The sequence below is a fragment of the Chryseobacterium sp. sg2396 genome (assembly GCF_042610505.1).
GTDB lineage: Bacteria > Bacteroidota > Bacteroidia > Flavobacteriales > Weeksellaceae > Chryseobacterium.
In genome coordinates this window covers 230687-271700 of sequence record NZ_JBHGAQ010000005.1, presented here as the reverse complement: position 1 = coordinate 271700, position 41014 = coordinate 230687, and the positions used below count along the sequence as shown (strand labels likewise).

The window sequence follows — 41014 nt, the reverse complement described above, 5'->3', positions numbered from 1 at the left end:
CCCGTTTCTGCAATTCCTGAAAATCTTAAGAAAAATGCAGACGCCGTAATCCGGAAAGATTTCACGACTGTTCAGATCAACAAAATTGATGACATAAAATACCAGTTTTATACAGTAACCACCGTTCTTACCAAAGATGGGGATGATAATGCGCTCGTTTTTATTCCATATGATAAAGGGAACAGCATTTCGGATGTTAAAGTGAATATTTATGATGAGGGCGGGAAGAAGATTAAATCGTTTTCCAAATCGGACTTTGGGGATTTTGCCAATAACAATCAGGGGACTTTTTATTCGGACAACCGGGTAATGGCTTTATCTTACACGCCGACCCAATATCCGTACACGGTTGAATTTTCTTACCAGTTGGGTGATGACAATACCGTTTTTATACCGGATTTTCTCCCTTTTAGGTCCAATAATGTTTCCCTGGAGGAAGCACAGATGAAGATTATCAACAAATCCGGGATCGAACTTAAAACCAAAACCTATCCTTCGGCATACAATTACANTTAGGTCCAATAATGTTTCCCTGGAGGAAGCACAGATGAAGATTATCAACAAATCCGGGATCGAACTTAAAACCAAAACCTATCCTTCGGCATACAATTACACATCGGTTTCCGAAAGTGATAATGCAGGTGAGAAAATATATGCCTATAAAAATGTTCCGGCTATTGAAGAGGCTTTTTTATCCCCGCAACCGATAAAAATTTTACCGAAAGTAAGCTTTGCGCTGACGAAGTTTAACCTTGAAGGAAAACAGGGCAGCATCAACAGCTGGAGCGATTTCGGTTCATGGTATTACAACAGTATTTTGCAGCCTGTTTCTTTGTCTACACCTGCTATTAAGGCGGAAGTTGCCGCATTGAATCTTCAGGGAACCAAAGAAGAAAAAGTAAAAAAGCTCTACCAGTACATGCAGGCCAAAACACGGTATATTTTCGTGGCACTGGGAATCGGCGGATGGCAGCCGATGCTTCCGGATGAAGTTCAGAAAAAAGGATATGGTGACTGTAAAGGTCTGACCAACTACATGAAAACACTGCTGGATGAAGCGGGGATTCTGTCGTATTATTCGGTGGTCAATTCCGGTTCTTCACCGGTTTCATTTGATAAGGACTTTCCGAAAATGGGAGGCAACCACGTCATTCTCATGGTTCCAACCGAAAAAGGAAATATTTGGCTGGAAAATACTTCCCAGCAGGTGGCATTCAATCATTTAAGCTATAATACGACCGACCGGAATGTTCTTTCCATTCGGAAAAGCGGAATCGAACTAATCGAGACGCCGGTATATACGGCAGATCAAAGCAAAGAAAAACAGCTTCTTAAAATAAAACTGAATGAAGACAACAGCATCTCGGGAGAAGGAAACTTTGCCTATACCGGGATCCAATACGACAACAACCTTGCGTTGGCAACCATGTCGCCGAAAGACAGGAACGAAGCCGTAAAAAACCTTCTTGATGTCCTGCATTTCGAAAAAATCGAACTGAAGAACTTCCTGAATGACAGGGACAATGCTGTTGCCAAATTCGATCTTGATTTTAAGGCGAACAATTATTCGAAAAATGCAGGAAGCAGCATGATTTTCAGGGCCGTGCCCATTTATTCGGATAACTTCTACAAAACAGATGAAAAACGGACATTGCCATTCGAACTGAGACAGTCTTTTGAGGATGAATACGAAATCAGCTTTGCGATTCCCAAAAATTATAAAATAGAAGAACTTCCTGAAAATGTAACGCTGAATTCAGAATTCGGGACTTACAAGCTCAGCTTTGTGAAGAATGGCGAAGAGCTGAAAGTAAACCGTACCATCAGAATCAATAAAGGACTTTACCCAAAGGAAAAATACAATGATTACGTCAGTTTCAGGAAGAAAACGATTAACATCGACAATTCAAAAATTCTAATTTCTAAAATTTAACATGAGAAAAATATTTCTAATTGCTGTATGCTCAATGAATTTTATGTTTATTGATGCACAGAAACACGTGTTCCTGGAACATCCCAAATTCAATGAAGCGGATTTGTCAAGGCAGAAATCCACGCTGGACGAAAATGCCCCTGCCGAAATTTTGTATAAATCCTTACACTTCAGCATCGATAATAATACCGGAAATCTTATCAAGCAGGCCTTTTACAGGGTTAAAATCTATGATAAAGACAAGGCAGAAGACTGGCTGAATCTTGAAATTCCTCTATATCAGGGCGGGAGTGAGCAGGAAACCCTTTCAAAAATAAAGGCTTTTACGTATAATCTCGAAAATGGAGCGTCCGTTGCTACGAAAGTTGATAAAAGTTCAAAATATAAGAGCAAGGAAAGCAAATATGTCTCGGTTACCAAATTTGCATTTCCCAATGTGAAAAACGGATCCGTGATTGAATATCAGTATGAAGTAACTTCTCCGTTCCTGTTTGTCATTCCGGAAATCATGATTGAAACAGATACTCCTTCTTTGTATACGGAATATGTACTGGACAGCCCGTCCAACATTTCCTATAACGTAAATTATACAGGTTTCTTAACTCCGAAATACAGGGAAGTAGACGAAAGAACAATGTATGGCACAAATTACAGGACCTACCGTTTCGGATATGAAAATGTAAAAGGTTTCAAAACGGAAAAATTCGTACGAAATGACCGTAATTACAGGACGAAAATCGCGGCTGAACTGCATTCCACCAATTTCCGGGAACTGAAGCTGTATTCTTCTTCATGGGAGCAGATTAAGGAAAGGCTGTATGATAATGAAGATTTTGGCGGCGAATTGAAGAAAACAAGATTTGCAAAAGACAATATGCCGGCCGGAATTTCAGGGATTTCCAATGAGGTTGAAAAAGCCAATGCTATATTTAAATATGTTAAAAATACCTTTACCTGGAATAATGACAGAGGATTATATGTAGAAGACGGGATTAAAAAAATGATTGAGACCAAAACAGGGAATGCTGCAGAAATCAATCTTTTTCTGGTGATGATGCTTCGTGAAGCGGGAATTAAAGCAGATCCCCTTGCCATTTCTACGGTAAACCACGGACTCATCAACATCGCTTCGCCCAATGTTTCCAATATGAATTTTGTGATTGCCGCGATCCAGACCAAGGACGGATTCCATCTGTTTGATGCCACTTCAAAGCAATCTTCGATGGACCAGCTGCCCCCGAGAGACTGGAATGAATTCGGAATCCTGATGGCAAAAGAAAAAGTTCAGCAGTTGTCCATGGTCAATGCCAAAACGAGTTTTACATATCTTACCGCAGAGGCTAAGCTAAATGCCGACGGAAGTATATCCGGGATATATTCGGATAAAGATACCGGAACGTACGCGATGTTCGCTAAGGAAAGCTATGATGACAACGCCGATAAGTATAAGAAACAATACAAGGAAAATTTCGCTATCGATTTTACGGACATCGATTCCAAAGTGCTTGAAAATGGGGATTTTGAAAGTACGATGAAGTTTTCTTCCGATAACCTGATCGACAGGATCGGGAAGAAAATGATCATCAACCCGATGCTGTTCCTCAATAAAAATTCCAATGAATTCGACCAGACGGAAGAACGGAAATACCTGATTGATTTTGTTTCGCCTTTTACCAAAATAAAAAAGATTATTTTTGAGATTCCCGAAGGCTATGCCGTTGAAGAAATGCCGAAGAACAAAAAAATCGTTACGGACGATAAGGAGATCGAATACAGCTACATCGCAGAGCAGAAGGGAAACAGGATTGAAGTAATTTCTACCACAAAAATTCTAAGCCCCAATTATCCTAAAGAATATTATCCTGCATTTAAGCAGATCTGGGGTGTTGCCTCCAAACAGGAAAACCAGGTCATCAGCCTGGTGAAGAAATAAAAAACGTACTTTATAAAAATAAATCCGAAACCATTCATTTTTTGAATGGTTTTTGCATGTTAGAAGGAAAATTAAGAATATGAAAAACATTATTGCCGTTCTGGCTATTTCTTCCCTGCTGGCCGTGTCAGCCTGTAAAAAAACGGAAAACAACAATACCGTAGCCGGTAATACCGAAGCTGTTGAAGCGGAAAGATTTACCGTAGACTCTGTTAAGATTAATGATTCCATTAAAATTAACGATTCTCTCAGCGTAAAATATTCATCCAGAATGCTGGTTTTCCCAACTCTGAAAGATAAGACGTTGCTGGACAGCATTTATTTTACCGAAAAAAATATAAGCGACTTCTCTAAAAACGGGCTTCGTAATTACCTTCAGAAAAGTAAAAACGAGTATTTCAACCAGATCAGGAAAGATTCCAAAGACTGGGGTTCCGATCTTACCTTTGCGCAGGAATGGTACGAGGATCGCGGAATGAATATAAAATCAAATAGTAATGATTATTTACATATTGAATACGTCTGGGGATCGTATTCAGGCGGGGCTCACGATAATTACGGTTTTTCCGAAAGGGTTTTCGACCTGAAAAATAAGAAGAGGGTAGTGCTGAAAGACATTACGGCTATGCCTGTCAATAAGCTTGAGGCCCTGCTTATGAAAAACATCAATAGAATAAACAGCGGAACCACCGATAACAAAGGGGAGGTGAACAATTCCGAAATGCTGCTGGTGGATAAGATCCCGGCAACGGAAAATTTCTATTTCGATAACAAAAACCTGTATTTCCATTACAGCCCTTACGAAATCGCAGCTTTTGCGGCAGGAGATATTACGATTCCTGTTTCATGGGGCGATCTGAAAGGAACGCTGAATCCTGAATTTATGAAAAGAATGAAAATTAACTAATATTAATGCTTCCGGATCAGGAAGCATTTTTTATTTTTGCATCAATGGAAAAAACAGCCTTCATCATCAATCCTTTTTCGGCAAAGAAAAACTATCAGCCGTTTCTCAATGAACTGAAATCGAAGGTAAAAGATCCTTTGTATTTCATTTCAGATTCTATTGCTGGAACCGATGAATTTATCCGGAACCATTTTGAAACGGTTGATCTGTTTGTAGCGATCGGAGGGGACGGAACCATTTCTACGGTAGCCGCGAACCTCATCGGTACCGAAAAGATTCTGGCCATCTTCCCTGCAGGCTCAGGAAACGGGTTTTCCAACGAAACCCAGTTTAGTAAAAACCTGGATGAGCTGCTGGGTAAGATCAGGGCTAAAAAATCCAGGAAAATAGATACATTCACCGTAAACGGCAGGCTTTCCATCAATGTCTCCGGAACCGGGTTCGACGGGAAGGTGGTAAAAGAATTTGAAAAAACAACAAGAGGATTTAAAAACTATATTAAGGTTTCACTCCGGACTTTTTTCAGCTATAAGCCGATCAAGCTTAAGTTTTTCAGTGAAGAATACAAGCAGCACAACGGGAAATACCTGATGGTAAACATCGCCAATACACGGCAGTTCGGAAACAATGCCTACATTGCTCCACATGCCAGCAAAAGTGACGGACTGGTAGATATGGTACTGGTGAAAAAATTTCCGCTTACCTATTCACCGCTTTTTGCTTTCAGGATGTTCACCAAAAAACTGAAGGAAGATGATTACATTACTTATCTGCCCATTTCAGAAATTGAATTTAAAGTCAATACCAAAAACTGGCACCTCGACGGGGAATTCAACAAAATAAAATCTCCCATTCATGTAAAGGTACAGCCTGCGAGCCTGAATATTTTGATTTGATCATTCTCTTCCGGCTCGTTGAAACGGCACTTCTGTAGAATTTCATCGAACCTCTTAAAATATGAAACGCTCAGTTTTTCTTCAGCTTCGGTGAATCAATCTACGGCTTTCTTAGTATACCAGACGCGAATCATTCTGTGCTGCTCTCTACTACTATGTTGAGGTTTCCTTCGGGACAAACAGGGCGTTGAAATTTTGAGCTTACATTTCTCCAGCATCTTTGTCATTCCGGTATGAATCCAGATAGGAATCAATCCGGGTATTTTTACACTTCCAGTTTTTTCTCCACCTCGCCAGGATGATCCAGGCAATACTGAAGCTGTTCTTTGTCCAGCTGCTTTTCCCAATTGGCTACTACAACCGTTGCTACGGAATTCCCGATAACATTCGTCAGGGCACGGCACTCACTCATAAATTTATCGATTCCTAAGATCAGGGTCATTCCGGCAATCGGAATTTCGGGGACAACAGCCAGCGTGGCGGCTAAGGTAACGAATCCGGCTCCGGTAACGCCGGCAGCCCCTTTGGAACTGAGCATGGCAACCAAAAGAAGAATGATCTGTTTTTCAATCGGCAGATGGATATTTAAAGCCTGCGCAATAAACAGGGAAGCTAGAGTCATGTAAATATTGGTGCCATCCAGATTAAAAGAATATCCGGTCGGAACCACCAGGCCGACAATGGCTTTGGAACATCCTGCTTTTTCCAGTTTCTCCATAAGTCCCGGAAGAGCGGATTCCGAAGAACTTGTTCCCAATACAAGCAGAAGTTCTTCCTTTAAATAATACATCAGTTTGAAGATACTGAAACCATTATACCACGCAACAGTTCCCAAAACCAGAACAATAAAGAGTGCAGAAGTGATGTAAAATGTTCCCACTAAGAATATGAGGTTCAGTACCGAATGAAGCCCATATTTCCCGATGGTAAAGGCCATGGCTCCGAAGGCTCCGATCGGTGCCAGCTTCATCAGCATGTGTACGATTTTGAAAACAGGTGTTGAAAGATCCTGTAAAAATGCTGTTATCTTACCACTTTTTTCTTTCGTTAAAACCAAGGCAACACCCATTAGGATCGCCACCAGAAGAACCTGCAGTATATTTTCGCCAACCAGCGGACTGAAGAGGGTTTCCGGGATGATATTCATGATAAAACCGGTTAGGGTAGACTCATGAGCCTTTTGCTGGTATTGGGAAACATCCCCGGAAAGCGTGGATGGATCAATGTTCAGGCCATGTCCCGGCTGTAATATATTTCCTACTATTAATCCGATAATCAATGCCAATGTAGAAAAAGTCAGGAAATAGGCCATAGCTTTTACGGCGATTCTTCCTACTTTTTTAAGATCGGTCATATGTGCGATTCCTAACGTCAGGGTAATGAAAATTACCGGAGCGATGATCATTTTTACCAGTTTGATAAACCCGTCGCCCAGAGGCTTCATTTTTTCACCCGCTTCAGGATAAAAGCGGCCTAATATGATACCTGCCAGAATGGCGATAATTACCTGTAAATAAAGCTGCTGATAAATTTTTTTTGATTTCAATAAATTTTTTATTTAGGCCGGTAAATTATGAAATTTATCATTCTAAAGGATGGTATTATACAAATAATGTATTGCCGGCAGATGAAAGGGGGCCAGCCGTACTTTGCAATCATTGTTTTTGCTGACAGCTGTAGCTCTGTTGTACGGGTTTAGATTAAAGAAAACAGAGTAAAAAAATGCTTTCAAGACACAAAATCTATATGAAATAGTTCATATAAATTATGCCATAAATCTATTGGTCAAACATTTTGATGTATACAGCGTACCAGATTTGGAATATTAATAATGCATATATGGTTTAAATGAAATAACGGTTTCCTTTTATACTTTCACATGGCTGTACCGAACGTCCTTTATCTTTTCCCCGTCAAACAGAAAAATCAGAAGATATTTATAGTTTGAGGCACTTTTAATTTCATAGCACCAGTATTTGCTATTGTGTTCTTTATAAAGAGGATATTCTGCCAGATAAGCCGTGACCTCGGCTTTATCTTTTCCCAGAAGTTCGTAGTTGTTCAGAACTTCATGAATGTAGTATTTTGAATAGCCAATACGGATATTCCAGAGGTTATAATGACATACGCGCCGGGTAAATAAATTTATAAGGTTGGTTAAGGTAATCATAGATAAAGGGGTTTTTAGTGGTGAATTATTATAAGCAAGAATTCTAAATGCAAAGAGTAATTACTGATGATTTTTATAAATAATAATGGTGATGATTAATGCGTTATCAAAATATCTGTTATTTGCTATTTTGTTTTTCCTACTCATTTTTTTATCCTGCAAATTATTGCTGATTATAAATCGTTCCTCTCATACAGTGTATCATCAAAGAGCGTTCTGGTCTGCTGGTAGATATGTTGATTATACTTGTTAAAATCGAAGGTCTTTTGCTGTTTGCTGATGTGATTTACCAGACTGGGATTTGAAAGGAAATCAATAATGGCTTTCTTTAGTCCTTCTCTGCTGAATTCCGTTAGATAACCGTTTTCACGGTGGGTAATTAGTTCTTCAACACCACCCGCACGGGTGCTGATGAGTGGCTTGTTGAGTGCCAGTGCTTCTCCCACGGCTAAAGGGTAAGCCTCATAGCGGGAGGACTGGATGTAATAATTGGCTGCAAGGAGATATGGATAAGGATTATTTTTATTTCCAAGTAGAAAGAAAGAGCCCTCTACACTGTGCTTCCTGATGGCTTTTCTAAGTTGTGGTTCATTAGGCCCCCAACCTATAATGGCTATGGAATGGTTGAATCCTTCGTGTATCAGCTCGGCATGCGCTTCGATCAGCAGGTCATAGCCTTTCTCATGGCATAGCCTTCCTATAGAGACAAAAAGGGGTGTTCTTGCGAGGATTTTTTTTTCAACATCCTCTGTAAAGGGGAGGGTGGATTTGATGAGGATTTTTTCCCGGTCAAACGTATTATAGATGTATACCGGATTATGGATTTTTACATTCAGGTGCTGTTCCAGATTAGCGAGGATTGAACGGCAAACGAAAACATTCGTATCGCAGCGGTTCATCATACGGGCAATACGTTTTCCCTTGGAAGTACTGTGGTGCCGCACAAGATCGGTGTGAAACCAGCTTATCTTTCGGGAATATGTGAACGGGCTTCTTACCATCGCTGGCAGGGAAGAATGGGTGATTGATACTTCGATATCAGGATATACACCGATTTTCTTTTTTTGTAGGCTGGGGAAAAAGCGGTAGCATTTCAGTTTCAGATGGCGTACTGCCAGACGGAAGAAAAGCAGCAGTTTATTTCCGCTCATTTCTTCACGTCCCGGAACCAGGGAGACTATCCGGATATCCCTCGGAATGTCTTTTACGAGTTCTCCCTGTCGGAGTTCTATTAGGAGGAATGGCTCAAACTTTTCCCGGTCTAGGTTTTCGAGAATATTGATCAGTACTTTAGGTACTCCGCCCATATCCATGGAGCGTATTCTGAAAAGGATGATTTTTTTCACTGGTTGCATCATTAGCAATTTTGCAGTTGGTTATTGTTTGATTTTATATTTATATCGGATATTGACGAGTTTTTCATCTTCAAAATAAAAAACTAGATAATACTTTTTGCCACTGGCTTTTTTTACATAGAAAATCCACCGGTCTGTAACAGTATGGTACAGAGCATCTTGTTCAAAGAATTCCATAATCTTGTGCTTTGTTTCTCCGTAAAATGTCCGGTTACTTATGATTTCACTAACTGAGCAGTATTTATTTTTTATCCGCACTTTCCGTAAATACTCTCCAGGATAACCGAAAAGAGCGTGAAAAATACTCCTGATGATAAACATAGCACAGAGAAACAGAGAATTAAGAGAAAAATTTTTTCCATTTGGTAACAGTATTTCGGCTGAGCTTAAAATGTCTTGCGAGCTGACTATTATTCAGCTGCTGGTCTCTCTGATATTGTAAGATCTTATGGATCGTAGGGATATCATAAGATTTATGTTGCTGGTTGAATTTTTCTGTTAGCTCCCGCTGCTGAGTATCAAACAGTTTTTTTTGCAGGGAAATAATATCAATACTGGAAAGACTTTCTTTATTAATAATTGTACTGCAGCTATCCATTTTATCAGGAAACTTCGCCATGATCATATCGGTATATATTTTTCTGTAATCAGGTTTTTTCATTGGTTTTTTATTAAATAGTTTTTATGCAGAATATCCGTAGTCTATTAGGACTGGCAAATTAGATCATGGCAAGCGGTTACGTCTTTTCAGTTCTCTAATTCCGCTAATTATCACATCTGCTACTGCTGGAATTCAACTATAAACCCCAGTACGGTTGTATTGTTTGCTGACAAATCATTCCGGGGGTGGGTGGAAGTATATCCGTTGTTTATTTTGGTATATCCCGTGTTCTTGCTCCAAAAATGTACAAAACCTTCGGATCCTCCCGAATTGTTAGGTTCTACGGTATTGAACCAGTTGGATTTTTTTACGGCCGAAGTTCCTCCCGCACTGTAATCATGTAAAGGTTACTCTCCCGTGATCCATTTCATTTCATGATCGGGTGTAAGGGCACTGCCAGCAAACCACGAAAATTTAGCAAAGCCGATCCATCCGGAATTGGTATTAAATGCGGCTCCGTTAATCACATTCTGCTCCACATATTGCCATTCACTATCAGTGGTAAAAGTAGCCAGGTATCCGCCCATGTCTTTTGCCGCAGCATAGGCTTCATACCAGGTAACAGATGTATTAGTAGTGTATGATGTATATGTATGACCGCTATAGCTTCCTATGGTCTGCCGGGTGGCCATGGCACCACCTGTGGTTTTAGTAGCCGGTGCATGGGTTGTCGCCGTCGCGACAGTACTTGGAGTATACCCCAGGATATTGGAATCGACCACAGTAGAAACACTGGCTGTACCCCCGCTTGCCTGTCCGCTGAGCCTATTCCACAGGCTGCCGTCAAAAAAAATAATAGCCTTCAGCAGTGATATTGGCGGTTTTGGTACTGGCCGCTGTTACAGGTGATGTGGCATAGACAATGGTTCCTTTCTGTGCTGTTCCATACTGGCTGTCGGCAGATTTGATCTGATTTCCGGTAAGTCTTGGGGGAATAAGACCTTCTGGTTTACTGCCGTCTGTGGTTTTTGCAGTGATGTTCAAGGTGGCTTTAGGCGTTGTTGATGCCTACCTGCCCGCTGTATAATCCTGATATGGTAAGAGCTGTTAAGCCCAGGATGAATTGATTGGTTGGTTTTTCTGTTTTCATTTACTATTGCTGAATTTCTATGAAGTATTAGGAAGGATTTTTTGATTACAGACTGAATGTGTATATTTTACAGTATAATTTCCATGTACATTTTTATGGAATGGGCATATTCTGGCTAGTCAGATCTTGATGCACTATCTCATTCAGAAACCTTTCTGTATTTTTGTAACCATTTATAGAGGGTAGTCTTCGGGATACTATATTCTTCCATTATTTGAATTTTGGTTTTTTGTCCGTTGCGGATCTGTTCCAGGATAAAGTAGATAACCTCACGGGTATAGATGTTTTTTCTGAATTGCGGAATGCTTATGGCGCCGACGAATTTTTTTTCTGTATTATTTATTGTTTTTTCTGCAGGAGCGTATAGAATCAGATGCTGTGAGTACAGCCTGAAAAAGTCGTATCCCAGCAGTTTACTCCACCTGAGGAGCATACTGACCTTAATATCGGATGATCTGTATATTTCCTGAAGTTCCTTAGAAGTACACGGAATGAATCTGTATATACGCTCTTCGCTGATTCCGCGCATCTCGACAGTCATCCTGATCATTTTTCCTATATGAATATCTTTAAAATCATTTTCCATAGCCACTTTGTATTTTAATAATTCTACAGATTGTATTTTAACATATTGTTATCCTTTTTACCATACTAGTTTCTGAAAAACCAGTATACTGGATAGGCCATTATTAATTTCCGAGATATATAAACATATTAAAACTCATACTTTGCGGGGTGATATCCAAAACCTGCTGGGCAACGCCGCCGTTAATGCTTCCTAAGGATACGGTATGGCTGTGAGGAGTCATGGCATTACCTGTAAATGATGCTGTATGTGTATGTGCATTTACCGTATGAGTATGGCCAAATGACGAAGTAGAAAAAGTAGTCAGATACTGCCTGTCGGTAGTCATCGCTGAGTTTTCGGTCTGCCTCCCGTTTCCAGTATCATAAGAGTTGTTATCGGAATTCGACCGCCGGCCAATGCTATGAGAATGTGCGCCGCTGCTTTGCATAGTCTCTGTCGTATTGTAAATGTTTACACTTCCTGTAGGTGTACCTGCACTGATAGCAGAAATACTTATGGAAGGGAATATATTGGGGAGCTGATTCTGTGCAATGGTTCGGGTATTGGATCCGGTGATGCTGCCCAGAGTCTGCCCGTTTTGTACAAGATAGGCGTTGGATGCGTCTGGTATGTTGAAAGATAAGCCTAAGGCCGAAGCTCTGGATTGCTGGGCAGCAGTAAGGGTATTTACAGATCTTCCGTTTAAGAGCACCCAGCCGTTATGGTCCACAGATTGTGTCCCGACTTTTATATCGCCGTAGGAGAAAGGGCTTGCTGAAGCATAATCATTGCCATTATTTATTTTTTGCCATACACTTCCATCAAAATAATAATACCCTTCGTCGGAAATATTTGCTGTTTTGGCACTGGCTGTAGTTACAGCTGCTGTGGCGTATATGATAACTCCTTTCTGTGCAGATCCGTACTGGTTATCAGAAGATTTAATCTGGTTGCCGGTGAGCCGTGGAGGGATAAGTCCTTCCGGTGCACTGCCGTCTGTGGTTCCTGCAGTAATGTCTAAAGTAGCCTGAGGGGCATTGTTGTTGATGCTGATCTGGCCTTTGGATGATGCTGATAGTGCCAGGGTAACTGCCGTTATAATAAATTGTTTTAATTTCATTTTCTTTAGTGTCGGATGTTAAAAAGAAGATTTTTTAGCAGCCGTTTTTTATTTTACCGACTGCGAATGGTACCTGATGATATTCTATGAAAAAACTTTATTCTGTAGTAATTAAGATCAATTCCCAAGATATATGAACATATTGATGCTCATGCTCTTGGGAGTGGTGCTCAGAACCTGTTGGGTTACACCTCCATTGATGCTTCCTGCCGTTATGGTATGGCTGTGGGCAGCCATGGCATTGCCTGTAAATGTTGCTGAATGAGAGTGTGGATTCATCGTATGATTATGAGCACCTGCTGCTGAAGTAGAAAAATTATTTATATAAGCTCTGTCTGTAGTAGCTGCAGAATTTTCGGTCTGTCTTCCGTTTGCCGTATCGAAAGAGTTTTCGTCGGAATTCGATCGTCGGCCGATGCTGTGAGAGTGATTATCGGCTAACATAGTACTCGTTACGCCGTTAACCAATATACTTCCCGCAGGAGTACCTGCACTAGCAGAAACATTTACAGAAGGCGTTACATTAGGGAGCTGATTTTGTGCTATAAACCTTGTATTGAAGCCTGCGATGCTCCCGATTGGCTGGCCGTTTTGTACAGGATAAACGTTGGATGCATCTGGCAGGCTTAAAGAGAATCCCAAAGAAACAGCAGTGGATTGCTGGGTAGCGGTAAGGGCATTTATGGGCCTGCCGTCCAAAAGCACCCAGCCGTTATGATCAGACGATTGCGTGGCGTATTTGATGTCGCCATACGAAAAGGATCCCGGATAAGGATCATTTTCGCTAATCATTTTCTGCCATACATTTCCGTCAAAATAATAATAACCGTCCACAGAAATATTGATGGTCTTAGTACTGGTGGCAGAGACAGCTGCTGTGGCATATACGACGGCTCCTTTCTGTGCTGGTCCATATTGGGCGTCGGCAGATTTGATCTGGTCGCCGGTGAGACGTGGAGCGATTATCCCTTCCGGCCTGCTGCCATCTGTTGTTTTCGCTGTGACATCTAAAGTGGCTTTTGGGGTATTGTTATTGATACCTACCTGACCTTTGGATAGTGCTGACAGGGCTACAGCGGTTACTGTCAGGATAAATAGCTTGATTTTCATTTTCTTAGTTTTAAAGTTCAATTATATCATCTGTGTCATTAATTTCCAAGGTATATGAACATATTTACGCTCATGCTTTTGGGAGCAATATTCAGGGGCTGTTGCGTTACACCGCCATTGATGCTTGCTGCTGTTACGGTATGGTTGTGGGCAGCGAGGGCACTGCCCGTAAATGAGGCTGAATGTGAGTGTGCGGCCATAGAATGGGCATGGTCTGGAGCTGTTGAAGTAGAGAAATTATTTATATAACCTCTGTCGGTAGTTGCTGCAGAGTTTTCTGTTTGCCTTCCGTTTCCCGTATCGAAAGAGATCTCGTCAGAATTAGACCGTCGGCCGATGGAGTGTGTATGATCACCCACGGCTTGAATGATGGAAGTTCCGTTTTGTACCAATACACTTCCCGTTGGGGTACCTGCACTATTGGACGAAATAGTAACGGATGGAGATATATTGGGAAGCTGATTTTGTGCTATCAATGTCGTATTGGAGCCCGTAATACTGCCGATGGACTGCCCGTTTTGTACCGGATAGGCATCAGCTGCATTGGGAAGGTTGGAAGAAAAGCCCAAAGCTAATGCCCTCGATTGCTGGGTCGCAGTGAGCGAACTTACTGACCTTCCATTTAAAAGTATCCAGCCGTTATGATCTGAAAATTGAAGTCCGCATTTTATATGCCCATAGGAAAAGAATCCCGGATATGTATAAGCATTTCCATTGATGATGTTTTGCCATGCGCTGCCGTCAAAATAGTAGTAGCCTTCCTTTGATATGTTGGCTGTTTTGATGCTGGTAGTGGTCACTGGTGCCGTAGCGTAAATAATGGCTCCTGTCTGGGCTGCTGAGTATTGATTATCACCTGCTTTGATCTGGTTGCCACTAAGGCGTGGTACGATAATTCCTTCCGGCTTGCTGCCGTCGGTAGTTTGCGCTGTCACGTCTAAAGTGCCTTTTGGCAGAGTGTTATTAATGCCAACCTGACTCTTGCATGTTGCCGAAAAAGCGACGAAGACGGCTATGAAGAATCGTTTCTTATTATGGGTTATATTTTTCATTTCAAAATTATTAATTCTGGCTGTTATATTAGAAAAGGAATAGTTATCAATTTCTGTAAATACCGACTGATTTTTCGGATAGAAAATTCTTTTAAATAATTCCTATTTTTAAGGTATTCGCTGTGAATATTTTTACCATTAAGTTTAAATACAGTTCTCTAAATCACGAATACTCGGAATACCATAACGAAAATAAAGGATCATCTTTTCAAATTGGAGGACCCCGGGAAGGTCCTTTCTGCTTAATAGAATAGGGAATAACAACATTAAAATCCGGAAATAGTAATGCTGCAGAAAAGACAGGAGAGATTAAATAATATGTTTTTACAGCGGTATTTGCAAAAAGGGGTATTTGTAAAATACAGTTTGGATATTTTGATCCTGCAGACCGGCTGAAAAGATCTTTTTCTACATTACTGTATATATACGCATAGGAGATAGGAATTTCTTTTCCTGTCTTCTGCTTCTCATGGTGTTGCCGACGGGTATGGTGGCTGCCGGAACCTGTTTTATGTCCAAGGTGTTGTGCTTTATTTTTTTTATAAACCGTAATATAATTTTTAATATCTCTCCATCCTTTAATAACTGTATAATCTGTTATAAATATCTGTCCCCGGATTGCTTGCGGCTCATTACAAGGTGGCGGAGATTCTGCTTTCTTTGAGATGTTTACAGAGTCAGAATTTTTCAGGATTCCCTGAATATTCTCATCAGACCGCCTTTCTACAAAATTTGCGTGTGAATGTAAAGGCATAACGGATTTCCCCCGGATCGTAATTCCAATGATGATAAGTATAATGCAGAAAGCTTTCCTCCGGAGAGGAAGAAGCTTCTGCAATATATAATTCATTTGTGGTTTCATAGGGAACAGTTAGGGTATTATTTAATTGGGGAGATAAATTTTTTAAGAAAAGTTTAAAGGCAGGGAATTTCTTTTGCAACCGTAATTTCTTGGTTTACTTGATGTGTTTATTATTGAATATATAGAGATAGGTTAAATCTGTGTAATTAATGGGTTATATTAAAAATGGTTTATCACTATGTTTTTTATCAATTTTTATATTAAATTGTTTGTTTTAAGCACTATTTTTACCAATTATTTAAAATCAGAAAATAGAGCTAATTTTTATGATCACTGGTCTGAACCCCCTTATCTTCAATTCGATGAATGATGTCTGAAGTCCTATGATTTACTGTCACAAAAGTAGCTTCATGATCTTTTAGCAGATGTAGTATTATTATGGTAGTGATGTCGTACATAATTGAAGTATTGTAGAATTAGTTCTACAAAAACAATGGAGCTATTACTACCATTCAATTTTAATTAACTGTGCAATTTTGATTTTTATTAAAAGAAACACTAAGTCTATAGATGAATTATCTGTATAAGATTTTCTTTTTTTTCACGATTCTACATTACGCACAAAGTCCTGTGTACCAAGAAAAATGGCTGAATAATGAAGAAAGCGGGCTGCCCCAGAATACCATAAAATCCATGGTGAAGGACCGTTTTGGTTTCCTTTGGCTGTCTACAGAAAAAGGCCTTATACGATATGATGGACATAAGTTTGTTACCTATCAGCCGAATGTTCCTAACGTAGAAAACCGTACCGTACTGATCGGTGGGGATGCAGACGATGATTTTTTATTCACTTATTATAATTCTGTAAAATTTCCCGTTCTGATATCAGGCAGGACCTGTAAAACACTCAACATGCAATCTCCGTATTATAAAGAGATTAAAAAGTACAGCAGTGAGTACCTGATCAGAATGCTTGGACACCGTAACTATTCTTCAAGACTGTATTTTCATTACTTCATCAGTCGGAAAGAAGGGTATTGTCTGAGAGGCGATAGGCTGTTTTATTATGTCGGCAGAAGAGAACGCTTCATTCGTGCTGTTAAGAGTTATTCGTATCTGAACTTTGCTGTATCCGGAGAGAATCTTATTTATATGGATAGCCCTGAAATGATCAGCATGATTACTAAAGACGGTAAGATTAAACGTTTTGTTACCGGGCTGAAAAAGCAATTGGATTACTGTCTGTATGTAAACTACGGAAATAAACAGGTGTTTGTTAGAAACGCCAACAAAATCTATATCGCAGAATATCTCAATGGCAGAATGCAGCTTATTGAAGTATATAATGATCCGCAATCTAGCCGGAAGATATTGTATAAATGCATGTATTATGACAAGCATACCCGGATGCTTTTTGTGGGTACGCTTGATCATGGAATCCTGATTGTAAAGAAAAAGTTTATAAAAGCCTTCACTATTCCTTTTGCAGAAAGTACAGTCCTCAATGCAATAGATCGTTATTCGGATCATGAACTTATTACCGCTTCAGGTGACATTTTGGATACTCGTGGAAACATCAGAAAACTATTTTCCAGAAAAAGTACTGAAAATTACGGAGTTCTTTATCTGAAGGACAAATCCGGAATGTTAATAAAAGAATTCTGGGAAATTTATCTTTATAATAAGAGCGGGAAAAAGCTCATTAAAGATTTCGGTTACGAACAGAGGGTCACCGCAATAAACTATGGTAATAAAGGTAAAATATGGATTTCAGCCAGTTGTATTCCCAATCCTGTTCTGGGATATATCAAAATACATAAAGGCACAGTTACCGAACATAAATTTTATAAAATTTTTCAAAAGATTACAGGGATACTGGAGCTGGATAATGGTAATCTATTGATGTCTTCAGAAAACGGAATACATATTTTTAACGAAAAAACAAAGACTATAAAAACATTTTACAGGAATGTGCTGTTTAGGAGTCTCAATGAAAATGGCGACAATAATATATGGATCGAATCTTACGGCGACGGATTGTACCTATACCGCAACGGAAAGATCTATCCGCCGCCGCCAAATAAAAAAAGAATGCTCTCAGATGTACACTGTGTAATTGGTGACGATTATGGTCACTATTGGATGTCATCAAATGATGGTCTTTTCCAGGTACATAAAAAAGAATTTATAGACTACTATATGGGAAAACTATCCGATATCTATATACAGCAATACGATAAGAATGATGGTCTCCTAAGTAATGAATTCAACGGAGGAGCAAATATTAACGGGTTGAAGATCGGGAAATATGTGTGTTTCCCTTCCATGAATGGGATTGTCTTTATAGATACCAAAAATGCTTTTTCCGTATTTCCGGAGGAAAATTTTTATACAGATCGAATGCTCATTAATGATAAAGAAATGCTGATCGGAAACAACAGGGTCAGCCTCAACAGAAATTTCAGATATCTGAAAATTTTTGTAGATCATCCGAACTATGGTAATGAAAATAATGACCTCATCCATTACAGAATTGATAATGCACCTTGGATTTCCCTTTCCGAAGATAATGCGGTAAACATTAATAAACTTTCGTACGGGGATCATGAAATTCATTTCAGAAAACTCAAAAATTTCGGTACCGATTATACCTATAAAACCTTATCCATATTTGTAGAACCTGCTTTTTGGGAAACTCTTTTTTTCAAGATAGCAGCAAGTGCTGTGTTGATAGGAATGTTTTACCTGTTCTACAAAAGGAGGCTTAAAAAAATTGAACTGGAGAAAATTATTCTGGGCCAGAAAATCGAACAGCATACCGCAAAGCTGAATGATACGATACGCTCCCTGTCTGCTACCCGTGAGGAGCTTTACGCACAGCTTTACCGGCAGAAAAAGTTGGTAACGGTCATCAGTCACGATATTAAAAGCCCGCTCAAGTTCATCAACATGAGTACAGAGTATCTGCTGGAAAATAACAGTACTGAACAGGAACTGCATAATGTACTCATCTCAATAAAGGATTCCTGCGGAAAAATGATCGACTTTATAGAGTCAAGTCTTACCTACAGTAAAGTCTTCATTTATGACAGCTACACGATCAAAGAAGATATTATCCTCCATGAATTTATGGATCAACGGATACGGATTTTCAAAAATATAGCAGAATTTAATGCTATTACTTTGATTAACAGGATCGATCCGGGCACACTGATCAGAAGCAATGCGGATGTACTTCATATTGTTGTACACAATATTGTGGACAATGCCATTAAATATACCAAAAAAGGAAACGTAACCGTATACAGCAGTTCTGATAAAGACGGTACAAAGCTGATCTTTGAAGATACGGGTATCGGGATGACCCCTGAAGAGATCAGAAGGATTACAGGCGGCGATGTGCACAAAAATACGCAGGTTGGAATGCGGATTGTTAATGAGTTACTGGCTCTTGTGAATGTTCCGATGGAAATCGAAAGCGATAAAAATAAAGGGACACGGATTATTCTGACATTTAAAAATGAGGCTATCCAAGATTTAGACAGCTGATTAGACTTGGGATATTATTGATTCCCAGTTTTTCAAAAATCCTGTTTTTATAGGTACTTACCGTAGATTTCTGAATGTTGAGCTTCGTGGCAATCTCATTGTTTGAATATCCGTAAGACAGCATTCTGGCTATTTCCAGCTCTCGACCCGATAAGAGATTCAAAGGAGTGGCTTTCTTTTTATAAACTACCGTATCCAATAAATGATCTTTCAGTTCTTCACTAAGATATTTCCCGGTTTTAAAGAATTTTTGCAGGGCATATACAATATTCTCCTCTTCTGAAGTTTTGCTGAGAAAGCCGTGGGCTCCCGCCTGAATATATTTAACGGCATAAATGTTTTCCTCCAATGCAGAGAATATAAGGATCTTAAATGTGTTTTTCGCGGAAATAACAAGATTTTCTACAAAATTCAGGCTGTTTCCTTCCGGAAAATGAATGTCTAGGATAATAAAGTCTACAGTATTGTTCCGAAGGACTTCTCTGGCCTCACTGATGGAGGAGGCCTGCAAAATGTTCGTGTAACCGAAATGTTTTTTTAACAATAAATATATGCCCTGCCTTACAATACTATGGTCATCTATGAGAAGTGTCCTTTTTTCAGAAATTTCCATGGTTGTGCATAATATCTGCAAAGATACTAATAATTCCATAAGATATCTATGACCCATTTAATTAGTTAGGGCCTATATCACATGGTTTTTTTTTAATAAGAACCTATTTAAATTTGATCTAATAATTTTTGTGAACTTGTGCTTAGTGTTGCTTCTTCATAAATACATGAAGGCTATTCTTGATATTAAAGTTAAAAAATCTTTAGATTTGAGGTAGTCAAATTAAGTTTATTAAGCCCGTAAGAATTAAGAAATCGATTAATTGATTTGGATTAAGTTAAATAAGAAATTCCACCTAAATTTAATGTTAAAATATATTTAGAATTTTACGGGCTTTAAGCGATCGTCTTTTGTTTGATCTTTTTTTAAGCAAAGATATGCTATAGGAAATGTTTAAATGATAAAATATTCATTCCACCGCAACAGAATCATCACCGCGGCCGTCGGCTACAGCATGGATATTTCCGGCATCGTCGATCAGGATCATTTCCGTTCTGCCGATCTGGTTCCACCGTTCCGTTCTATAGCCTAATTTTTCTAGCTCGCTGATGGTAGTTTCCGGAAAATCCTTTTCAAAGGCAACAATTTCCGGAAGCCACTGGTGATGAAACTTCGGGGAATTGACGGAAATGTTGGCGTTGAGTTTAAAATCAACCACATCCACGATGGATTGGTAAATCGAGGTAGGGATTGTTGTTCCGCCCGGGGTTCCGACCACCATATACGGTTTCCCGTTTTTGAGGACGATCGTAGGCGTCATGGACGACAGCATTCTTTTATTAGGCTGGATCGAATTGGCTTCCCCGCCCACCGCGCCGAACATATTCGGAACACCGGGCTTAACCGAGAAATCATCCATTTCATTGTTAAGGAAAAATCCGGCTCCGGAAACGATGACTTTACTGCCGTATAGACCGTTCAAAGTTGTAGTAACTGCCGCGGCGTTTCCTTCCTTGTCAATTACGGAAATATGAGTAGTCTGGGTGGATTCTTTGGCCTGGCTGATGATTTCTCCGACTTCCGAGCTTGGAGTTGCATGGGTAAAACTGAAACTTTTCCAGCGGTTTTTGAGGTAATCATCCGAAATCAGGTATTGGGTTTTATCCTGAATAAAATCCGGGTCGCCCATGTATTCGGCCCGGTCGGCAAAAGCCCTTCTTTCGGCTTCCACCATAACCTGTACGGCTTTGGTGGTATTCTGCTGATACTTTTCCAGGTTTTCATAACCGGCCATTTTCAGCATCTGGGCGAGCAGGATCCCGCCGCTGGAGGGCAGCGGCATGGAAACGATATGATTATCTTTGTAATCGAATTCAAGTGCCTTCCGTTCGGCCACCTTATAATTTTTCAGGTCTTCCTCGGTGATGATTCCGTTGCCCTTTTTCATTTCAGCGATCAGGAGTTCTGCTGTTTTTCCTTCATAGAAACCTTTTAAACCGTTCTTCTGGATTAATCGTAAAGTTCGTGCCAGTTCTTTCTGTATCAGAAGATCGCCTGCTTTCCACGTTGTACTTTTAACGAAAGCATTGGAAGCGGCATTGTATTTCTGAAACTGTTCTTTGTAGGCATTTAATAAACCGGCTTCCTGCTCCGTAATGGCAAATCCTTTTTCCGCCAGATCAATGGCCGGCTGGATCAGCCGGTTCATCGGGAGTTTACAGTATTTCAACGTGGTAAAGAATCCGGCAACACTCCCGGGAACTCCAACGGCCAGCCTGCCGTTTTGCGAAAGGTTCGTATCGGCTTTTCCGTTTTTATCGATGTACATATCGTGAGTAGCTTTCCGGGGAGCGGTTTCCCGGTAATCAAGCGTAAACTTTTCACCGTTGTTTTTAACACCGACCAAGAATCCGCCGCCACCGATATTTCCGGCCTGCGGGTACACTACGGCTAACGCATATTGTGTGGCAACAACAGCATCATAGGCGTTCCCGCCCATTTTCAGGATTTTTGCGCCGGCTTCGCTGGCCAGCGGATGAGCAGAAACTACAACGCCTTTGTTCCTCACCTTAACTTCCTTTACGATATTAATGTCTGTGTATTGTGCTGAAACTGTGAACGAAAATAAAATCAGGGAAAAGATAACTTTTTTCATTTGCAGATTTTGTAACCTAATTTACAATTTTGTTTTAAGATAGGGTCTAAAATATCTATTTTTGTTTTTGATCAACTAATAAAATTAAGATGGAATCCCACACGGAAAGAATACTGATTACAGGTGCTTTAGGACAGATCGGCACCGAGCTTACCAACAGACTTGTTGAAATCCACGGAGCAGATAATGTAATTGCTTCAGGACTGGACAGATGGCAGAAAGGAATTACTTCTGCAGGTCATTATGAAAGAATGGACGTTACCAATACCCAGCTGGTGAGACAGGTAATAAAAGATTATGATATTACAACAGTATATCATTTGGCTTCATTATTGTCGGGTACTTCAGAAAAGCAGCCCGTTTTTGCATGGAAACTCAATCTTGAGCCGCTGCTTCATTTTTGTGAAATGGCAAAGGAAGGATTGATCCGGAAAATTTTCTGGCCAAGTTCCATTGCCGTTTTCGGAAAAGGAATTCCGAAAGAAAATGTAGGGCAGGATGTGGTTCTGAATCCTACGACGGTTTACGGAATTTCCAAAATGGCAGGCGAGAAGTGGTGCGAATATTATTTTGATAAGCATGGGGTAGATGTAAGAAGTATCCGATATCCCGGACTGATTTCCTGGAAGACGCCGGCCGGAGGCGGAACCACCGACTATGCCGTAGAGATTTTCTATGAAGCTATCGAAGAAGGAAAATATACCAGCTTCATTTCCGAAAATACAGGAATGCCGATGCTGTATATGGATGATGCCATCGATGCGACCTTAAAGCTGATGGAGGCCCCGAAAGAAAATTTAACTGTCCGTTCATCTTATAACTTAGGCGGAATGTCTTTTACCCCGAAAGAACTGGCAGAAGAAATCAAGAAAGAAATCCCGGAATTCGAGATCGATTACAAACCGGATTTCAGACAGGCAATCGCTGATTCCTGGCCGGCGTCTATCGATGATTCAGTAGCGAAAAAAGACTGGGGGCTTACCTATAATTTCGGTATTTCAGAAATGACGAAAGATATGATTAAAAATCTTAAAGTGAAATTAGGTAAAAATTAATTATATTAATATTTACTTTAAATAAAATGTATTTTAACATCTGATTTTTAATTGAATATAAAATTTATCTAAAATTTAATTTAAATGGTATTGTTTACTTTCAACATTGTGAATATAGAGGCTGAGGTTAAAAAAGGAGCATCTGTTCCCGATGAAGAAAGAATCAGGATTACGGAAAATAACTCAAAAGCCATTCTGAGAATTCTAGATATTCATGATGTTAAGGCAAGTTTTTTTATCGAAATTTCTATCGCTGAAAAGCTGCAGAGCCTTATAAAAGCAATTTCATCGAAAGGGCATGAAATTGCTTTTTATAATAAAAATTCCACGCTTCCGGAAATCGAAGAAACAAAAAAATGGACCGAGGAATTATTGGAAAAACAGATCAAAGGGATTCGACAGAAAGATCATAAGCTGCCGAAGGAGGATCTTAAAATGTTAGGTTTCGGTTATGTCTCCAATATCGATCATGCTGACATCCTTTTTCCTTTTAAACGCCTGAAACGCGATACGGAAATTACCGAGCAAGACGGGATAAGTGTTGTTCCTGAAAGTATTTCGCCGTACAGCCAGCTGCCTTATAACGATTTTGTATTCCAGGTACTGCCGATGAAGTATTACAAGAATATGGTCTTTGAAACTCTGAAGAAAGATGATTTTGTATTAATATATCTCAGCTCCTGGCAGTTTACCGACTTCAGCAGATACCGCTTCGATATTCCCTTTTACAGGAAGTGGAATTCAGGAAAAAAGATCGAAGACAAGCTCGATAAGCTGCTTTGCTGGATCGACGAAAATGAGATGGCTACCTCACGAATGAAAGACTATATTTTTTAATTCAAGATTTAAGGTTCAAAGTTTAAAGTTCAAAGTTTAAGGACAAACTTTGAATTTTGAATCTTAAACCTTGAATTTATTATGCTAATTCAAACAGCGTAATTTCCGGCAGTACGCCCACTCTTCCGGGATAGCCCAATACACCGAAACCTCTGTTTACATAAAGTATTTTTCCTTCGCTTTCATATAAGTCTGCCCATTTCGGGTATTTATACTGAACCGGCGACCATTTTACATTTTTCAGATCCAAACCGAACTGCATGCCGTGTGTGTGTCCGGAAAGCGTCAGATGAACGTTTCCGGGATGGTTTTTAACCACGTAATCAAAGTGGGTAGGGTCGTGGCTCATCAGGATTTTTACTGCCGATTCCGGTACGCCTTTTAAAGCGTCGTCCAGCCTTCCGAATTGTGGGAAGGGTTTTAGTCCCCAATTTTCAACACCCAGAATGTATATTTTTTCACCGTTTTTCTCAATCACCCGGTGCTCATTACGGAGCATGTCGAATCCGGCCTGTCTTTCATAATCAACCAGTGTATCAAGGTTTTTCTTTTTGGCATCTGAAGAATCCCAGGTGACGTAATCTGCATAATCGTGGTTGCCCAGCACGGCAAATTTTCCGTCTTTCGCTTTAATCTTTGAAAATAGAGGGATAAAAGGTTTGAATTCATCCGCCACATTATTCACCATGTCACCGGTAAAAAGGACCAGGTCAGGATTTTGTTCATTGATCAGGTTAATGGCATGTTCCAGCTTGCTGGGATCGGAGAAACTTCCGCTATGAACATCTGAGATCTGTACGATTTTGTATCCTTTAAAGCTTTTTGGCAGGTTCGCGAAATTGATTCTGACCCTTCTCACTTTATGCCTGTATTTTCCGAAAGTGATCCCGTCTATAAAAAGGGCAGAAAGTACACCTCCTAGACCTAATCCCATAAGACTTAAAAACTTTCTTCTTTCCGGGAAAAAATTTTCGGACGATCGCATAAATCCGATCAGGTAGCTTCCGGTCCTGAAAATATCATCGATCAGCAAAAATAGCACGATAAAAATTTTAGGAAGGATAAAGATCAGGAAGATGGAAATCATGATCTGTGCACGCATCATGCTTCTCTCGCCTTTACTGAAATGGGTCATTTCGTAAGCGAAGAATCCGTAGATCACTAAGGAAACGACTGCGTATCCGATTTTGATCCACGAATTATCGGTTAAAGTTCTGATGGCTTGGTAGATATAGACTTCCAACAGGAGGAAGAGCGCTGCAATAATTAAAAAATTTTTCTGCATAATAGGTTTAAAAAAAGCACAAAGAATAATTCCCTGTGCTTTTTTATATTTTTACATTAAATATTGTTAAGGAAATCTGTAAACGATAGCATTGATGTTCATTCCGGCACCTACAGAAGTCATGACAATATTACCTTTTTCTTTAAACGATTGGCCCTCCATTTTTCCTTTAATTATTAAATCAAACATGGTAGGAATGGTGGCAACGGATGAATTTCCGAAATCCTGGATCGTCATCGGGGAAATGGAATGGTCGTAATCTTTCACATTATAAAGCTTGTGAAGCCTTTCGATCATCGCGTAATCCATTTTAGCATTCGCCTGGTGGATCAGGATCTTATTAATATCTTCAATAGAAAGACCTGCATCTTCAATGGTTTCTTTAATAGCGGCAGGAACATTTTTCAGGGCATACTCATAAATTTTTCTTCCCTGCATTCTTACGAAGAGTCTGGTCTGGTCGGATTCTTTATTGATGGAAGGTCCGTTCGCCAGATAATCCAGCTCGATTCCGTTATCACAGATGGTATTGTGTGCAATGATCCCTACGTTTTCCTCATCGGTTGCTTTTACAACTACCGCTCCGGCCCCGTCTGCAAAGATCATTCTGTTACGGTCGTACGGATCGGTTACCCGGCTCAATGTTTCAGCTCCGATTACCAGAATCGTCTTTGCAACCTTTGCTTTAATCAGGTTATCTGCCAGAATCATCGCTTCCACCCATCCCGGACATCCGAAAAGCATATCGTAAGTAACGCATTTCCTGTTTTTAATACCCAGTTTATTTTTTACCCTTGCGGCCATCGTCGGCATAAAGTCGGCGTATCCGTTTACGGTAACTTCACCGAAATTGCTGGCATAAATAATATAATCCAGTTCTTCCTGGTCGATACCGGCATCTTCAATCGCAAGTTTTGAAGCTTCGTAGCCGATTTGTGAGTTGGAAAGATCATCTTCAATGAATCTTCTGTTTTCAATTTCCGTGATTTCTACAAATTTTGCGATAGTTTCTTCGGCAGGTTTATCAATCTTCACCCCGTCTTCCGTATAAAACTCTGAATCTAAGAAATAATCTCTCCCGATAATTCTGCTGGGAAGGTAGGATCCAGAACCAATGATGATCGTATTCGGCATTCGTTTAAATGATTTTTTAAAGATGCAAAGTTAATAATTAATATTAATAACGGAGAATTAAAAATATTATTAAATTTGCAGAAATTGTACTTTACAATCTTATGAAAAACAATCCGTCCTTAAAAGGCTTACTTATTGCAGTTGTGGCGTTTATCGCTGCCTTTGGGATCTACTTCCTGTTTTTGGCTAAAAAGAACTATTATGTAGTAGACAATCCTACACCCAATACGTTTTACTATAAAATAAACAACGGTTCGGAGGGGATTATCGCCGGAGGGCAGACGGTTCCGGTGGATCTGGACAAGGGTAAAAACTCCATACAGGTTTTTGACCAAAATAAGAAATTACTTTTCGATTCCGCTTTCGAAGTGAAAAAAATCCGGGGCCTTATCAATATTGCCCATCAGGATTATTACATCAATGATCAGTATTACGGATACAACCTGAAGAAAGATTCCTTACTTTTGGCACTGGATAAAACCATCATCGACGGGAAACCGTATTACGGAGGGGCAAGACGCTTCAGCAAGCTGTATACCGACGACTTTTATTACAATGTAGATGAAGATTATGACAGGCTGATTAAAAATATCCAGCAGGTAGAATCCAGGTCCAAGATCTTCAGAAAACAGGACTACCTTAATTATTATAAAGAATATTACAAGTTTTAAGTTTTGACAAAAGATATTACCAAAATTACACCCTACAACTCGGATGCTACAAAGAAGAGCCAGGTAGAGGATATGTTCGACAATATTGCACCGAAATACGATGTACTGAATCGTGTGCTTTCTCTGAAAATTGATGTTTTATGGAGAAATACGCTGGTGAAATGGATGAAAAAAGATAATCCGCAGGAAGTGCTGGATGTGGCTACAGGAACGGGAGATCTGGCTATTGCCATTGAAAAGGGAACCGGTTCCAGGGTGATTGGTCTGGATTTATCGCAACAAATGTTAAATGTTGGCGTTATTAAAATAAAAAAACTTAAATTAGACGGCAAAATTTCCATGCAAAAAGGGGATGCGGAGAACCTACCGTATGAGGATAACAGGTTCGATGCAGTTTCCGTTGCATTTGGAGTAAGGAATTTTGAAAACCTTACCAAAGGTTTGGCAGAGTTAAGAAGAGTAGTGAAAGATAACAAGAGTGTTTATATACTTGAGTTTTCAAAAGTTGAAGGGGTTATGGGACCATTGTATATGTTTTATTTTAAAAACATTTTACCCGCCATCGGCAGATTGGTTTCCAAAGATAACAGGGCATATACATACCTTCCGGATTCTGTAAACGCTTTTCCTTTCGGGGAAAAGATGAGACAAATTCTTTTAGATACAGGATTTAAAAAAGTTGAATATAAAAAACTAAGTTTAGGTATAGCCACAATTTATAAAGCAACAAAGTAACCCTATGAATAAATTTTTATTAAGAGCACTGGTTTTAGCGTCAGTAAACGTTGCCTTTTTAGCGAACGCGCAATTCAGAACCCGTAACAGAATGGATAAGCTGGAAGATTTCGACGAGCAGAAATTCAGCTGGGGTTTTTATCTGAACGGTAACAGGCTGGACTACCGTATCGTTCTGAATCCGAGATACGGGATGAATAATAATCAGAATCTTGTTTCATCTAAGGAAAGTTACAGTTTCGGTGCCGGTCTTATCGCAAAATGGAGGCTGAACGATTATCTGGATGTACGATTAGAACCGGGGTTACAATTCGGCCAGAGACAGTTGACTTTTAATACACAGTCCAACGACCAGTATGCAGCGGGTACTTTAACGAACGATCCTTTCATTCCGATTCCTCTACAGGAAAAAGACAGAGTAAGAGATATTAAAAGTACGCTGGTAGACGTTCCGGTATTGCTTGAATTCCACGGACAGAGATGGTACAACTCCAGGCCTTATGTGGCAGCAGGGGTAAACTACATCGTAAACCTTCAGTCCAATTCCAGCTCAACGGATGACAACCTTCAGCAGGTATTCCGTTCTACCACGCATAACTTTGCATGGTCTGCAGAAATGGGGATTCAGTTTTACTTCAATAAGTTTAAGCTGACCCCGGCAGTAAGAGGAACATTCATCATGAATAACGAAATCGTGGCGGATAACGCAACAACTCCTCCGTACTGGACGTCGGCAATGTCTACGTTACAGACAAGAGCGATATTCTTCGTTCTGAAATTTGAGTAAGAATAGCATCAAACATACAGGGAGATACAGTTTTGTATCTCCTTTTTTGTTTTCCGTCAAAATATAGACCGTTTTATTTTTGTTAGTATTAATATTTTGTTATTTTTGCTAATAGTTAGAATATACGAAAACCTGAAATGCTTCAAGATTTAGAAAACCATTTTTCAGAATTAGAGAAAAAGATTTTACAATTGCAGAAAAATTATAAAAATCTTACTGAAGAATTTTCTGAGCTGAATGTTGAGCATGAAGAACTGAAGAAGAAATATGATGAGGAAAGAAAAAAAAATCAGGTATTAGCAGAAGAACAAAAAAATATAAAATTGTATTCGGCAATATCAGGAAACCCTGAACACAACCGGCTGATGAAAAACCACATCAACCGATTGGTAAAAGAAATAGATTTCTGTATTGCCCAGCTTCAAAACAGTGGATTATAATGGAGGTAAGAAGAATAACCATTAATATTGCCGGAAGAGTATATCCGCTGAATGTACCGGCAGCAGAAGAAGAAACACTGCGTAGAGTCGGGAAGCAGATTGAAAATATGATTAAGGATTTTGAACAGAACTTCGATGTGAGAGACAAGCAGGATGCTTTGGCCATGTGTGCCCTGAAACTGGGAACCAACGCCGAGGTAGTGTCTATGAACTACGATAAAACGATACAATCTACCAACGAAAGACTGGCAAGGATCAATCAGTCGTTGAATGAAACAGGGAAATAGATTTTTTTTCCCAACCAACTGCCTACAATAATTCTAACACATTAAAGGTAAACTCAACGCTAAACAATTACCGAACAAATGTCCATTGAATGGCGTGCCGGTTCTCCGGATTACAGACAATGGAAATCAGTTCAAATCGTGTTGATTAGGAGTTTACTCTCAATCTCTGAATTGTTGTGGGCTTTTTTATGCTAAATTGAGGACAATTAAAACTTATATACAGATATGACAATAACAGCCATTATAGTCGGCGTAATTTGCCTTGTTATTGGTGCAGCAGCAGGAATACTCTTTTCCAGAAGCTCACTCAATACAAAAGCAAAATTTATTATAGATGATGCAAAGAAAAATGCTGAAAACCTGATAGAAAAAGCTACCGTACAAGCCGAATCCATAAAAAAAGAAAAGAACATCCAGGCCAAGGAAAAATTCCTGGAACTGAAATCCCAGCATGACTCCGATATTCAGTCCCGCGAAAAGAAAATGCAGGAAGTCGAAAAAAGAATCAAGGATAAGGAACATAAACTGAATGACGAACTCAGCAAAGTAGGAAAACTTGAAAAAGACCTGGATAAGCAGATTGCCGATTATGCCAAAAAAACGGAAATCATTGAAAGAAAGCAACAGGAACTTGATGTTGCAACGGCCAGGAAAGTAGAGGTTTTAGAAAAAATATCCAACTATTCTGCAGAAGAAGCAAAAGCCGAACTGGTAGAATCCTTAAAGGCAGAAGCCAAAACAAGAGCTCAGGCACATGTTCAGAGCATCATGGAAGAAGCGCAGCTTAATGCGAAAAGCGAGGCACGAAAAATCGTTATCCAGACGATCCAGAGAATAGGAACCGAACAGGCGATTGAAAACTCTGTGTCTGTATTCAACATCGAATCTGATGAGGTAAAAGGTAGAATCATCGGTAGGGAAGGTAGAAACATCCGTGCTTTGGAAGCGGTTACCGGTGTTGAAATCATTGTTGACGATACTCCTGAAGCCATCCTTCTTTCATGTTTCGATCCGGTAAGAAGAGAGATCGCCAGATTATCCCTTCACCGTTTGGTAACGGACGGAAGAATCCACCCGGCCAGAATCGAGGAAGTCGTAGAGAAAACAAGAAAGCAGATCGAGGAAGAGATCATCGAAGTAGGAAAGAGAACCATCATCGATTTGGGAATCCACGGACTACATCCTGAACTGATTAAGATCGTGGGTAGAATGAAGTACCGTTCTTCTTACGGGCAGAACCTGTTACAGCACTCCAGAGAAGTCGCCAACATCGCGGCAACCATGGCTGCTGAATTGGGATTGAATGTAAAATTAGCGAAAAGAGCAGGTCTTTTACACGATATCGGTAAAGTTCCTGAGCAGGAATCCGAGCTTCCTCACGCTTTACTGGGAATGCAGTGGGCGGAAAAGTACGGTGAAAATGCAGAAGTAATCAATGCGATCGGAGCACACCACGACGAAGTGGAAATGACCTCCTTACTATCACCGATCATCCAGGTTGCCGATGCGATTTCCGGAGCAAGACCGGGCGCCAGAAGACAGGTGCTGGAATCTTACATCCAGAGACTGAAGGATCTTGAATCGGCAGCGTTGAGCTTTGACGGCGTATCTTCAGCCTATGCCATCCAGGCGGGTAGAGAATTAAGGGTAATGGTGGAAAGCGGAAAAGTAAATGACGAAGTAGCTTCTCAATTATCTTACGATATTTCTGAAAAGATCCAGAATGAGCTTACCTATCCGGGACAGGTGAAAGTAACCGTTATAAGGGAAACCAGAGCGGTGAACATTGCAAGATAAAATTACCATCATATTAGATAAAACCTTCCATGAAATTGGAAGGTTTTTTTATGATAATTATATTGAAGCCAATACTAATGGTGTTTAATTTGATAACGTGAGTTCGGTATACATAAATTATTCAAATTTCAATAAAAATGGGCAATGTCATCCTGAGCCTTTCGAAGGAAGCCCATTTATCCTATGTCGGATAATGAGCGGCTTTAGCCAAAATCTACAATGCATTTTGGCTAAAGCCAATTTGGAATTGCAATTTTCGTGTCGTGCTAAACCCGACGTAATTTATGAAATATATTAAATTGAATGTCACATAAGCAATTCTATTTTTACATCAAACTTACATTACTTAAATAATTTTCAATATTTTAAATCCGCTAGAGCGTTCATCCAGCCCTGAAAGGGTGATATCAATAGCCTCGCCTTTGAGCCTGTGTATTACATTTTTTTTCAAATAAGTTAACGTAAAAGTGATGGTATTTGGTTTATTTTCAACGATTTAATAAATAAAAAAGAAAAAATATCACCGGGATCTTCTTCTTGATACAATACAACAAATAAGATCATTTAATTTGTAAGACCGCTGGCAATATTTTAACAGAAGAAACTTCCGGCATCCGGCTTCCTTCTTCCAGCCTTTTGCTCTATTTTCTATTTCGGGTTCACGTTCAGTTAGATTGTCGTCCGCTTTTATTAAACCGGATTTCATCCGGTCTTATGATCACGATGCTCTTCTGCCGCAAATGTACTTTGCTATTCCTCTCCCCTTATATTTGATGGGACGTTACGCCTATCTTTTCTCCGTATCCAGGTTGAAGAATATATTCGATAATATTAAAAAAAAACAAGCATCCCGATAGGATGCCTGTCTTATTTTGCTGTTAGCTGGCTGCCATCTGTTAGAGAATAAATCTCTTATCATTTAAGGATATTGGATAGCATCGGCCAGTTCTATGGGATTGTTGTGTTTCTTCATGTACTGCTGTTCTGTTTTCGTTAATTCTTTGTAATTCGGTACGAATCTTTTCCCGTTGGCATCCTGCCAGACTGCTTTTACATTTCCTGACTTCATTTCCCGGTACGGATCGTTGTAATAGTCCTGTTGAACTTTAACCCACTGTTTGCGGTTGATGTCTAAAGGTTTGGTAGAGAAGTAAGCAATATCGATACTTTTATCTTTCCGGATTGCAGCAAGCAAAAATTCATAATTGTTTTTGGTATCTTTCATGGAGACGATCAGTCCGGGAAGTCCGTCAAATACATAAGGACCGTTCTGCAAAGCAATATCTGTGGTAAACCATGCTTCCCATGTACGGCCGGAATAGAGGAGCATTGCCTTCTGGCAGGTATAATCCCCGATTTTTTTGGTGTCTTTGGTGATTTCCCATTTAAAGCTTGTGCTCTTTTCTGAAATTCTGTACAGATCCCTGAGCAAAACAGTGAACCGGTAAATCTTTTTTTGTCTGTAATCTTTGATAACCATAAACTGATAATCGTATTTTTTTTGTGCTTCCGCTCCGGCTTTTTCCTTTTCAATGACCAATGAATCGTTCAGGTACTGATCCCGGGAGTAGAATTTTGATTCTTTACCTTTAATCAGCAGAACCATATCCTTCATCTGCATTTCTTCAGACAGGGAGTCTGTTTTAAAGTTCATCCGGTAATCGATCTTATAGCTTTGTGCATACACCGAGTTAGAAAGTAAACCTGCAAAGAGCAGTACTTTAACTATATTTTTCCATTTCATAATATTGAATTGCTTTTTGTTTTAAGGGGTTGGTGTTCCAATCTTCCCATTCGCCTGTGTACGGGTCATAGCCACATTTTAATGGCTTTGAAATGTCCAGGCCGTCTTTGTCTGTATGAGTGCGTTCGGTGTAAGCTCTGCAGTCCGTGCAGACATACCGGAATTCACAATCTTTACAGCCTTCAATGTCGTCTTTCGTCAGGTTCCAGTATCGTCTGAAATCTTTATGAAGAAGGCTTTTTTCCAAACCTGTATTTTCGATATTTCCGAAACTCTGCTTCATGGAAGGGCAGTTTTTTATATTCCCGGAACTGTCGATCGAAAGTTTGCAGTTCAGGCAGGAGTTATGATGCATGGACTCCGAAATAATTTCGAGGTTTACTGAATCAATGTTTCCCTGTATGGTCCCGCAGTTTTTGGGTCCTGTAACGGATTTTTTCAAAACTTGGATTTTACTGTCTTCTGCCGGAGCAGTTAACAGTTTTTTATTTAAAGTATAAATGGTGACCGTACTGACGATCGGCAGTTTTGCAATTTCATTTAAGTCAGCTGTTGTCCTTTTCGAATTTGATTTTCCCTGAATGCTGATTTCAAGCTGAATATCACGCAACCTGTTGTTAGGATTATCGCTCAGGCAAATGAGGTATTTCTTAAGTTCCCGCAGCCTTTTTTCTGAAAAGCAGCGGAAGAGTATGGCTTCAACGCCTAATTTCCCTATTTCGTTATCTATTTTCGACAGTGAGGCAAAGGACGTTTCAGAATCCACATCGATAATCATATTGCTAATGCTGCCTGGGATATGCCATTTCATGTCAATGGGTGGAAAGGCAACTGTTTCATCATCGGATATCCTGAAAATAAGATCGTGCTGTTGTAAAAACCTTTTATATTCCTTTACTGTTTTACGGTCTTCAGGATAGAGTGCCTGCAAATTTTCAAAATCAATATCCTGGGTGAGAATGTCATATAATTCGTTGGGAATATACCAGTACCTGTTTTTAGTCATATCAAACAGGATCGAGCGCGAATATCCTTTTACGGGAATAATATCGGCATAGAGCTTATGCATTATATTTTGTGAGGTCAAAACTTCGATATTTTTTTATAAAATTTTTTACTTACATAGATTCCGGAGCCGTTCTGGAGAGACGATTTGATATTGGAATCCCGGTAATCCGGAAGCTTCTCGTTCGGGCTGAACAGCGCATTGAGATTTCTTATGATATAAGATCCTTTATTCTTCTCAATAATCTTTTTTATATGATCAGGCATATTCTTTTTCTTTCTGTTGTATTAAAAATTCTGCCACTTCTTTTTCCAGATAATAATTGCACGGCTGGGAAACCATCCCGAATTGACCTACAGGATTTACTTCTAAGAAAATATATCTTCCGTCCACATGCTTAATCATGTCGATAGAGCCGGAAGAAAGATGTAAATCATTCATCAGATCAGTCAGGCTTTCTTTTATGGCCTGTGGCAAATGATAGGGTACGCACCGGTTCGGATTGAAGATATCGTAGTTCCTGAAATCCGTTCGGGTCCGGCTGCTTTTCGATGAAAAGATGGCCATCGGATAGAACTTACCGCTGAGGTAGAATATTCTCAGTTCAAACTTTTTCAGGATGTTCTCCTGAAACAGAGACGGTGTGAATACGTCGATCTCACATTTTTTAACCGGTTGGGTATGGGTACCGTACATTCCCCTTGAATCAGAGAACGTAACCCCCTCGAAAATCGGCTTGGTAATGAGGTTTTTCTTCAGATCTGAAATTTTCCGTAAAGATTCGCGGCTGTTGGCAATATAGGTTTCAGGAATCGTTAAGCCATGCTTTTTCGCCAGTCTTAAAACTTCAATCTTATCGATTTTAAGAGAATCCTTATAATAATCGAACCATTTCCATTCCGGATAAAAGTCATAAAGAATCCTTAAAAACCGGTTTCGCTCAGCAGCATGGAATTTGGCAAACCTGATGACGTTCCCATCGATCTCCTTTTCCTGCGTGACGACCTGTTCGTACACCATATCAATAAACCTTCGGCACCACACGACCTTTATCTTTTTAAGATCGATTTTTCTGCTATTAACCTTATCAAAAATTTCCAGCTCATGACCATTCAGATTTATAAATACCTCATAATACAAAGGATCGGCAATCCGGTCCACATTCAACCTTATAAAAGGAACCCCGTAATGGTTCAGCCAGTCGCATACGCTGTTGGTAGTCAGTTCAAAATCCGCTTTTGAGATAATTAAAATTTCGCTCATAATTCCAATCCTTCCATTTCCTGGGACATATGACGTTCATAAATCGCAGGCTGGTCTTTATAAAATCTTTTATATTCCCCGACAAACAGGTAATTCGTATCACCGAAAGTAAAATACCTTTTGTAGATTTTTTTCCTTCCTTTCCTGTCATTTTCGCTGAAGCTGATGACTTCCTTGTTGTAAAGCTTCACCGTTACCGTATCATTTTTCCGACGTACTTCTTCAGGAATATGTTTGACGACAAACAGGCTGTAGTACACATCATTGCCTTTTTCCTTTTTAATTTGTCTTAACCGGTCATAATAAGTAAAAACGAGCTCTCCATACTTTCGGTAAAATATCCTATGGGCTAAATATCGTCCGCCATAACTGTGAAATTTAATATCATGATTGTTACTGGTAAACAAATAACTGTAATTGTCATTCTCATTATGCCAATCGGAGGCCGTCGCGCTATAACCTGAACATGAGGCCAGCAGGACTAAAGAAACGAAAGCCAATAAGAATTGGCTTTCTGCTTTTTTTAGGATAGTCATACCTTACAAATCTGAACCGGAAGCCCAGTCTGAATCATCCGTTGATCCGTCATCTGAGGTATGCCCGTTACTGTTCGTAAGAACCATCGTTTTAGTAGGTTCAAGCGCCTTTTTTCCTCCTTTTACGGAAATCATGTCATTAGAATTTAATTTCTTGCCTTGTAAGGACTTTAGCTGTTTTTTCATTTTTAAAGTTTTGTAGTTAATAATCAGATCAAAGTTTAGACACGTTAGATCTTTATTGGTGCCACCTGCAGGCTTATTTATCCATCTTTCGGCTGTATTACGTACTACAGCATACTCCATGTTTAGATATTTCGGTTCCTAGCTAGTCATAATAATGTAAGAAAGCCCGGAATTTTATTATTCTCACTTTATACGATAAGTTCCCTGAACATAAAGATATTCTGTTGTTGGAAACAATTATTCGTTAACTTTTTTACAATGTTAAATATTTTTTTTGATTTAAAAAAGAGGTTTTTAAATTCTTTTAAAAATTTTAAGGCAGCATTAACTTTACCGCTGAAAAAGTAGAAGAAAGTCCCGAGACATTGATTTAAAAATTAAAAATATCAATGTATCATTGTTTTTTAATTAAATTACTTTAATTCGAAATTAAAATACCGCAGGATTGAAATTAATTTTTATTTTTAGTCAAATTTAAAATTACCATGCAGGAACTCTCCTCCTCTTCAAAACTGAAATATATTTTCTCAATCCCCGTAATCATTTCCGCTTTGGGCTATTTTGTAGACATCTATGATCTGCTGCTGTTCGGCATTGTCCGGATTCCCAGTCTGAAAGCGTTGGGGCTTAATCCGGATACGGACGGAACCTTTATCCTGAATGCCCAGATGGTCGGCCTGCTGATCGGCGGGATTTTCTGGGGGATTTTCGGAGACAAAAAGGGAAGGCTTTCAGTCCTGTTCGGATCCATTCTCGTTTATTCTCTGGCTAATATTGCCTGCGGTTTCCTGCCTCATTTCCCAAAAGAGCATCTGGTATACCAGTACGCCGGATTGCGATTTATTGCAGGGATTGGCCTTGCCGGAGAACTCGGAGCCGGAATTACCCTGGTTTCCGAAAGCCTGCCGAAGAATTTAAGAGCTATCGGGACGTCCGTTGTAGCCGGTTTCGGCCTGATGGGAGCAGTGGTGGCGCAACTTACGGTAGAATTGGCAGGCGGGTGGAATATTTCTTATCTCATCGGCGGTGTGCTGGGAATCATGCTGCTTTTTCTGAGAATCAGTGTCTCCGAATCCGGGATTTATAAAAACATTGAACATAAATCGGTTTCCAAGGGAAATTTTTTTTCCTTTTTCACCAATAAAGACCGTCTGATCCGATATTTAAAATGCATTGCCGTCGGGTTGCCTACCTGGTATTGCATTGGGATTTTAGCCGTATTGGCCAATCAGTTTGCACCGGAAATGGGCATTGCCAGTCTTAATCCAGGGAAGGCGATTATGTGGGCTTACATAGGTATTTCTGTTGGTGACCTTGCCAGCGGGTTTATTTCGCATCTTCTGAAATCCCGGAAAATGGCTATCTTTTATATGCTTGCCTTTACCATTGTCGGGGTAGCCATCATGCTGTTCGGAAATACGAACTCGGAAACGAAATATTATATGTTCTGCGTCTGGCTGGGGCTCGGAACAGGATATTGGGCAATGTTCGTTACGCTGGCCGCCGAGCAGTTCGGTACAAATATCAGAAACACAGCTACCACTACCGTCCCGAATATGGTACGCGGGCTGGTTCCGGTGATGATCTTTGCATTTGATGTTTTAAAGAAAGATTTTTCCGTAATCATAAGTGCTGCCATGGTGGGAGCCATTGTCTTCGGGCTGGCGTTTTATTCAGCTCTTACCGTTTCGGAAACGCATGATAAAGACCTGGAATTCGTAGAATAAATTCCGGTGTTTAAGAAATATTTAAAACAACTTTTACGTTATACGGTCAATAAGTGGAACAAGATAAATAAATTATCAAATTTCATATTAAATTATGCTTTGAATAATTAATATTTGTTTAACTTTGAAACGTTACCAAATTGTTTAATTTAAAAACCAATCACAATGCACAATTTTTTAAAAAACGCGAAAAAGCTAAAAAAAGCAGAGCTTAGAAACATCACAGGGGGAATAAGCGGAACGCCGGATCTTTCAAAATGCGGATGCAGCTGTTCAGGATCTGTAACGGGACCATTTTACTGTGTTCAGTACATCGCTTGTCCGCAGGTTTACACTTGTAACGATGCTATATAAGAGCTTGTCTCGATTAGAACTAAACATTTCCACATTTAATACGCAAAAGCCTTTCGGATCTTCCGGGAGGTTTTTGTCATTCTGGGAGTAATGCTTTTTGAACACGAAGCTCACGGAGGATTTTATTATGATGTTGTTTTTAAGGTTCACAAAGCCGCAGGTGCTTATAAGAGCGATGAAACCAAAATTTTTGAACAGACCATTGAAGAACGGAAGCGGACTAAAAGCTCCGTAGGAGCTGCCTGTTCATAGATGAATAAAAATATTAATCAAGCCCCGTAGGGGCGACCTGCTATCTGCTGTCCGCCGATGGAACACGAAGCTCACGGAGGATTTTATTATGATGTTGTTTTTAAGGTTCACAAAGCCGCAGGTGCTTATAAGAGCGGTGAAACCAGAATTTTTGAACAATATGATATGTTTTGAAGAACGGAAGCGGACTGAAAGCTCCGTAGGAGCTGCCTGTTCATAGATGAATAAAAATATTAATCAAGCCCCGTAGGGGCGACCTGCTATCTGCTGTCCGCCGATGGAACACGAAGCTCACGGAGGATTTTATTATGATGTTGTTTTTAAGGTTCACAAAGCCGCAGGTGCTTATAAGAGCGGTGAAACCAGAATTTTTGAACAATATGATATGTTTTGAAGAACGGAAGCGGACTGAAAGCTCCGTAGGAGCTGCCTGTTCATAGATGAATAAAAATATTAATCAAGCCCCGTAGGGGCGACCTGCTATCTGCTGTCCGCCGATGGAACACGAAGCTCACGGAGGATTTTATTATGATGTTGTTTTTAAGGTTCACAAAGCCGCAGGTGCTTATAAGAGCGGTGAAACCAGAATTTTTGAACAATATGATATGTTTTGAAGAACGGAAGCGGACTGAAAGCTCCGTAGGAGCTGCCTGTTCATAGATGAATAAAAATATTAATCAAGCCCCGTAGGGGCGACCTGCTATCTGCTGTCCGCCGATGGAACACGAAGCTCACGGAGGATTTTATTATGATGTTGTTTTTAAGGTTCACAAAGCCGCAGGTGCTTATAAGAGCGGTGAAACCAGAATTTTTGAACAATATGATATGTTTTGAAGAACGGAAGCGGACTGAAAGCTCCGTAGGAGCTGCCTGTTCATAGATGAATAAAAATATTAATCAAGCCCCGTAGGGGCGACCTGCTATCTGCTGTCCGCCGATGGAACACGAAGCTCACGAAGAGTTTGTTACCATCTTGCTGCTCTAAGGTTCACAAAGCCGCAGGTGCTTATAAGAGCGATGAAACCAAAATTTTTGAACAGACCATTGAAGAACGGAAGCGGAATAAAAACTCCGTAGGAGCTGCCTGTTAATAGTTGTAAATAAAAATATTAATATAGCCCCGTAGGGACGACCTGTTATCTGCTGTCGGCTAATGGAGTACAAAGCTCGCGAAGATATTTCCGGAATGATGCTTCTTTAAGGTTCACAAAGCCGCCTGTGCTTAAAAGAGCAGGCTGCCTAAAATCAAATGGCTTATTCAAAACAAACATTCATCACTCATCACTCATAATTCATCACTCATCATTTATCTGTTATACATCTTCAAAACTCTTATCGACCAGATGTTCGGATCGTATGTTTTTGGCTTCCCCGATTTTTTGTTTCGTATAAATGCTGTTATTTCCGGAAAAGAGATAGGATACCACACAGGCAATCGCTACGTAAACCCCGCATTCTGCGCCGAACAATTCAACGCCCATCAGCATACAGGCCAGCGGGGTATTGGTTGCTCCTGCAAAAACTGCCACAAATCCCATTCCTGCCAATAAACCGTACGGAAGCGAGATTACTAAGGATAAGGCACTTCCCAAGGTGGCTCCTATAAAGAACAGCGGAGTTACTTCTCCGCCTTTAAAACCCGCGGAAAGCGTAATGATGGTGAAAATCATTTTCAAAGCAAAATCATAAAAAGGGAGGGACTGGTCAAAAGATTCCAGAATAGCAGGGATTCCCAATCCGATATAACGGGTGGTTCCCATCGCAAAAACAGCAGCGGCAACGAGTATTCCCCCAATTACGGGACGCAGCGGCGGATATTTTATTTTGGATTTGAAAAAGAAATCGGTTTTATGGAGTAGTTTACTGAATGCTGCTGCACAGATTCCAAAAACAATGCCTGCAAGAATGCTGTAGGCAACCGGAAGAAATTCAAGCTTCGGAATAAAATCAATGTGATAATGCGTGTGTTTGGCTTTCCAGAGATTCGTAACAATATCCGCTAAAATGGCAGCTACAAAAGCCGGAAAAATAGCATTGTAACGAATCTTTCCGATGAGAAAAACCTCCAGTCCGAAGACGGCTCCGGCCAGTGGAGTTCCGAAAACCGAACCGAATCCTGCGGCCATTGCAGAAATAAGCAGGACTTTGCGTTCATTTTTATCAAGCCTGAAGGGTTTGGTGAGCTGGTCGGCAATCGCTCCGGCCATCTGCAGGGCTGTTCCTTCACGGCCTGCCGAACCACCGAAGAAATGCGTAACGATGGTTCCCAAATACACAAACGGAGCCATTTTCAAAGGGATCGTGTCATTGGGTTCATGAATGTTTTCCAGCAACAGATTATTCCCTGCTTCCACATTTTTTCCGAAATGGTGATAAAGTACACCCACCAGAAAACCGGCTAACGGAAGAAAAGCAACGATCCAGATATGGCTTTCCCGGAAATCCGTTGCCCATTGCAGGGACATTAAAAAACCTGCTGAAGCAGTTCCGACCAGGCCGCCGATGATACTGCTGATCAAAAGCCATTTAATGACATACGGAAGCGATGGGTATTTCCTGAAAAAGAATTTTATATGAAATTGAAGATATGTGCTTAAAGTGCGCTGAAGTTTAGACATAGTTTTCCTGATCAAATTATGGTTGATAATCTATTAATCAGGCGTCATCAGCCCGTTTGAAACGAGGCGGTTGGGGAAGGAAGAACACCATTTCCTTTTGTAATGCAAAGATAAAAATAATTTTAGATAGTTTGAATTAAAAATACAAGACTTAGAGGATGTTTAAATTTTAATTCAGCAAACTTTCCGTCATTTCTCTTAATTTTCTGAATTAAATAAACTTTGTTTATTCTTCACTTTAATACAATGATTTCAATTGATTTTATTGAATATCGCAGGGCAACCGACATATTATTTTTTTAAGCTAAAATAGCTTAAATTCTTAATGTTAAAATATAAAAGGTAAATTTAAACAGACTCTTAGAAGATGTTTAAATTTTAACCCAGAAAATTTTTGTCATCTCTCTTAATTTTCTGAATTCCAGTAATTATGCCCATTAAATATT

40 protein-coding genes and 1 riboswitch (1 of these 41 only partly in view) are annotated in these 41014 nt (G+C 39.9%); of the genes, 17 read left to right on the top strand and 23 right to left on the bottom strand.

What is annotated here, in order from left to right:
• The 5 genes from ACED20_RS07805 to ACED20_RS07785 form a co-directional block, all read left to right on the top strand.
• The coding region (locus ACED20_RS07805) for a DUF3857 domain-containing protein (protein WP_378104091.1) at positions 1–516 on the top strand (516 nt) is incomplete at its 5' end.
• A 31-nt stretch (positions 517–547) separates the two neighbouring features.
• Positions 548–1933, top strand: a complete 1386-nt coding sequence (locus ACED20_RS07800) for a DUF3858 domain-containing protein (RefSeq protein ID WP_378104089.1) — start codon at positions 548–550, stop codon at positions 1931–1933.
• A 1-nt stretch (position 1934) separates the two neighbouring features.
• Positions 1935–3866 carry a transglutaminase-like domain-containing protein gene (locus tag ACED20_RS07795; protein ID WP_294311727.1) on the top strand — a complete coding sequence of 644 codons (1932 nt, stop codon included), beginning with the start codon at positions 1935–1937 and terminating at the stop codon, positions 3864–3866.
• A 79-nt stretch (positions 3867–3945) separates the two neighbouring features.
• Positions 3946–4773: an RsiV family protein gene (locus ACED20_RS07790; RefSeq protein WP_294294580.1), complete on the top strand. Its 828-nt coding sequence runs from the start codon at positions 3946–3948 to the stop codon at positions 4771–4773.
• Positions 4774–4817: 44 nt separating this feature from the next.
• The gene (locus ACED20_RS07785) at positions 4818–5669 is read left to right on the top strand and encodes a diacylglycerol kinase family protein (protein ID WP_294229721.1); all 852 of its coding nucleotides are present in this window, start codon (positions 4818–4820) and stop codon (positions 5667–5669) included.
• A gap of 265 nt (positions 5670–5934) precedes the next feature.
• On the opposite strand, the gene ACED20_RS07780 is transcribed toward ACED20_RS07785, so the two are convergent.
• The 11 genes from ACED20_RS07780 to ACED20_RS07730 form a co-directional block, all read right to left on the bottom strand.
• Complete coding sequence (locus ACED20_RS07780; RefSeq protein ID WP_294241669.1) at positions 5935–7215, bottom strand: dicarboxylate/amino acid:cation symporter; 1281 nt, start codon at positions 7213–7215, stop codon at positions 5935–5937.
• Positions 7216–7536: 321 nt separating this feature from the next.
• On the bottom strand, positions 7537–7839 hold the full coding sequence (locus ACED20_RS07775; protein ID WP_294241671.1) for a hypothetical protein: 303 nt from the start codon (positions 7837–7839) through the stop codon (positions 7537–7539).
• A gap of 173 nt (positions 7840–8012) precedes the next feature.
• Positions 8013–9197: a glycosyltransferase gene (locus tag ACED20_RS07770; protein WP_294315164.1), complete on the bottom strand. Its 1185-nt coding sequence runs from the start codon at positions 9195–9197 to the stop codon at positions 8013–8015.
• A 337-nt stretch (positions 9198–9534) separates the two neighbouring features.
• On the bottom strand, positions 9535–9855 hold the full coding sequence (locus tag ACED20_RS07765; RefSeq protein WP_294332763.1) for a helix-turn-helix domain-containing protein: 321 nt from the start codon (positions 9853–9855) through the stop codon (positions 9535–9537).
• 347 nt (positions 9856–10202) lie between these two features.
• Complete coding sequence (locus tag ACED20_RS07760) at positions 10203–10577, bottom strand: C-type lectin domain-containing protein (RefSeq protein WP_294306760.1); 375 nt, start codon at positions 10575–10577, stop codon at positions 10203–10205.
• Positions 10578–10638: 61 nt separating this feature from the next.
• Positions 10639–10839 carry a hypothetical protein gene (locus ACED20_RS07755; RefSeq protein ID WP_294241681.1) on the bottom strand — a complete coding sequence of 67 codons (201 nt, stop codon included), beginning with the start codon at positions 10837–10839 and terminating at the stop codon, positions 10639–10641.
• Positions 10840–11084: 245 nt separating this feature from the next.
• Positions 11085–11531, bottom strand: coding sequence for a transposase (locus ACED20_RS07750; RefSeq protein WP_294241683.1), 447 nt, complete (start codon positions 11529–11531; stop codon positions 11085–11087).
• A gap of 103 nt (positions 11532–11634) precedes the next feature.
• On the bottom strand, positions 11635–12633 hold the full coding sequence (locus tag ACED20_RS07745) for a hypothetical protein (protein WP_294332758.1): 999 nt from the start codon (positions 12631–12633) through the stop codon (positions 11635–11637).
• Positions 12634–12750: 117 nt separating this feature from the next.
• Positions 12751–13743: a hypothetical protein gene (locus ACED20_RS07740; RefSeq protein WP_294332756.1), complete on the bottom strand. Its 993-nt coding sequence runs from the start codon at positions 13741–13743 to the stop codon at positions 12751–12753.
• A 38-nt stretch (positions 13744–13781) separates the two neighbouring features.
• Positions 13782–14795 (bottom strand): hypothetical protein, encoded by a 1014-nt coding sequence (locus ACED20_RS07735; protein WP_294241691.1) that lies wholly within the window; start codon positions 14793–14795, stop codon positions 13782–13784.
• 208 nt (positions 14796–15003) lie between these two features.
• Positions 15004–15657 carry a hypothetical protein gene (locus ACED20_RS07730; protein ID WP_294306768.1) on the bottom strand — a complete coding sequence of 218 codons (654 nt, stop codon included), beginning with the start codon at positions 15655–15657 and terminating at the stop codon, positions 15004–15006.
• A gap of 510 nt (positions 15658–16167) precedes the next feature.
• Between ACED20_RS07730 and ACED20_RS07725 the strand changes: the two genes are divergently transcribed.
• Positions 16168–19146 (top strand): sensor histidine kinase, encoded by a 2979-nt coding sequence (locus tag ACED20_RS07725; RefSeq protein WP_378104086.1) that lies wholly within the window; start codon positions 16168–16170, stop codon positions 19144–19146.
• Here the strand turns inward: ACED20_RS07725 and ACED20_RS07720 are convergent.
• Together ACED20_RS07720 and ggt are read right to left on the bottom strand one after the other, a co-directional pair.
• Positions 19124–19759, bottom strand: a complete 636-nt coding sequence (locus tag ACED20_RS07720) for a response regulator transcription factor (RefSeq protein ID WP_294241700.1) — start codon at positions 19757–19759, stop codon at positions 19124–19126. The two genes, ACED20_RS07725 and ACED20_RS07720, sit on opposite strands and share 23 nt — an antisense overlap.
• A 409-nt stretch (positions 19760–20168) precedes the next feature.
• Positions 20169–21854, bottom strand: a complete 1686-nt coding sequence (ggt, locus tag ACED20_RS07715; RefSeq protein ID WP_378104085.1) for a gamma-glutamyltransferase — start codon at positions 21852–21854, stop codon at positions 20169–20171.
• Between the two features lie 89 nt (positions 21855–21943).
• Between ggt and ACED20_RS07710 the strand changes: the two genes are divergently transcribed.
• Both ACED20_RS07710 and ACED20_RS07705 read left to right on the top strand, forming a co-directional pair.
• Complete coding sequence (locus tag ACED20_RS07710) at positions 21944–22909, top strand: NAD-dependent epimerase/dehydratase family protein (RefSeq protein WP_294225996.1); 966 nt, start codon at positions 21944–21946, stop codon at positions 22907–22909.
• A gap of 84 nt (positions 22910–22993) precedes the next feature.
• The gene (locus ACED20_RS07705; RefSeq protein WP_294241702.1) at positions 22994–23746 is read left to right on the top strand and encodes a polysaccharide deacetylase family protein; all 753 of its coding nucleotides are present in this window, start codon (positions 22994–22996) and stop codon (positions 23744–23746) included.
• Positions 23747–23825: 79 nt separating this feature from the next.
• Here the strand turns inward: ACED20_RS07705 and ACED20_RS07700 are convergent, their stop codons facing one another.
• Both ACED20_RS07700 and ACED20_RS07695 read right to left on the bottom strand, forming a co-directional pair.
• Positions 23826–25031, bottom strand: a complete 1206-nt coding sequence (locus ACED20_RS07700) for a metallophosphoesterase (RefSeq protein WP_294266968.1) — start codon at positions 25029–25031, stop codon at positions 23826–23828.
• A 66-nt stretch (positions 25032–25097) separates the two neighbouring features.
• The gene (locus ACED20_RS07695) at positions 25098–26165 is read right to left on the bottom strand and encodes a 3-oxoacyl-ACP synthase III family protein (RefSeq protein WP_294266964.1); all 1068 of its coding nucleotides are present in this window, start codon (positions 26163–26165) and stop codon (positions 25098–25100) included.
• Between the two features lie 101 nt (positions 26166–26266).
• Between ACED20_RS07695 and ACED20_RS07690 the strand changes: the two genes are divergently transcribed.
• The 6 genes from ACED20_RS07690 (at position 26267) to rny (ending at position 30882) form a co-directional block, all read left to right on the top strand.
• Positions 26267–26836 carry a hypothetical protein gene (locus ACED20_RS07690; protein WP_294202398.1) on the top strand — a complete coding sequence of 190 codons (570 nt, stop codon included), beginning with the start codon at positions 26267–26269 and terminating at the stop codon, positions 26834–26836.
• 3 nt (positions 26837–26839) lie between these two features.
• On the top strand, positions 26840–27571 hold the full coding sequence (ubiE, locus tag ACED20_RS07685) for a bifunctional demethylmenaquinone methyltransferase/2-methoxy-6-polyprenyl-1,4-benzoquinol methylase UbiE (protein ID WP_294202400.1): 732 nt from the start codon (positions 26840–26842) through the stop codon (positions 27569–27571).
• A 4-nt stretch (positions 27572–27575) separates the two neighbouring features.
• Complete coding sequence (locus ACED20_RS07680; protein WP_378104084.1) at positions 27576–28358, top strand: porin family protein; 783 nt, start codon at positions 27576–27578, stop codon at positions 28356–28358.
• A 137-nt stretch (positions 28359–28495) separates the two neighbouring features.
• Positions 28496–28798, top strand: a complete 303-nt coding sequence (locus ACED20_RS07675; RefSeq protein WP_294202405.1) for a hypothetical protein — start codon at positions 28496–28498, stop codon at positions 28796–28798.
• Positions 28798–29085 carry a cell division protein ZapA gene (locus ACED20_RS07670; protein WP_378104083.1) on the top strand — a complete coding sequence of 96 codons (288 nt, stop codon included), beginning with the start codon at positions 28798–28800 and terminating at the stop codon, positions 29083–29085. Before ACED20_RS07675 ends, ACED20_RS07670 begins: the two co-directional genes overlap by 1 nt.
• Before the next feature lie 225 nt (positions 29086–29310).
• Positions 29311–30882: a ribonuclease Y gene (rny, locus tag ACED20_RS07665; RefSeq protein ID WP_294202407.1), complete on the top strand. Its 1572-nt coding sequence runs from the start codon at positions 29311–29313 to the stop codon at positions 30880–30882.
• 919 nt (positions 30883–31801) lie between these two features.
• Here the strand turns inward: rny and ACED20_RS07660 are convergent.
• From ACED20_RS07660 to ACED20_RS07635, 6 genes are read right to left on the bottom strand one after another with little or no spacing between them, the layout of a single operon-like run.
• Positions 31802–32626 (bottom strand): GLPGLI family protein, encoded by an 825-nt coding sequence (locus ACED20_RS07660; protein ID WP_378104082.1) that lies wholly within the window; start codon positions 32624–32626, stop codon positions 31802–31804.
• Positions 32604–33695, bottom strand: a complete 1092-nt coding sequence (gene gwsS, locus ACED20_RS07655) for a grasp-with-spasm system SPASM domain peptide maturase (protein WP_294202409.1) — start codon at positions 33693–33695, stop codon at positions 32604–32606. Before gwsS ends, ACED20_RS07660 begins: the two co-directional genes overlap by 23 nt.
• Positions 33696–33709: 14 nt before the next feature.
• Complete coding sequence (locus ACED20_RS07650) at positions 33710–33898, bottom strand: hypothetical protein (protein ID WP_294202410.1); 189 nt, start codon at positions 33896–33898, stop codon at positions 33710–33712.
• A complete protein-coding gene (gene gwsG / locus ACED20_RS07645; protein WP_294202411.1) occupies positions 33891–34895 on the bottom strand; it encodes a grasp-with-spasm system ATP-grasp peptide maturase in 1005 nt (334 codons plus the stop codon). Before gwsG ends, ACED20_RS07650 begins: the two co-directional genes overlap by 8 nt.
• Complete coding sequence (locus tag ACED20_RS07640; protein ID WP_294202412.1) at positions 34892–35431, bottom strand: hypothetical protein; 540 nt, start codon at positions 35429–35431, stop codon at positions 34892–34894. Before ACED20_RS07640 ends, gwsG begins: the two co-directional genes overlap by 4 nt.
• A gap of 3 nt (positions 35432–35434) precedes the next feature.
• Positions 35435–35617 carry a hypothetical protein gene (locus tag ACED20_RS07635; protein ID WP_146941859.1) on the bottom strand — a complete coding sequence of 61 codons (183 nt, stop codon included), beginning with the start codon at positions 35615–35617 and terminating at the stop codon, positions 35435–35437.
• A 485-nt stretch (positions 35618–36102) separates the two neighbouring features.
• Between ACED20_RS07635 and ACED20_RS07630 the strand changes: the two genes are divergently transcribed.
• The 3 genes from ACED20_RS07630 to ACED20_RS07620 all read left to right on the top strand — a co-directional run bounded on the left by ACED20_RS07630 (position 36103) and on the right by ACED20_RS07620 (position 37950).
• Complete coding sequence (locus tag ACED20_RS07630) at positions 36103–37344, top strand: MFS transporter (protein WP_294293306.1); 1242 nt, start codon at positions 36103–36105, stop codon at positions 37342–37344.
• A gap of 165 nt (positions 37345–37509) precedes the next feature.
• A complete protein-coding gene (locus tag ACED20_RS07625) occupies positions 37510–37698 on the top strand; it encodes a hypothetical protein (protein ID WP_294202380.1) in 189 nt (62 codons plus the stop codon).
• Positions 37699–37788: 90 nt separating this feature from the next.
• A complete protein-coding gene (locus tag ACED20_RS07620; RefSeq protein WP_378104080.1) occupies positions 37789–37950 on the top strand; it encodes a hypothetical protein in 162 nt (53 codons plus the stop codon).
• A 1313-nt stretch (positions 37951–39263) separates the two neighbouring features.
• Here ACED20_RS07620 and ACED20_RS07615 read toward each other — a convergent pair.
• Both ACED20_RS07615 and ACED20_RS07610 read right to left on the bottom strand, forming a co-directional pair.
• Positions 39264–40568: a voltage-gated chloride channel family protein gene (locus ACED20_RS07615; protein WP_378104079.1), complete on the bottom strand. Its 1305-nt coding sequence runs from the start codon at positions 40566–40568 to the stop codon at positions 39264–39266.
• A gap of 31 nt (positions 40569–40599) precedes the next feature.
• Positions 40600–40672, bottom strand: a riboswitch (Fluoride riboswitch).
• Between the two features lie 333 nt (positions 40673–41005).
• Positions 41006–41014, bottom strand: the final stretch of a protein-coding gene (locus ACED20_RS07610; protein WP_294241722.1) for a sugar phosphate isomerase/epimerase. The gene runs 870 nt beyond the window's last position; only the last 9 of its 879 coding nucleotides appear in the window; the start codon falls outside the window, past its right edge; the stop codon is at positions 41006–41008.

Bases quoted from the DNA above. Each gene is read 5' to 3' on its own strand.
- ACED20_RS07650 (WP_294202410.1), bottom strand. From the start codon at position 33,898: ATGCCTGATCATATAAAAAAGATTATTGAGAAGAATAAAGGATCTTAT.
- ACED20_RS07705 (WP_294241702.1), top strand. From the start codon at position 22,994: ATGGTATTGTTTACTTTCAACATTGTGAATATAGAGGCTGAGGTTAAA.
- ACED20_RS07800 (WP_378104089.1), top strand. From the start codon at position 548: ATGAAGATTATCAACAAATCCGGGATCGAACTTAAAACCAAAACCTAT.
- ACED20_RS07700 (WP_294266968.1), bottom strand. From the start codon at position 25,031: ATGCAGAAAAATTTTTTAATTATTGCAGCGCTCTTCCTCCTGTTGGAA.
- ACED20_RS07745 (WP_294332758.1), bottom strand. From the start codon at position 12,633: ATGAAATTAAAACAATTTATTATAACGGCAGTTACCCTGGCACTATCA.
- ACED20_RS07660 (WP_378104082.1), bottom strand. From the start codon at position 32,626: ATGAAATGGAAAAATATAGTTAAAGTACTGCTCTTTGCAGGTTTACTT.
- ACED20_RS07740 (WP_294332756.1), bottom strand. From the start codon at position 13,743: ATGAAAATCAAGCTATTTATCCTGACAGTAACCGCTGTAGCCCTGTCA.
- ACED20_RS07720 (WP_294241700.1), bottom strand. From the start codon at position 19,759: ATGGAAATTTCTGAAAAAAGGACACTTCTCATAGATGACCATAGTATT.
- ACED20_RS07670 (WP_378104083.1), top strand. From the start codon at position 28,798: ATGGAGGTAAGAAGAATAACCATTAATATTGCCGGAAGAGTATATCCG.
- ACED20_RS07630 (WP_294293306.1), top strand. From the start codon at position 36,103: ATGCAGGAACTCTCCTCCTCTTCAAAACTGAAATATATTTTCTCAATC.
- ACED20_RS07620 (WP_378104080.1), top strand. From the start codon at position 37,789: ATGCTTTTTGAACACGAAGCTCACGGAGGATTTTATTATGATGTTGTT.
- ACED20_RS07615 (WP_378104079.1), bottom strand. From the start codon at position 40,568: ATGTCTAAACTTCAGCGCACTTTAAGCACATATCTTCAATTTCATATA.
- ACED20_RS07725 (WP_378104086.1), top strand. From the start codon at position 16,168: ATGAATTATCTGTATAAGATTTTCTTTTTTTTCACGATTCTACATTAC.
- ACED20_RS07680 (WP_378104084.1), top strand. From the start codon at position 27,576: ATGAATAAATTTTTATTAAGAGCACTGGTTTTAGCGTCAGTAAACGTT.
- ACED20_RS07640 (WP_294202412.1), bottom strand. From the start codon at position 35,431: ATGACTATCCTAAAAAAAGCAGAAAGCCAATTCTTATTGGCTTTCGTT.
- ACED20_RS07790 (WP_294294580.1), top strand. From the start codon at position 3,946: ATGAAAAACATTATTGCCGTTCTGGCTATTTCTTCCCTGCTGGCCGTG.
- ACED20_RS07710 (WP_294225996.1), top strand. From the start codon at position 21,944: ATGGAATCCCACACGGAAAGAATACTGATTACAGGTGCTTTAGGACAG.
- ACED20_RS07730 (WP_294306768.1), bottom strand. From the start codon at position 15,657: ATGAAACCACAAATGAATTATATATTGCAGAAGCTTCTTCCTCTCCGG.
- rny (WP_294202407.1), top strand. From the start codon at position 29,311: ATGACAATAACAGCCATTATAGTCGGCGTAATTTGCCTTGTTATTGGT.
- ACED20_RS07735 (WP_294241691.1), bottom strand. From the start codon at position 14,795: ATGAAAAATATAACCCATAATAAGAAACGATTCTTCATAGCCGTCTTC.
- ACED20_RS07675 (WP_294202405.1), top strand. From the start codon at position 28,496: ATGCTTCAAGATTTAGAAAACCATTTTTCAGAATTAGAGAAAAAGATT.
- ACED20_RS07625 (WP_294202380.1), top strand. From the start codon at position 37,510: ATGCACAATTTTTTAAAAAACGCGAAAAAGCTAAAAAAAGCAGAGCTT.
- ACED20_RS07750 (WP_294241683.1), bottom strand. From the start codon at position 11,531: ATGGAAAATGATTTTAAAGATATTCATATAGGAAAAATGATCAGGATG.
- ACED20_RS07635 (WP_146941859.1), bottom strand. From the start codon at position 35,617: ATGAAAAAACAGCTAAAGTCCTTACAAGGCAAGAAATTAAATTCTAAT.
- ACED20_RS07690 (WP_294202398.1), top strand. From the start codon at position 26,267: ATGAAAAACAATCCGTCCTTAAAAGGCTTACTTATTGCAGTTGTGGCG.
- gwsS (WP_294202409.1), bottom strand. From the start codon at position 33,695: ATGCATAAGCTCTATGCCGATATTATTCCCGTAAAAGGATATTCGCGC.
- gwsG (WP_294202411.1), bottom strand. From the start codon at position 34,895: ATGAGCGAAATTTTAATTATCTCAAAAGCGGATTTTGAACTGACTACC.
- ACED20_RS07765 (WP_294332763.1), bottom strand. From the start codon at position 9,855: ATGAAAAAACCTGATTACAGAAAAATATATACCGATATGATCATGGCG.
- ACED20_RS07785 (WP_294229721.1), top strand. From the start codon at position 4,818: ATGGAAAAAACAGCCTTCATCATCAATCCTTTTTCGGCAAAGAAAAAC.
- ggt (WP_378104085.1), bottom strand. From the start codon at position 21,854: ATGAAAAAAGTTATCTTTTCCCTGATTTTATTTTCGTTCACAGTTTCA.
- ACED20_RS07795 (WP_294311727.1), top strand. From the start codon at position 1,935: ATGAGAAAAATATTTCTAATTGCTGTATGCTCAATGAATTTTATGTTT.
- ACED20_RS07770 (WP_294315164.1), bottom strand. From the start codon at position 9,197: ATGATGCAACCAGTGAAAAAAATCATCCTTTTCAGAATACGCTCCATG.
- ACED20_RS07775 (WP_294241671.1), bottom strand. From the start codon at position 7,839: ATGATTACCTTAACCAACCTTATAAATTTATTTACCCGGCGCGTATGT.
- ACED20_RS07695 (WP_294266964.1), bottom strand. From the start codon at position 26,165: ATGCCGAATACGATCATCATTGGTTCTGGATCCTACCTTCCCAGCAGA.